The organism is Bacillus sp. MC1252, from assembly GCF_056838025.1.
Map to the genome: position 1 here is coordinate 1,726,643 of NZ_CM166369.1, position 56,791 is coordinate 1,783,433.

Genomic DNA, 56,791 nt, shown 5'->3' on the forward strand with positions numbered 1-56,791 from the left:
CAAAGGGGACGAGCTTTTTTGTTTTGAACAGAATTTGCTGGTTTTCTATTTTTCTAATCTGAGAGATTCATCAAGCGGCTCATAATCATCATTTTTTTCACATGTCATCCGTTAACCACTCATACATTAAAAATGACTCATTTCCTTAAAGTCAAGATCATACCTGAAGAAGTATGAGGGGGTCACAAGCTTTTGAAGATGAGGAGAGACTGGTTCACTGCTGTCGTCCTATGCTTTGTGATATGGATGGGTGTGTTATTAAGTGGATTTGGAGAGAATCAGGCGGCAAAAGGGGCAGATCGTTATGATCATGTCATTCAATTTCCAAAGGAACGGTATCCTGAAACAGGCAGTCATATTCAAGAAGCCATTCGAAAAGGGCATTCAGATGTGTGTACCATTGACCGAAACGGGGCAGATGTCCGCAGGCAAGAATCGTTAAAAGGAATTCCCACAAAGCCTGGCTTTGACCGGGATGAATGGCCGATGGCGGTTTGTCTTGAGGGAGGAAAGGGTGCAAGTGTTCAATATGTCAGTCCATCAGATAATAGAGGAGCAGGCTCATGGGTCGGACACCAAATAAGCGGCTATCCTGATGGAAAAAGAATTTTATTTATTGTGAAATAAAACTGGGGAAGAGGCTCCTTTCGTGAGGGGCTTTTTTTGTTTACAGATAGAGCGTATTCGAGCTAGCAGGGATAAAAGATTCAGTGGTACAATCAATCTATAATGACAAGAAGAAAATGTGAAGGGACATATGCTTATGGACAAGAACCGTGCATTATACGATTTTTTCATGCAACATGCAGAGAAATTAACTAAAACATGGTATGAATCAATTGAGGATGATGATCCAGAATCTATTTATCGTTCAACAGATTCGAGCATCATAGCAGAGCTTAAACGGCAAAATCAAGATTATTATCAGCATTTTATACGTGCTCTTATTGAAGACGAGACGTATTTACATACTGAGTTTAAAAAGTGGTCGGAAGACTTAGCAAGTGATCCGAAACATTTAAACACACCATTAGATTATGTCGTCAGAGAATATATGTCTAATCAAAGAGTGGTCCTTCATTACTTAAAAGAGTTTATTAAACAGCGGCAAGGTGATATTGATATCGATCGCATATTTTATTGGTATGATTTAATATCAGAGGCGTTTAACATTTCAATCCATGTGTTCATCCAGCAATATGTGAAAAACACAACCAAACAGCTCGTTGCTCAAAGAGATATGATTTATGAGCTGAGCTCTCCCGTCATCGTCTTAAAAAGCCATATTGCATTATTGCCTTTAGTAGGTGACATTGACACGGCGAGAGCAAAGATTATATTAGAAAATACATTAAAACAGTGCTCGCAAAAAGGTGTTCAGCATTTGTACATTGATTTATCGGGTGTCGTCATTATTGATACAATGGTGGCTCATCAAATGTTTGATCTTGTCACGTCACTTCGGTTAATTGGGGTGGAGACGACCATTTCAGGGATCAGACCAGAAATCGCTCAAACAGCTGTGCAGCTCGGGCTTCCTTTTCATGAATTTCGCACGGCATCATCACTTGCCCACGCGCTAGATCACATGACTGAATTTTCTCCTAAATAAAAACCAGGCCTAGTAACGGGCCTGGTTTTTATTTAGATCACAGCGTCAATTTTTGTTACTTTCCAATCCTTTTGTACTTTCTCATAAGTGACAGTTCGTTTTACTTCACGTCCATCAAGTGTTGGGACTGTGAATTCATATGTGCGGATTGTATTTTTCTTAGAGACAAGTTTAGGTGTTGCTTTCTCCCAATTGAGCATGTTGTCTCCGTCACCGACTGGAACAGCCATTTTTCCATTATGAACAATAAACTGATAGTCTTTTAAACCATGAGTGATCGCATCTTTTGTGAAAACTTGAGATAGGTAGCTGTTTAGTTTTTTCTTTGTATCAAATGTTTTAGAAAGATAGTTGTATGTCATGTCTTTATAACTAAATGATTTTAATTTGTAATCTGAATGTTCATTAATTTTGTAGCCTGACATCGCACTCCAAAAGTGTTCTCGTGCATCAAGGGCAATATGTAACGCTTCTTTATTTGTTAAAGCGGCTGGTTTTTTGGAAGCGGCTAGTGTTGTTGATTGTAATGAGATCATAAGCATAATAGCAGTTAATAAAACAAATAATTTTTTCAAGGCGATTGCCTCCTTTTTTAAATGAAAACTTCTTATGTTACAAATGTTACAATAATTACAGTGATATTACAAGTGTTAAATCTAAAAGTTTTTTATTTCTTTTCTTTCTACCTATATAACGTTTGAGCGAGACAAAAAGTTTTCATTTTTTTATTTTTTCTTCTTCACTACTATTTAACCGTTCTACAGAAGAACAAAACGTCTTTTGGAAAAATTTCTATTTGGACGTTCAACACCCTTTTTCATTTATGACATATACTGTCGTGATGAATGTCTAAGAAAGTGGTGTTTAATATGTATCATCCGTATGAAGGTATGTGGAATGGGTACTTATATGATAGGCAGGTACAAGGATGGCCATCGCTTCCTGTTCCTCAAGTTGGAGGATTTCCTGGGTTTCCAATCGGAGGGGGAGGTACTGGGCCAGGGCAAGGTTCAGGCGGACAATCAGCCCCGCCAGCTCCGCCGCAGCATATCATCTCACAGTATCAGCAAGCAGTCTCTCAGCCTCAAAGTATGCAGTCACTTATTTCAGGGCAAAGTGTAAGTGGAGGCCAGCAAACTGTTCAGTTTGCAGCGGGATGTAATAGAAGATGGACGATTGTGTTCCTTAGAAACGGTCAAGTATTTTTAATGTATGTGCTTTCCTCACAGCCTTTTGGCCGTACAACAGGCTTTATATGGCCGAACTTTACATTTGGTTCGTTCCCAAGTTCGAGTATTCTTGCTTATTCTTGTTCATAAAAGAAAAAGCCGGTTCTCATCAGCAACTGATGAAATACCGGCTTGTTTTAATGAATATTTCGAAATACGCCAATCACTTTACCTAGTATACTCACATTCTGTAAAATAATCGGTTCCATTGATGGGTTCTCTGGCTGTAATCTAAAGTGTGTATCTTCCTTATAAAAACGTTTCACTGTGGCTTCATCTTCCTCTGTCATCGCGACCACAATATCTCCATTGTTGGCAGTGCTTTGCTGACGGACAATGACATAGTCCTTGTCCAAAATACCCGCATCAATCATACTTTCTCCCATAATTTCAAGCATAAATACTTGTTCATCTGGCGCTGCAAAAGTCTCTGGAAGAGGGAAGTATTCTTCTACATTCTCAACAGCCGTGATAGGCAAGCCGGCTGTTACTTTTCCGATGACTGGTACATTCATTACAGCACTCTTTGGAATATTCATTTCCTCTTCATCTAGTACTTCGATCGCTCTAGGTTTTGTCGGGTCTCTTCTAATTAAACCCTTTGTTTCTAGTCTAGCTAAATGTCCATGGACAGTTGAGCTGGATGCTAGACCGACAGCTTCTCCAATTTCACGAACGGATGGGGGATAGCCCTTGCTTTTTACTTCTTCTTTGATGAATGTCAGGATATCGAGTTGTCTTTTTGATAGCTTCGTCATCTTTTGCACCTCAAAACGTCAATTTTAAAGAAATTATAGCATGTTTTTCCTAACAGTACAAACATAGGTTCGAAAAAAACGTTTGACAGAAACGTTTGTTCGTATTTATAATGAATGACAGAAAGAGCGAACGCATATTCTGTTAGGGGAGATGACATTATGAGGTTAAAAGAATCTATTATTTTTATTGGGGTATTCTCATTCATCGTTGGCATATTTCTCTCACTTATCGCAGTCACTAGCCATAATGATCCAAATCAATATGTTAAAATAGAGGTTCAATCAGGTGATACTCTTTGGGGGTTAGCTGATCAAGTAAACGACAGTAAATCAATCGACAAAAATGCGTTTATTGACTGGGTAACCGAACACAATGATCTTGCTTCAACTGAAATCCAGCCTGGAGACATCCTTGTGATACCAGTCAAAAAAGAGCATCCAGTCGTATATCAACTTGCAACAGTACAGTAGAAAGGTCGATTGAAGAGATGAACGCAATCATTTATGCGAGAGTCAGTACTGTCAAAGAAGAGCAGGAAACCTCGCTGAAAAGACAAGAAGAAGAATTGCTAGCTTTAGCTGCTTTGCACAAGATGAATGTGGTCAAAGTCATTAAAGAAAAAGCGAGTGGATACGATCTAGATCGTAATGGTGTTTTTGATATGCTTGCTACGCTGAAAGAAGAGTCAATAGATGCTGTTCTCATTCAGGATGAGACGCGCCTTGGAAGAGGACAAGCAAAAATTGCGCTTCTTCATTGTCTTTTTAAAGAGAAAGTAAAGGTGTATAGTGTTTTTCATAGAGGAGAGCTTGAGCTTTCAGAAGCAGATGAGATGGTCATTGAGATTGTAGGAATCGTGGAAGAGTATCAACGAAAAATTCATAACCTGAAAATTAAGCGGGGAATGAAGAGGGCTGTTGAGCGCGGGTATCAGCCTGAACTCAATTTAAAACACCGTGAGCAGGCGCCTGGCCGTGAGCGAATTGAAGTACCGATTTCAGAAATTGTTCGATTAAGAAAAAACAACATGACGTTCGCCGAAATCGCAGCAACACTTCAGGGACTAGGCTTTGACATTTCAAAGGCGACGGTGCATAGAAGGTATCAAGAATATGAAAAAGCTCTTACCACGTAAAGTGTGAATTGTTGTAAAAATGAATGATATTTAGTAGTATTTAGAGAAAATGTTTTAAAGGAGTTTGTCATGATTTCTAAAAAGCAGCTTGCAAGAATAAATGAGCTTTCAAAAAAGTCGAAAGAGACCGGTTTGTCGGACGCTGAAAAAACAGAACAAAAGCATTTAAGAGAAGAATATTTAAAAGCTTTTCGTTCTTCTATGAAAAATACACTTAAAACCGTGAAAATCGTCGATCCTGAAGGAAACGATGTCACACCAGAAAAATTAAAAAGAGAAAGAGATCAGAACCTTCATTAAGATCAGGATTTCTTGAATTTTGAAAAGATGGGAAGAATATTCTCATCTTTTTTCTTATTTGCATAAGTTTTTAGGTGATCGATAAACTAAATGTGACAAAATCCTTCTTTTTCAGCGTGAAATAGTTGTGAAAAAAGGACAGTAGATTTATGATAATGGTGTACACAAGATACGGAAGGGGATTTAAATTTATATGGAAACGATTGAATTGAAATCTATTGCAACAATACGTACTCTCTCCATAGACGCAATTGAAAAAGCGAATTCCGGTCACCCTGGAATGCCAATGGGTGCTGCACCAATGGCATACGCTTTATGGACGAATCACTTAAACGTAAGTCCGCAAAACCCAAATTGGTTTAACAGAGACCGTTTTGTTTTATCTGCGGGACATGGCTCTATGCTTTTATATAGCATGCTTCATTTAAGCGGATACAACCTTAGCATCCAAGATCTAAAACAATTCCGCCAATGGGGAAGCAAAACACCTGGACATCCTGAATTTGGACACACAGAAGGCGTAGATGCCACAACAGGTCCTTTAGGACAAGGGATTGCCATGGCAGTTGGAATGGCACTTGCAGAAAGACATCTTGCGGAAACGTATAACAAAGACAACTTTAACGTTGTGGACCACTATACATACAGCATTTGCGGAGACGGAGACTTAATGGAGGGAATTTCCTCTGAAGCTGCTTCACTTGCTGGTCATTTAGGCTTAGGCCGTTTAATTGTTCTTTATGATTCAAATGATATTTCTTTAGATGGCGACCTAGATCGTTCATTCTCTGAAAATGTGAAGAATCGTTTTGAAGCGATGAACTGGGAAGTTCTTTACGTAAAAGACGGCAACAACATCGAAGAAGTGACTGCTGCTATTGAAAAAGCCAAACAAAGTACGGACAAACCTACTCTCATTGAAGTGAAAACAACGATCGGTTTCGGATCTCCAAACCGTGCGGGAACGTCTGGTGTGCATGGTGCACCGCTTGGCAGCGACGAAGCAAAGCTGACGAAGGAAGCTTATTCTTGGACGTTTGAAGAAGATTTCCATGTACCTTCTGAAGTGTACGATCATTTCAAAGAAGCTGTAAAAGACGCTGGTCAGAAAAAAGAAGCAGCGTGGAATGAGCTATTTGAGCAATATGAAAAAGAATATCCAGAGCTAGCAGCTCAGCTGAAGCTTGCGATTGAAGGAAAGCTTCCTGAGAATTGGGATCAAGAGGTTCCTGTTTATGAATCAGGCTCAAGTCTTGCCTCTCGCGCTTCTTCTGGCGAAGTATTAAATGGCATTGCGAAGCAAGTACCTTTCTTTATTGGTGGTTCTGCTGACCTTGCTGGATCAAATAAAACAACAATTAAAAACACTGACGACTTTGGTAAAAATAATTACGCCGGCAAAAATATTTGGTTTGGTGTCAGAGAATTTGCAATGGGTGCCGCGTTAAACGGTATGGCACTTCACGGCGGTCTCCGTGTATTCGGCGGAACGTTCTTTGTTTTCTCAGATTACTTAAGACCAGCTATTCGTCTTGCTGCATTAATGGGACTGCCAGTCACGTATGTCTTTACGCATGATAGTATTGCCGTCGGTGAAGATGGGCCAACGCATGAGCCGGTTGAACAACTTGCTTCATTACGCGCGATGCCTAACCTTTCTGTCATTCGTCCAGCAGATGGAAACGAAACAGCTGCAGCGTGGAAACTGGCTGTATCTTCAACGGATAAACCAACAGCACTAGTACTCACTCGTCAAAACCTTCCAACGATTGACCAAGCACCAGAGAAGGCATATGAGGGAGTAGAAAAAGGTGGATACGTTGTCGTTGAAGCTGCTGATGCTCAGCCAGAAGCACTTTTACTCGCTTCAGGATCTGAAGTAGGCTTAGCGATTGAAGCGCAAAAGGCACTTGAAAAAGAAGGCATCCGTACTTCTGTTGTGAGTCTTCCTGCATGGGATCGCTTCGATCAGCAGTCAGACGAATACAAAGAGTCAGTCCTACCTAAAGCAGTGAGAGCACGTATTGCGATTGAAATGGGTGCTTCACTTGGCTGGGAGCGTTACACTGGTCTTGATGGCGACGTGATTGCGATTGATAAATTTGGCGCTTCTGCTCCAGGTGAAACCATTATTGAGAAATACGGATTTACTGTAAGCAACGTGGTCAGCCGTGTGAAAGCGAAGCTTAATAAATAATCGATTTCCAAGCATCATGCTTTTTTGCTACCTGTTTGCAGAGCATTTCCATCCGCTCTGCAAACTTTTTTCTTTTTTCTTGTTTTTTTGACAAAACTAGTTTCTTCTTGCTTCATATATAGACAATTCTTTCTTTCACATTTTTGTATAATACAAGCAATATACGAGATTGACGAAATGTGAAAGGAAGGGATAGACATGGAACGCCATTATTATATTTATTGGATTGAGGATGAATTTGCGCATCATTATTTTGGTAGAGAATCGATTTTGTTTCATTTGTTTGAGTCGTTACACTGGACGAACCGCACGGAAGATGAATTGGTTATGCTTGTGAAACAAGTGGATTACGTGACGAAACGAATCCCTGCTTTTCATATGCACCAGCGATTAATGAACAACTTAACGAACATTCACTATACACAAATAGGCTCGATTTACAGCGCCTCCTTACCAGATGGAAAAGGAACAGCTGCATTCATCATCAAAGATCGTTATATTCAAATGTCTGCCACAGGTAGTTATGAGGCAGAAGCGGTGTTTTTTGAAGTGCTGAGAAAAATCAGTCCTTGCTTCCTTGCCATGGACTTTGGATCAAAGAAGCACGGGTGGCTCAATCCGGTAAAAGTGAGGAATTTTGTTTAAAAAAATAAAATTGAACGTGAAATGTTGTATAATAGCCTTTTGTTTAGTACACTTTATACGAGACAACATGAAGGAGGAAGAATTATGGATTTATGGGTTGTCATCCTTGTAGGCGTTGTTGCACTGCTTGCAGGAGTTGCACTCGGATTCTTTATTGCTCGTAAGTATATGATGAGCTACTTGAAAAAGAATCCACCAATTAATGAACAAATGCTTCGAATGATGATGATGCAAATGGGCATGAAACCGTCCCAAAAGAAAATCAATCAAATGATGAAAGCCATGAACAACCAAGCGAAATAATACGTACGATATTATGATCATAGATGGAACATGGGCATAAAGAATGGACAAGCTATGTCCTTTCTTTATGAAGTCACCTTCATCAGACGCTTAAAACCACTGTACTTGCATGAATGAAGCAGGGAAGGTGGTTTTTATTATGGCGTCATGCATCATCTAAAAGACCAAAAACAAAAAACCCCTGTGATCAGAGGTTTTTGTTTCGTTTATTGTCACACATATCAACTTTTCTAAAATCGTGCGGCATGGTTTATATCATGAGATATGATTAGTTGGCTGAGTTTGAGTGTAGGTGTCGTTGATATTGTAAGAGGAGATGATCTAGCTGCTGGCTATGTTCGATGGTCACTGTTGATGTCATCCCATTATGCAAGACAACTTTCATCAGCTCTTCTCTTTTTTCTTCGATTTGAGTTAATAATGATGTTTTTACCAAAGTCATGTTCCTTTCATGCAAATCTTGATAAAAAGAATCGATTCTATTATATCCATATTAAGGTTTATTTTCAAATTTAAAGGATTCGTTATCTCGATGTCAAATTAAATTATATAAGGTTTTAAGAGAATAGACCATCTTTATTGAGATGATGTAAAAAAAATGAAATGATTTTGTCATCTCTTGTTGTATATTATAAGAAGGGGGGTGTTCTTTTGTCAGATCTGAATTATTTTTTAGCTTTTGGAGCAGGGTTTCTTTCTTTTATCTCACCGTGCTGTCTTCCGCTTTACCCAGCCTTTTTATCGTATATCACGGGTGTTAGTATAGATGAAGTGAAATCTGAGAAAGTGATGCTGAGAAGAAGAAGTCTGCTTCATACATTATTCTTTTTAATTGGGTTCTCTATCATCTTTATTGCGATTGGCTTTGGGACATCGTTCGTTGGTTCGTTCTTTATTGAATATCATCAAGCGATTCGTCAAATTGGGGCCATTCTCATTATTTTCTTTGGCTTTATGATTCTTGGTGTATTTCAGCCCTCTTTTCTGATGGGGGAAAAGAGAATGCAGTTCAAAAATCGTCCGGCTGGTTTTTTTGGATCGATTCTCATTGGAATGGGTTTTGCCGCTGGATGGACACCCTGTACCGGCCCGATTTTATCAGCTGTCATCACACTTGCCAGCAATAAACCGGAGTCCGCTGTGACCTATATGATTGCGTATGTATTAGGCTTTGCCATTCCGTTTTTTGTTCTGTCCTTTTTCATCACGAAAATGGCGTGGATCAGAAAGCGTCAGCAGCTCATCATGAGAATTGGCGGGATCATTATGATTGTGGTAGGGATTTTACTGTTCTTTGATCTTCTAACATGGATTATCATTATGTTCTCATCATTGTTTGGTGGATTTACAGGCTTTTGAAATCGTTTTCTACAGTCGCGGCGAATGGTTTTTTTTCGTCAATTGGAGTATATTATACATAGACTGACCTTAAAGAATAAAGGAATGATTTGATATGATGATCATAATCTCTTCTATAATTGCGGTATGTATGGCGGTAGCCGTCATGTTTATTCGCATTAAATCATCTGCAAAACCTGCAACCGCGAAAAAAATTATTTTACCTCCTATATTCATGAGCACTGGTGCTCTGATGTTTTTGGTCCCTATGTTTCAAGTAACTGGAGCTGAATTTCTTGAGGCGATCACAGTGGGGATGTTTTTCTCCATATTTTTAATTAAAACATCAAAATTTGAAATTAGAGGGAATGAAATTTATCTAAAGCGATCAAAAGCATTTGTGTTCATTCTCATTGGTCTTCTTATTATTCGTATTGGCATGAAGACCATCCTGAGTTCTTCCATTGATTATGGTGCGTTAAGCGGGATGTTTTGGATCCTTGCCTTTGGCATGATTGTGCCTTGGCGGGTCGCTATGTATTTATCGTTTAGAAAGCTGTCTAAACAATTAGATCCCCAGCAGGCTCAAATGAATTAAACCTCCTTTATAAAAAGGAGGTTACAGCGTGTAGACAAACCCTCGCATTCGTTGTCAGTCCTGCGCGCTGGTGCTCACGAATGTCAAATCCGCTCCAGTGCTCGTCCTTCCTAGAATTCAAAGGTGTTCTATCACGCTGAAAATAAGACTAAGGGCTAAAATAAAGATCATTTTAGCCCTTTGTCAACAATCTGAAACCTCCTTTATAAAAAGGAGGTTATTTTAATAGCGATTCGTATGGCGTGTGATCGATGTTTTTTTCTTGCAGGCGCTTAAGTAAAAACTTATGGTCTCGCTTTGGCGTAGCGATTATATAGCCGCGAATAATTAAGTCTAAATTAATGCTGGCAGCCTGTTCTTTTAATGCCAGTTCGCCAATTTTGCCCGCGATTTTTTCTTTGGCGACATCTCGAAACAGCTCTGGAACTGGTAATACGAGCTCATTTAAAAGCTGTTTGTCCTCATCCCGCCATAGGTGCAAGCTCTTTTGAATATATTCATCCTGCCAATCAAGTTCTGATTTCCCGTCTTCCTTCGGCAATCGTTTTAAAAATTTGCGAAACATAAAAAAGCCACCGATTGCTAGTAATCCGATCATCACTGTCCCCCAAAATAAAATGAACCACAAAAACCAGCCGCTTAACATGTTCTCACTCCTTATACCCCTTATGTCTCTATCTTATTTTACATGAAGAGATGATAGAAGAAAATAACAAAAATGTCTGTATCTTTTCTCTATAAGCGCCCCTTTTTCATTGATAGACGTCCATTTACTAGAAGGACCCAAACCATTTAGTAGAAAAAGCATATATTATCGTATAGCGACTCTACTATTTGGCCATGGTGGTTCGCAAAAGGGATTGACTTGAAACGAACGGAAGAGAGCCCACCAAAATGAAGGTGGGCTCTTAATGTTTGAAATGCGGCATTTGAAAGGAAAATGCCCCGTCTTGATGATGAGAATATTTTTTAATTTTTATCGATATGATTCGGTTTTCGTATTCTGTGTCAATGTCTTTGTTATTCAAATAAAAAGGGAGCATGACACTTTTTTCAATTTGCTGTTCGCTTTCATCATTTGGCTTTTGTGCCGTGAAAGCTAGAGTGAGCTCATATCCAGCGAAGGTCAGCTTTACATCAGTGATCAACAAGGTAGAGATATCGATCTCAATAATATAATCACGGCTTGTTTCATACAAATCAATTGGGAGGTGTTCATCATACCAGGCAAAAGGATCATCCATTAACACATTGAGCCAATCATCTATTTCAAGAAAATCAGAGGAATTCACTTGCTTTTCATTCTCCATAAACACTCCTCCATCACATCTCATAATAAATCATATGTTGAAAACTGAAATGTGTGAAAGACCTAAAACATCCCGTTTGGTCACGGGATGAGAAGGGAATGTTTACATATCATGATGTGAATTGTGCTTTTGTCTTGAATGGTTGCGGTTTTTCACTTTTTTACTGCCTGATAATGGCTCAGGCTGCCTGCCATGATGCTCCTTAGGAGAGTTTTGACGGATGTCTTTCCCTGTGTTTTTATTCGTCATGATTCTTGCTCCTTTCTTATTGGTTCTTTTTGCGTTTTTTATTGTTTTGTCTTTGTTCTTCTGTTAAAACGAGCTGATCATTTTCAATATAGCCTGCACCTTTTCCTTGGCTTTTGGCTGCGTTCATGCCGTTAATCACATGATTTGCTTTGCGTTTTGTCATGTTCTATCACCTCAATATTAGTATGAACCCGCGCCACTCGGTTTATGAAGAGTAATCATTTCCTAATGATAAGATAAACTTATTGAATTTAATAAAAGCATTGTTATTTACTTATGTATGAATTTGTTTTAAGATGAAATTGTGAGAAAATTGTGGTGAAATACGACGATTTTTCTGAGAATTGAAATTGATCTTGATCATCAAAAGGGGGATTTTGGACATGTCGAAACAGCAGCAAGTCGCTAAACAAGACGCTTTTCAATCTAGAAAAACGTTTTCGACAAATGGGAAAACGTATCACTATTATTCGTTAGAAGCACTAGAAAAACAAGGAATCGGAAATGTTTCTAAGCTGCCTTATTCCATTAAGGTACTGTTAGAATCAGTGCTTCGCCAAGTAGACGGTAGAGTGATCAAAAAGGAACACGTTGAAAACTTGGCAAAATGGGGAACTGCCGAGGTAAAAGAGATTGATGTTCCATTTAAACCATCTCGTGTTATTTTACAAGACTTCACGGGTGTACCAGCCGTCGTTGACCTTGCTTCTTTAAGAAAAGCAATGGCAGATGTCGGAGGAGACCCGGATAAAATCAACCCTGAAATTCCAGTTGACCTTGTCATTGACCACTCGGTACAAGTTGACAAAGCTGGAACTGAAGACGCATTAAACATTAACATGGATTTAGAATTCGAACGTAACGCAGAGCGTTATAACTTCCTTAGCTGGGCAAAGAAAGCGTTTAACAACTATCAAGCTGTTCCGCCTGCAACAGGAATTGTTCACCAAGTGAACTTAGAGTATCTTGCAAGTGTTGTTCATGCGATTGAAGAAGATGACGAGATCATCACTTACCCAGATACACTAGTTGGTACTGACTCTCATACAACAATGATTAACGGAATTGGTGTTCTTGGATGGGGAGTTGGCGGTATCGAAGCGGAAGCTGGTATGCTTGGTCAACCTTCTTACTTCCCAGTACCAGAAGTCATTGGCGCTAAATTAGTTGGGGAGCTTCCAAACGGAACAACTGCAACTGACTTGGCATTAAAAGTCACGCAAGTACTACGTGAAAAAGGCGTTGTGAACAAGTTTGTTGAATTCTTCGGACCAGGCGTTGCACAGCTGCCATTAGCTGATCGTGCAACGATTGCGAACATGGCGCCTGAATACGGTGCTACTTGCGGATTCTTCCCAGTAGATGAGGAAGCTCTGGCTTACCTACGTCTCACTGGCCGTGATGAAGAGCAAATTAATATCGTTGAAGAATATTCTCGCGCAAATGGTTTATTCTATACGCCAGATGCTGAGGAACCAGTATTTACTGATGTCGTGGAAATTGATCTTTCTAAAATTGAGTCAAACTTATCTGGTCCAAAACGTCCACAAGATTTGATTCCACTTTCTGAAATGAAAGAGACGTTCCATAAACATATTGAAAGCCCAGCAGGAAACCAAGGATTCGGCTTAGAAAAATCAGAGCTGGATAAACAAATCGAATTTGATCTTTCAAACGGTGAAAAAGCTGTCATGAAGACAGGTGCGATTGCGATTGCAGCGATTACGAGCTGTACGAATACATCTAACCCATACGTCTTGATCGGGGCAGGTCTTGTTGCGAAGAAAGCAAGTGAGCTTGGTATGAAGGTACCAAACTATGTGAAAACGTCACTAGCGCCAGGTTCAAAGGTTGTAACAGGATACCTTGTGAACTCAGGACTTCTTCCATACCTAAGAGACCTTGGATTTAACATTGTTGGATATGGCTGTACAACATGTATCGGAAACTCTGGACCGCTTGAGAAAGAAATTGAGGAAGCTGTCTCTGAAAATGATCTGCTGATCACTTCAGTTTTATCAGGTAACCGTAACTTTGAAGGACGTATCCATCCGCTTGTCAAAGGAAACTACCTTGCATCACCACCACTAGTTGTGGCATATGCACTTGCGGGTACTGTAGATATCGACCTAACAAAGGATCCGATCGGTGTCGATAAGGATGGCAAAAACGTCTATTTCAATGACATTTGGCCAACGATGGACGAAATCAACAGTGTTGTTAAGAGCACAGTAACACCTGAATTATTCCGTTCAGAGTATGAAACTGTCTTTGATAACAACGATCGCTGGAATGAAATCAAAACAACCGATGATGCACTATACAAATGGGATGAGAATTCAACTTATATTGACAACCCACCATTTTTCGAAAACCTTTCAGTTGAACCTGGCAAAGTTGAGCCACTTAAAGGACTTCGCGTTGTTGCAAAATTCGGTGACTCTGTCACAACTGACCATATTTCTCCAGCTGGAGCAATTGGGAAGGACACACCTGCAGGTAAATACTTGCAAGAAAGAGGCGTGTCGCCTAGAGACTTCAACTCATATGGATCTCGCCGTGGGAACCACCATGTTATGATGAGAGGTACTTTTGCAAACATCCGTATTAAGAACCAGATTGCACCGGGAACAGAAGGCGGATATACAACGTATTGGCCAACTGGTGAAGTGACATCCATTTATGATGCATGCATGCGTTATAAAGAAGATGGAACAGGTCTTGCGATCTTAGCAGGTAAAGACTACGGAATGGGTTCTTCACGTGACTGGGCTGCAAAAGGAACAAACCTTCTTGGGATTAAATTTGTTCTAGCTGAAAGCTTTGAGCGTATCCACAGAAGTAACCTTGTCTTCATGGGCGTACTTCCTTTACAGTTTAAAGACGGAGAAAGTGCAGAGACTCATGGACTAACAGGAACCGAAACATTTGAAGTAGATGTTGACGAAACAGTTCGTCCGCGTGATCTTGTCACTGTAAAAGCAATCGATGCAGATGGCAATGAGAAAACATTTGAAGTGCTTGTTCGCTTTGACAGTGAAGTCGAAATTGACTACTATCGTCATGGCGGTATTCTTCAAATGGTACTGCGTGAAAAATTGGCAAGCAACTAATAAAACGAAGAAGAGAAGGCGCTCGAAAGCTTTCTCTTCTTTTTTAAAATAGTGGAGGATCAATCATGTGGAAAAAAGTAATGGCAAGCGCTGTTTTACTTGTGTTGATTGGTTTACTTGCGTGGAATTTATTTGGGCCAAAAGAGCCGGCCATCGGTCTTGAAATAGGGGATCAGGCCCCTGATTTTGAGCTCAAAACACTTGATGGCAAAACCGCATCGTTATCTGATTATCGCGGGAAAAAGGTGCTCGTCAATTTTTGGGCGACATGGTGTAAACCATGCAGAACGGAAATGCCGGATCTAGATGCGATCAGAAGCGAGAATGATCAAGTCGAAGTACTAGCAGTGAATTTGACGACCACTGAAAAGAGTGTGGATCATGTCGCAGCATTCAGAGATGAATTAAAGCTGACCCTTCCTGTTTTATTGGACCAAAAAGGCATTCAAGCGAGGTATCAGGTGCTTTCATATCCAACTACATACATATTAGATGAAAAAGGACGCATCATGTCTGTGAAGCATCAAATGCTGACAAAAAAAGAAATTGAAACAGAGCTGGATCTATAATGATTCAGCTCTTTTGCTTATTTTCTAAATTTTTTGGCGAAAATGTAATACACATACACTGGAGGTGAGCGGAATGAGAAGAAGAAAACGCCGTACATTTGAAGAGCTTGTGCTTGAAAATAAGAAAGAATTATTAAGTAATGAGGAATTTTTAAACCAGCTAGAAGAAAAGTTGGAAGAGCGCTTTAGACAGAAATAAGTTATGTTTTATCCGTTTTCGTTCATCCTAAAGAAGAGGGAGGGATGAATGATGGGTAGAGAGCATGATAAACAAGCACAGTTTACACCAGACCATTTAGGGACAAAACCTGTGGCGTACAAACGCAATAAAGGTAAAAAGATGCATAATAAATCAAATGAACAGCCTGATGTGATACAGACGAAGGGCGAATAATAGGAGGGAAGCATGATGAATGGCAAGTCATATCAATCCAATCCAGATGATCGTTCTGATAATGTTGAAAAGCTCCAAGATATGATCGAGAACACGCTAGAAAATATTGATGAATCTGAAGCAGCGATGGCTCTTTCGACAGAGGAAGAACAGCAGATGATCAAGCAAAAAAATGAAAATCGCAGAACGAGTATTGACGCCATGCGTTCTGAGATAAAGGACGAAGAAGCAGCAAGAAAGAATGGCTATACCGAATAAACCAGGGATTCCTGGTTTATTTTATTGCCTCTTTTTAGAAGAACCTTTTGGAATGTGGTAAAATGGCAGAGACCTTAGGTTTCGATAGGAGAGCGATGAAAACGTGTATGTATCCAAAAAAGAAATAGAAGTCCGTTATGCAGAAACAGATCAAATGGGCATCGTTTATCATGCCAATTACTTAATTTGGATGGAAGTCGGCAGAACAGCGTTGATTAAAGAACTGGGATTTTCCTATGCGCAGCTAGAAGCAGACGGTGTCCTTGCACCTGTTGTAGATCTTCAGGTTCGATATAAAAAACCATTACTGTACGGCGAAACCGCAATCATCCATACGTGGATTGAAGAATACAATGGTGTCAAAACGGTGTATGGCTATGAAATTCAAAAGCCTGATGGACAAACAGCTATTACGGGGACAACCTCACATATTTGTGTAGACAAAGACACCTTTAGACCTATTCAGTTTAGAAAAGCCTTTCCTGCCTGGCACAAAGTATACGAACAGTCGAAAAAGCAGGGTTAATCTATGGCATTTGGTATTAAAAGAAGCGATTTGAACGCATGGAAATCAGCTGTTCGGCAAGGGAAAGTCGCCTTTTTGACACACTATTGGCTTGATGACCGTTTTCCAAATGCCAATACCGTCACAAAGGCAGCCTGTCAGGATATGAAGCAATTAATGGCTTGGGGAGAAACACATGGATTAAAAAAAGAATGGATTCATGTTCGAGAAGGCTTTCCTCATTTTGACCTGATCGGTGAATCGCAAGAAAGGATCTTGCAAAAGGAGCGGTCTTTAGGAAACATTCAGGAGTATGGACTATATATTGATGTATAAAACAAAAAAGATACCCGAGGGATGAGGTATCTTTTTTGTTATTCATAATGAAACTCTGGTTCTTTCACGGACTCGTTATAATCAATATGCAGATCATGGTTGTCAAAATACCAAATATCACTTTCCTCAATAAAGAAAGTAATACCTTCTAATTCAGCGGTTGCGCCGGCATTTTGAGGTTCATCTTTTGCGACGCCGAGAGAAAAGCCTTTTTGTACATTACTGCACCCGCCATATCTCACAAAAAAGCGAACATGATCACCTTTTTCTAAATCCAGTTCATCCTTGTACCAATTGAGTGCATCATCTTTCATCGTTAATTTCAATGTGATCGCCCCTTTTTGAAGTCATGCTGTTTTTTTACATGCAGAATGCAAAAACAGCTTTTCTGTACTTTTACCACATATTTAAACTTAATAAACGGCTAGAGCCATTTGATTTTCGGTTCAGTTTTGTTGAGAATTCGTTTGAGGTTGGCGATGTGTCTGTAGATCACAAAGCCAGCAAGAACGGCTACAACAATAATTAAGAATAGGTCTTGGGTGAATATGCTGTAAATGAATGTATAGATTCCAGTCAGCATTGATGATAAAGACACATATTTACTAATGTATAAAAATAAGAAAAAAGCAGCGATCATTGTGATAAATAAGAACGGGGCATAAAATAGCAACACGCCGCCTGACGTAGCGACTGCTTTTCCCCCCTTAAATTTTGCAAAGACAGGAAAGCTGTGACCGATAACAGCAGCAACTCCTGCTAGTAAGGGATGAATGTCCAGCTGCATGAAAAACGGTAAAGCTGAAGCGAGAGTCCCCTTTAAAATATCAGCTGTAATAACGATAGACCCTGCTTTTACCCCAAGCGTACGAAATGCATTCGTCGCACCTAGGTTCCCGCTGCCATGTTCACGGATATCGATTCCCTTTGCAGCTTTCCCGACAATGAGACCGGATGGAATACTGCCGAGTAGATAAGCCAAAATAAACATCAAAGCAATTAACATCTGCATAACTCCTTTATATTCTCCCTCTTGTCTTACATTTTAACATGATCTTATGAAAAACATGGCGATCTTTTTTTGAAAAAAGAGAAGGAGAATGAATTGAGCTTTGTTTTTCAGAAGAAATTCGCTAAAATAGAAGAAAAGGAGTGTCTGGATGAATAATCCTACTAAACAAGAAATCGGGCGTATATTAAAGAGCAGCAAACGAATTGCTGTTGTTGGTTTATCAGATCAGCCGCACCGAACGTCTTATATGGTCTCAAAAGCGATGCAGGATGCCGGTTATGACATCATTCCGGTGAATCCAACGATTGATGAAGCACTTGGCGTAAAATCGGTCGCGTCTTTAAAAGACATTCAAGAGCCTGTTGATATTGTCAATGTCTTTAGACGTTCAGAATTTTTACCTGAGGTGGCAAAAGAATTTCTTGAAATGGACGCACCTGTTTTTTGGGCACAGCAAGGCGTATATCACGAAGAAGCGAAAAGATTGATTGAGCAAAAAGGGAAAGTGGCCATCATGGATTTATGCATTAAAGTGGCTCATGCTATGACAAAAACTCATTAAATCGTCAAAAATCCTTGAAAAACCAAGGATTTTTACTTTTTTGTTGCAGAAATATATTTGCGATTCTAGAAGAAAGCGATAAAATAAGGCGACAGGGACATATCGATGACCTTGCATATCGAGAAAAAGAGCGATAAGATAAAGATGGAACACACGTTCTGTTTTGCTAAAACCATCATATGATTGCATTTGGCTTATGAAACAGTCTTGTTTATAATGGACTTCTAGTTCTGATTGCAGAATATGGGCCATTCTCATAGTCATGCAAAAGAGCATGTATAGCTGAATCACACATGCATGGTGATGATGCAGCTTATTAAAGTGGACAGTAATGAGCAGCATGATCATCATTAAAATCTAGAGAGATCATTTGATGATTAGCCGGTTATGTTTGTTAGTGAAAGGGGATTAAGCATTTGGTTAAAAAGCAGCAAGTAGATTATAACGATGATTCTATTCAGGTGCTAGAGGGGCTTGAAGCGGTCCGTAAACGTCCAGGTATGTATATTGGATCTACGGATTCACGCGGTCTTCATCACCTTGTCTATGAGATTGTAGATAACTCTGTCGATGAAGTGCTCGCTGGCCATGGAGATCATATCATTGTCAAAATACATAAAGATAACAGCATTTCCGTCCAAGATAAAGGACGAGGAATGCCTACTGGTATGCATAAGCTTGGAAAACCGACACCTGAGATCATTTTAACTGTCCTGCACGCAGGCGGAAAATTTGGTCAAGGCGGATATAAAACAAGTGGTGGACTTCACGGGGTTGGGGCATCTGTTGTAAACGCACTGTCAGAATGGCTCACTGTAACAATTGAACGAGATGGCTTTATTTATCACCAGCGATTTGAACACGGCGGCAAGCCAGTAACATCACTTGAAAAAATCGGGAAAACGAAAAAGACAGGAACACTGATTCATTTTAAGCCAGACCCAACAATGTTCAGTGTCACCACCTATAATTTCGATACATTATCAGAACGTTTAAGAGAATCAGCCTTTTTATTAAAAGGGTTAAAAATAGAGCTGATCGATGAACGGCACGATGTACAAGAAACCTTTTATTATGAGACGGGCATCGAAGCATTCGTAGCTTATTTAAATGAGGAAAAAGATGTACTTAGTGAAGTCGTCTCGTTTGAAGGGGAGCATCAGTCCATTGAAGTAGATTTTGCTTTTCAATTCAATGATGGCTACTCAGAAAATATCCTTTCCTTTGTCAATAACGTAAGAACAAAAGATGGCGGTACGCATGAGTCTGGTGCAAAAACAGCAATGACGAGAGCCTTTAATGAATATGCACGCAAAGTAACTCTTTTAAAAGAAAAAGACAAAAATTTAGAAGGCACTGATATTCGAGAAGGACTGTCTGCCATTATTTCTGTCAGAATTCCTGAAGAGCTGCTTCAATTTGAAGGACAAACAAAAGGAAAGCTTGGGACAAGTGAGGCACGGTCATCTGTTGACACTGTTATTTCTGAAAAACTTGCTTATTTTCTTGAAGAAAACCGGGAAACGGCGACTCTTCTTGTGAAAAAGGCCATTAAAGCACAGCAGGCAAGAGAAGCTGCTAGAAAAGCAAGAGAAGAAGCGAGGAGCGGCAAGAAACGTAAAAAGTCCGAAGCGACGTTAAGCGGGAAATTAACACCTGCTCAATCTAGAAACCCGGCAAGAAACGAACTGTACCTAGTAGAGGGCGACTCAGCGGGTGGATCAGCAAAGCAAGGACGTGACCGAAAGTTCCAAGCGGTGCTTCCGCTTCGAGGGAAGGTCATTAACACTGAAAAGGCGAAGCTTGCTGATATTTTCAAAAACGAAGAAATCAACACCATTATCCATGCAATCGGTGGTGGCGTCGGTGTCGATTTTAATGTAGAAGACATCAATTATGACAAAATTGTGATCATGACAGATGCGGATACGGATGGTGCGCATATCCAAGTGCTTCTGCTTACGTTCTTCTATCGCTATATGAAGCCGCTGATTGAGCATGGGAAAGTATTTATTGCACTTCCTCCGCTATATAAAGTCAGCAAAGGCTCAGGGAAGAAAGAAGTTATTGAGTATGCATGGTCTGATGAAGAAATGGATGGCGTACTCAAGAAAGTTGGAAAAGGGTATACGATTCAGCGCTATAAAGGTTTAGGTGAAATGAATGCCGACCAGCTATGGGAAACGACAATGAATCCAGAGTCGAGAACACTTGTCAGAGTAAAAATCGATGATGCTGCACGAGTGGAACGCCGCGTCACGACACTTATGGGTGACAAAGTAGAACCGCGCCGTAAATGGATTGAAAAGAATGTCGCCTTTGGACTTGATGAGGAAAGCAACATTCTTGAAAATGAAAACTTGTCGCTAGCTGAGGAGGTTTAAACATGGCACAACAAGAACGATTTCATGATTTACCATTAGAAGAAGTGATTGGAGACCGGTTTGGTCGCTATAGTAAATATATTATCCAAGACCGTGCGCTTCCAGATGCACGCGATGGACTAAAACCTGTACAACGAAGAATTTTATATGCGATGTACGCAGAAGGAAACACACAAGATAAAAACTTCCGTAAAGCTGCCAAAACAGTTGGTAACGTCATTGGTAACTACCATCCGCACGGTGACTCATCTGTTTATGAAGCCATGGTCAGAATGAGTCAGGAATGGAAAGTACGAAATGTGCTGATTGAGATGCATGGGAATAACGGAAGTATTGACGGAGATCCTCCTGCTGCCATGCGTTATACAGAAGCAAGACTTAGTGCGATTGCTTCAGAGCTTTTAAAAGATTTAGACAAGGAAACAGTCGAATTTGTCGCAAACTTTGATGATACAAGTAAAGAACCGGTTGTATTACCAGCGATGTTTCCAAACCTTCTAGTAAATGGATCAACAGGAATTTCAGCTGGTTATGCGACCGATATTCCTCCGCATCACCTGGGAGAAGTGATTGATGGGGTCATTAAACGAATCGAACAGCCGCACTGTACGGTTGAGGAATTAATGACAGTCATTAAAGGACCAGATTTCCCAACAGGCGGTATTATTCAAGGTGTGGACGGCATTAAGAAGGCTTATGAAACGGGAAAAGGAAAGATTATGATTCGCGGAAAAGCGGAGATTGAAACCATTCGCGGCGGACGCCAGCAAATCGTGATCACAGAAATCCCTTATGAAGTCAATAAAGCCAACCTTGTGAAAAAGATGGACGAGTTCCGAATTGAAAGAAAAGTAGAAGGTATTTCAGAGGTTCGAGATGAGACAGACCGTACTGGACTTCGAATTGTTGTAGAGCTGAAAAAAGAAGCTGATGCAAATGGTGTCTTGAATTTCTTATATAAAAATTCTGATTTGCAAATCCCGTATAACTTTAATATGGTTGCGATACATAATCGAAGACCGACCTTAATGACGCTCACAACAATACTTGATGCATATATTGCCCATCAAAAAGAAGTGGTAACGAACCGCTCAGCATATGAGCTTCGAAAAGCGAAGGAACGTCATCATATTGTAGATGGTTTAATTAAGGCCCTTTCCATCTTAGATGAAGTGATTGCGACAATCCGCTCGTCTAATGATAAGCGTGATGCGAAAAATAACTTAATGGAGAAATATGACTTTACAGAAGCCCAGTCAGAAGCGATTGTTTCTCTCCAATTATATCGTTTAACGAATACAGATATTACGCAATTAAGAGACGAAGCAAGTGAGCTTGACGTGCGTATAGCAGAACTTGAAGACATTTTAGGGAACGAGAAAAAGCTGCTAAAAGTGATTACGACCAGTTTGAAAAAGCTCAAAAAAACTTATGCTGATGAGAGACGATCTGTCATTGAGGAAAAGATCGAGGAAATTAAGATTAACCTTGAAGTGATGATCGCATCAGAGGATGTATACGTTACGGTCACGAAGGATGGATACATCAAACGGACAAGCCAGCGCTCCTATGCCGCATCTAACGGGAAGGACTTTGGCATGAAGGATACAGACCGGCTGATTCATCAGTTTGAAATGAATACAACGGATGTTCTTCTTTTGTTTACGAATAAAGGGAGCTACATTTATTGTCCGGTTCATCAGCTACCAGATATACGCTGGAAAGACATGGGCCAGCATATTACGAATATTATTTCGATTGATCGTGATGAATCTATTCAAAAAGCGATTCCAATTAAAGAATTTGATGAATCGTCCTATCTGGTGTTCTTTACAAAAGGCGGTATGGTGAAGAAAACAGAGCTTCTCCAATATAAAGCGCAGCGATATTCAAAACCGCTCGTCGCCTTGAATCTAAAAGGTGATGATGAACTCATAGATGTTCACGTCACAACAGGACAGCAAGAATTGTTTATTGCAACGAAAAATGGTTATGGATTGTGGTTTGATGAAGAAGAAGTGAGCGTTGTAGGCCCAAGAGCGGCTGGTGTCAAAGGAATCAACTTGAAGGAAGGGGACGAGGTGGTCTCTGGACAAATCATTGATCCGAAGAACGATGTCTTAGTTTTGACGACACAAAGAGGTGCCGTGAAGCGAATGAACCTCTCTGAATTTGATAAGACATCAAGAGCCAAACGCGGAGTGCTCATGCTAAGAGAATTAAAGAAAAACCCGCACCGTATTGTGGCTGTGATCGCTGCATCTTTGCACGATACACTTGAGATTGATACGGAAAAGGGTGCCATGATTCCGCTTGATATCTCTACTTTAAGAGCGAATGATCGTTATAGCAATGGATCATTTATTGTAGATGAGGAGGAGCAGGGAGAAGTGACCCATGTCCTTCTATCACCGGAATCTACTCCAGATGAGAATAAATAAGCAAACGAAAACCCCCTGAGATAGACAGGGGGTAATTTTTATAATTTGGGTCATTTAGCTCTCGTGGTTGCCGAACAAGCTTGTAATGGCGTGAACCACTTCTATTCCTTGGTAGACAAAAAGTGAAAGTGAAGTGACAGAGAACAGACCTACAATGAATAATCTTAAGAAAAATAACATCGTGTAAAACCTCCCAATTTTTGTTTTGATTTCAATGGTTGGGTTAAACACGAGCTGCTCGGAAATAAGAAGATTGATAGAACACTGCAAGTAAATGCTTCTTTTTCCGGTCAAATCGATCAGTATAAGTGATGCGTGCAAATCCAGCTGTCATACTGCCAATGATCAGCAGTGCTGTAAATGCGGCAAATACTGCGTTCACATGTTTCTTTTCATCGCCTGTTGTCTGAACGATTTTTATTTCATGTGATTCTTGATCGGCAACCACTTTTGCATGATGGTATACCTGAACGGAATGAGGCATTGAGAACAAATGAAAACTTGCCAGTGCTATGAATAAGACAGCTAATTTTAACAGCATATTTTTTTTCATTTTTCTCACCCCTCCCTGTTTATTTTCATGATCTTACCACGTTTTCAGTTATTTGAAAAGTCTTGTTTTTTTACTTTCCCTCATTTAAAATGCTGTAAACATCAGGACATATATAGGACTGTTTCACTTCGTGAAAGGTTTCAATTTTATTTTTTAAATTTAAAAAAAGTGCCATGATGAGAATCTGGCACTTTTCAGTGAGAATGTAATGAATGAGGTTTTGCTACAGCTTTTGTAAAGATTCCCGCAATACAAATAGCGAATAGAACAAATATAAAGGCATGAAGCAGTCCTACCTCATTGGCGAGCAGTCCTAAAATTGGTGGCCCAGAAAGGGAGGCTGTGTAACCAGATAAGGTCACAATGCTGACGCGTTTGACGGCGTAGCGGCTATCATCCCCAGCTGCCGAAATGGTCAGTGGGAAGCCTAAAGAAGCGCCAAGTCCCCATAAAAAGATGGATATCATACACACTACGAGTGAAATCTTTAAAATGACTAACAATAGTCCTGCAGCAGCTGAAAAAATAGCGACTCTTAGCAATAACACCCTGCCAAAGCGATCAATTAAACGTCCGCTAATCAGTCGTCCACTAATCATCCCGCATAAAAATAAAGCATAGATGACGGTACTCATGGAATGTGAAACCTGGTAGCCATCTACCATCGCAAGTGGAATCCAATCATTTGCAGAGCCTTCTACAAATGCAAGACATAAGGCGATCATCGCAAGAGATATCGTCCGTTTGTTCAGCCATGCCGCATGAGAACCATCAACTGTTTTTGTTTGCTTCTCAAGATGATCCTTTCCTGTCCCGTGGGGAATAAACCGTGTACAAATCAAAATGCTGAGAAAGAAAAGAATGGCAATGATCAGAAGATGAATCAACACAGATACCCCTAGATGGATAAAGAGAATCCCAGCACCTGCACCGATTAACGTGCCAATGCTGAAGGAAGCGTGCAAAATAGGCAGGATGGTTTTCCTGATGTTGTACTCAATTTCCGTCCCTTCTAAGTTCATGGCCACATTGCACATGCCTGAGCCCGCTCCAAAAAGAAAAAGACCGGCAGTGACCACAAGGGTAGAAGAGAGCGTTGAACCAGTGGCGAGAGTCGTGAATCCAGTGAACATCAAAAAAGCGCTGATCACAATGGCCACTCGTCCGCCTTTTTTACGAACGAATATATTGGAAAGGACAAGTCCAACAATAGAACCAACAGATAAACCAAGTAAAATAAGACCCATTGTCCCTGTATTCGCTTGTAATAGATCTCTGACTTCCGGTGTCCGTGAAAACCATGTAGAGATGGAGATCCCAGACATCGTAAAAATGACAATAATCGCTTTATACCACTTTAATTCCATCTAATCCCTCACATTTAATGATATATATGACAGAACAAATCTACTCGATTATAAATGAGACTTCCTGATTCGTAAATAACATAAGGGAGGATCATACTGAAATTTTAGTCAAAAGAAATGAAGCCTTCACAATGCTTCTAGTGAAAGGTAAAATCAAGACAAAGGGGGCGGGTTTTATGCAGTCATATCGAATCGGGGTATTGAAAGGAGATGGGATTGGGCCAGAAATTGTACAAGCAAGTATGCGCATCTTAAAGGCAGCGCTGTCACAGTTTCATGAGTCATTTGTGGAATTTGTAGAATGTCCAATCGGTTTTGAAGCGATCCATTCTCCTCACCAAGATCCTGTGCCGACATCTACTAAAGACGAATTGAAAAAATGCCACGGGTGGATTTTAGGGCCTCATGATTCTGCATCATACCCAGACATATTTAAAGAGAGGAGGAATCCAAGCGGAGAGCTCCGTCATACGTTTGATCTATTTGCGAACATTCGTCCGTCTCAATCGTTACCAGGGGTACAAAGCCTTGCACGAGACGTCGATCTCGTCATTTTTCGAGAAAATACAGAAGGCTTCTATCCAGATCGGAACATGTATCATGGGGTAGGAGAGTGGTTGATTACACCAGATGTCGCTATATCTACAGGTGTATTTACAAAAAAAGCGATTACACGTATTGCCCATGCAGCCTTTCAAAGTGCGATGGAGCGCAGGCGAAAGGTTACTATTGTTCATAAGGCAAACGTTATCAAATTAGGGTCTGGTTTGTTTTTGCAAACATGCCAAGAGGTAGCAAAAGCGTATCCGCAAGTGGCGGTAGAGGATGTACATATCGATGCAATGGCGGCTCACTTGGTGAGACGTGCAAGTGATTTTGATGTGATTGTGACAGAGAATATGTTTGGTGATATTTTATCAGATTTAACAGGGGAACTAGTCGGAAGTTTAGGAATAGCCCCTTCATTAAATTGTAACGAAAACCAAGCCATGGCACAGGCAGCACATGGATCAGCACCGGATATCGCTGGGCAAAATATTGCCAATCCAATGGGCTTGATTCTTTCTACAGTGATGCTTTGTGACTGGTTACATGTGAAATATAAAGATGAAAGGTTAAAAAAGACGGCTGCTCTTATCGAACGTACACTTCATGAGATCATGAAAATGAACGTTAAAACGAAGGATTTAGGAGGAAACGAGGCGACGACACAATTCACAGAGGCATTCATTCAAACCATGAATTCAAATAAATAGAAGGGAGATTTCAGCACAATTTCGGATACAATATCGAGGTTGGTGAGCATTTTTTTGAATTTTGATCTGGACATCAGCTTGATCCAGTAGAACGTGCAAAAGGCATTGAAGGTGTCACCATTGGCGATAATGCTGTCATTGCGTCTGGCGCCGGTGTAACGAAATCGATGGAAATCCTGTGAAGTTTATTAAACATCTTGAAGAATCAAAATCTGACGAATGAACGAAGGATTTTGATTTTTTCTTTTTTATCTTAATAAGATAAGTATACTTAATTTTGAGACAACAGAAATTGATTCTCAGTTTAACTTCCTAGAATATATATTATGTAAACTAAAAAATATAAAGGACTCGATGAATGCCTTCTTTTAAAATGAGATTGGAAAAACCTTTACGTCTTTTAGCCTCCTCGTTTTGCTCTATTTCCATAAAATTTTCTGCCTGCCTTTACTGCTAATGTTTTATTAGCCGTTCATCTTATCACGGCTTTAATAGTTGATAAAGTTCTTTCCTTATCCCTATTTCCATTAAGTTATCATCTATAATTTCAGGAGTGAACCCACGTATAGCTTTTGCAACATCCACCGCTTCTTTTGAAAATAATTGTGTAGAGCCTCTCAGATCTACAAATAAAAGAACAGAGCGAAAAGAAACGCTCCGTTCTTTTTCAAACATCTATTTTATTTTCGTACAGCTTCAAATGTAATGAGTTGGGTATCTTTGGATGGTTCTTTTTTATAAGTATAGTCCGCAGAACAAGTAATATTAGAAAAACCAATGCTTTCTAATATAAGTTTGAATTCTTCAATTCCATACCATCTCATTGCGAACTTCTGTAATTCTGTGTCTATCAGCTTACCTTTTCTCCATTTCTCATACTTTAAATAAGTTAAGGTATATTGATCGATCCAGTTTATTTCAATTGATTTGCTTTCTAAAGAAATGCTTTCTTCGTCAGAAAGAGGAAAGGCTGCAGTAGTAATTTCTCCTGTACGCCAATTGATTGGTAATTGTAAATCAACTATTACACGTCCTCCTGGCATTAAATGATGATAAAAGCATTTTAGAGCTTCTTTAGCATCCATTAAACTTTCAATCAAGCAAAAGGAGCCTGTAGGTATAACGATAGCTTTATACTTTGTTTCCAAAGAAAAACTACTTAAGTTACCTTCATAGAGCTTTGGATTTAAGCCCCTTTCTTTGCATCGTTTCCGACAAGAATCTAACATTTCTGTCGAATAGTCAATTCCATCAACAATAAACCCACTTTCAATTAAGGGAATTAAGAATCTCCCCGAACCGACAGCAGCTTCAAGTACCTTCCCTTTAGTCCCTTTTAACCTTTCAAGATAATAATCAATATCACCCTCAATTGAATACCCCACTGGTTTCGTAAAATCATATAATTCCGTACTTAATGAACCATAATAACTAAACATCTTTTTCCCTCCGATATTAAATGCGGAAGGGTTTTAAACTGAACGATTAAAACTTCCGCACCTGAAATTTGTTAGATGTAGGTAAAGATCTGACTATCATAATAAATCACTCACTTTCTACATAGTATTGTTACATTATACACTTTCTTTAGCGTTTCCCTTTAAAATGATTGCAGGTTTTAACCCATTTTGAGAGTAATTTGGAAATTATCTTCTACAACCTAAATACTCTTAATATTGATTACTAACGTATAGATATTTCATTTTGATTTATTAGTCGTTCAGTATGGATCCGCTTAAATTATTGATTCCTTATTTGATTAGTGTTTATAATGCATACAATAGTATCTATTAAAATGTTAATAGGATACTGTTACTAACTACACTAATGTTTGCGTATCCAAGATCTTTTAATGTCGATTTCATTCCTTCAACATTTTCGATGGATTGAGGATAGGTGCAGTAGTAGCTTGTTCCAAATTGTGAGTCTGGGAGTGTTTCTATGAATAAATTATTGGCAATGTCGATATTAGGATTGGGTCTTAGTGGTGCCGCTTTAATTCTCTCAGTCTCTTTGTTATTCAAATCCCCAACAGAAAACTTTGAGCTGATGTTTGCTGCTGGATCAGCAGGGACTTGCGCAGTTTTCTCTGTCTCATCCCTAGTTCTTCGAAAACGTTTAAATCATTTAACTGACAAAAAGTAAAGTAAGTGCAAAAAAATCCCAACCCTACAAGGTGGGGATTTTTTATTTAACTGATTGATCACACAAACTTGTTGCCTGGTTCACATCATGAATGGAACTAAATTCTTTGTCCTTAATAAATGAAATTGGTCATAAAGGTTCTTCAGTTTGAGTATGTTAATTTGTCTCATTCATTCCATTTCATTTTTCTCAAGTGCTTTTTTAAAATAATTATGATAAAAGTTAAATGACGCCTTCAATGGGGTACGTCGTTCCCAACAGCAAAATAGTAATGTAAGGTTTTTTTAATCTCACAAATGGCTTTTCGGTAATGGCTACGATAAGAGGCGTGCATCTTTGTTCTTCTCTTTATATTCCCGACTACTCCTGGACAGATCCTTGATGATATTCATGAATTGTGGAAGAACTTACAATTGGGTGTATCCTGAATGACTCCATCCGGGTGATCACGTTTTGCCTCCTTTCTACTCCCCATAAGTAAATTTAGTTCATCTGGCATGAGTATTAAATCAGTTATAAACTCTTCTTCAGTCCAGTTTCGTTTCAATACTTCCACTCTAATCTATGGTGTTTAATTCTAGTATAATTTTAATAGGAGAACACCAGCAAGAGAGCTAAAAGAATTAATTTCATCTGTTTATTTTACATTTATTGCAATTTGTATGACAGATTAGAGCAGAAACTCTGTGATCGATCCAATAACAAAGGCTATTACTTGAAAGTTTTTGGATAAATCATCCGGTTGGTAATTTGAAATTAACCGAAGTAAGTATTGGGTGATGAATAAAAACAATTTACCATGATAAAAATACAATCTAACCATAAAATAAGAATTCTTGCCTAACATTTAAAAAAATAAAGAAAGATGGTTGAGTGAATGAAGAATAAAAACGAATTGATATTTGGGATTATTGCCTCCTCATCCGTGGCAGGGAGAGCAAATATTTCAAATATGAACGAAAAGATTGAAAATACGAATAGAGAACTTGTACTTGAATACCAAGGGGATCTTAAATAATGGAAACTTTAATAGATATTTTAAAGGTTTATGTAAGGATCATCACTATAATTCCTTGGCTTTTAATTGTGACATTGTTCATGGGGAAACGGGCAATAGGAGAAGTACCTGTATTTGATTTCTTGATCATTATTGTGCTAGGTGCTGTGGCAGGTGCAGATATCGCTGATCCGGATATTCCTCATTTATATACATTTTTATCAATATTAGCTATTGGAGTCTTACAAATCATTGTTTCAAAATTAAAATTAAAAAATCGATTTTTGGGACGACTGATTACATTTGAACCAACTATTGTCATCCGAAACGGTGCTTTTATTGTAGGAAATTTACAAAAAATCCGATATTCCTTAGATAATGTATTACAAATGTTAAGAGAAAAAGATATTTTTGATGTAAATGATGTAGAGTTAGCCTTAATCGAACCAAATGGGAAGCTAACTGCTTTTAAAAAACCTCATAAATCTACTATCACCGCAGAGGATTTAGGAGTTAAAAAAGTATCCGGAAATATTGCTTATCCTGTTATTATCGAAGGTAACATAGAAAATCAGGTGCTCACTCAGTTAAATTTAACTGAACAGTGGCTTGTTCAGGAGTTACAGAAAAAAGATCTGAAAACGGTTGATATTTTTTTTGCATCAGTTAATGCGAACCATGAATTGCACGTATCATTGAATAGTAACAACAAAAGTTTTAAGCCTGAGATAAATCATTAGTTTGTGACTTTTTCGTATAAAAATGCCGGGAAAAGACAATAGAAAATGGAACAAGCCAAAAAGTTTCAAAAAAGGCTGCGCCTAGATCAATGCAAAAGATATTGTAGGCAGGCTGGTGCAACAACCAAAAAAGGGCTAACCCCCGTACGTGCTACCCATAAAGAGCACAAAAGTCTATTATGGTGCACCGTGATTACCGGAGTAAGAACATGCACCAAGTGTATCATCTACCTTTTTCGCCAGCCTACGAATGCTTTTGTCGTTGGTGTTTGCAATCAAGCCATTAGTCAACCATGGATTAGAACTGCACCATGGAAAATAGATGAGTGTCTATAATGATGATTAGATCATTGGCCAATTTGAGTAAACGCGATTTGATTGTCTCATTTGCAGATTATATTCTTGCAAGGATTTTGAATACATCATACTCTGTTCCATGTCTAATGATTTCCTATCAATACACCAATAAAAGCTAAAATAATTCCACCAGCATAACTGGAAACCAAATAGTAAAGAAGGACGGAATGATTTCTTTTTTCCCTTAGTTGAATATTTTCTAATTTAAATGTAGAGAATGTTGTAAACGCACCCATGAATCCAACCCCCAAAAGGGCATATAAGTCTGAAGATAGACCCCTACCAACTATCCAACCTAACAAAAAAGAACCCGTTAAATTAACAAACAACGTCCCGAGCGGGAAATTCGAACTAAATTTTTTGTGTATCCATGTACTTAATGTGAAACGGGAGATAGCTCCTAGAAATCCTCCAATAGCAATCAATAATCCAGTCATGATGTTCATTCCCCTTTCCTCTGTAATCGTTTAAAAGAACGATGCCCAATATCGTAGCCTAACCACGACATCATAAGTCCTCCAAATAAGCTAAGTAATACATAAAGAAAGGCGAACCCAGCTAAATGATGTTGAATTAAAGTCACCGTTTCTACACTAAACGTTGAAAACGTCGTAAATGAACCCACTAATCCAGTACCGAGACCAGCTAACACATGTGGATGAAATTGTTTAAGTTTGACAATTCTACTCGTAAACCAGCCTAATACAAAGCAGCCAATCAAATTAATGAGTAAGGTTCCTAAAGGGAAATCATATCCCCACCAAGAATGGGTAAACACTCCCAAGTAATATCTAAGCAGACTGCCAATTATTCCGCCTGTTCCCACTAACAAATAAATCATTTTATACCACCTCTTTCAATCATTTAGGCAAAAAAATAGACTCCTACCCATCTATAAAGTGGGTAGGAGTCATTAGCACGATGGCAATTACGGCGAACTCCATCGCCTATATATTTAAGCCTTTAGTATTTTTCATTTTAAGCGATAAACCTGCTTATTTCAAGTGTTTTAGAAAGTGAAACTCTACTTTCTGCCTCTTCGTTATTTCACAATTAAAACTGGACAGTTCACTCGTTTGGCTACTTTATGACTGACACTTCCTAGGACCATTTCTTGAAACGAGTTTAATCCTCTGCTGCCAATAATGACTAGATCAAAATGATTGTCATTGGCATAAGAAACAATTGTAGGCCCGGGATCACCATGTTTCATTGTTAGTTTATAGGAACATTCTTCAGTTTGAAATTTTTCTTCTATTTTTTTCAGCTTCAGTCTTCTAGCTTGCTCTAGTGCCTCTGCACTTCCACTATGCAAAACTTCGCTTTTAGATTTAGAATAATCCAATACATAGATGAGCTCTACTTCTGCATCTGTCGTTAATTTCCCTAATTGAATCGCATGGTCCGTTGATCTCTCAGAATGAACTGAACCATCCACAGCTAATAATATTTTTTTATACATCTCTCATCCCCCTCATTAGTGACCTGATGCTTTTGCATTTGGTTGATCATAAGTAGCCAGTTTCTTCATTAGCTTTTTGCTGGCTTCATTTAACCCTGTCAAACGGACGTCTTTATTATTTTCTTTCAATTTCAATACAACTTTATCAATCGCTGCAACAGCTGAATCATCCCATATATGGGCTTCAGTAAAGTTTAATGTGACTTTTTCTTTTGGTTGATCACTGAACGAAAATGATTGAACAAAATCCTGTACTGAGGCAAAGAACAGTTGACCGTTAATATCGTAGACTATTTCTTTATCTGAAGATTTTGAAGAAGCTTTTACACTAACCTTTGATATTTTGGCTACAAAGAAGACAGCACTCAAAATGATTCCTGCGAAAACGCCTTTAGATAAGTCATGAGTTGCTACAACTGTGACAACGGTGACAACCATCACAATAGAGTCTGATAATGGAACTTTTGTAAGTGTTCGTAATGATGACCAATCAAATGTACCGATGGAAACCATAATCATCACACCAACTAGAGCAGCCATAGGAATTTTCACGACCCAATCGCCAAGGACGATAATGAGAAACATCAAGAAAACGCCTGCAACAAACGTGGATAAGCGACCTCTCCCTCCTGATTTCACATTAATCACTGATTGACCAATCATAGCGCATCCCGCCATGCCTCCGAAGAATCCGGCAACAATGTTAGCAATTCCTTGGCCGCGGCTTTCTTTATTTTTATCACTATCTGTATCTGTCATATCATCTACGATAGATGCAGTTAATAAAGACTCTAGAAGCCCTACAATAGACAGTGCTAATGCAGTTGGAAAAATGATCATCAATGTTTCAATGTTTAAAGGAATATCAGGAATCATAAAGCTTGGCAAAGAGCTTGTGATTTTTCCTAAATCGCCCACAGTGCGTAATTCGAGATGACCAAATATAGCTAGAACCGTCATTGCAACAATGGCAACAAGTGGAGCAGGAACTACTTTAGTGAACCTGGGAAGAATATAAATAATGAGTAACGTAACCGCAACCACGATATAAGTCAGGTTAGATATTCCAACAAAATGGGGCACTTGTGCCATAAAGATTAGGATAGCAAGCGCATTTACGAAACCGACCATAACCGATCTAGGTATAAATTTCATAAAGCGAGCAATTTTCAGTGCACCAAATATGAATTGGATGATCCCAGTTAAGATGGTCGTAGCAAATAAATACTCAATTCCATGATCTTTCACCAAGGTCACCATTAACAGAGCCATAGCACCCGTAGCAGCTGATATCATTGCAGGGCGACCGCCCATAAATGAAATAACAACGGCAATACAAAAAGATGCATAAAGTCCGACCATTGGATCTACACCTGCTATCACCGAGAAAGCAATGGCCTCTGGGATAAGCGCAAGAGCAACAACGATTCCTGCTAAAATGTCTCCTTTTACATTTGGAAACCATTCGTTATGAAGTTTTTGTACGAACAAATGAAAAACACTCCTTCTTTTTTGAATTGACTTCTAACTCTCATAGAAGTCAGGTCCGTTGATAACATCTTCAAATTTAACAGACCGCAATTTAAATGTCCATCATTTTTTGTCCCAAAAACGAACTTTTTTGGGACTAGAAATCATCGAGTTGAATTTTTGTTATAATATCAGTAAGCAATTCTTTGGAGATGATAAAGTGATTTTCGGTTATGCACGTCCATTTAGTCATGATATAGATATGGCTCTACAAACGAAAGCTCTTGAAGATAAAGGCTGTGATAAGATTTATTATGAACAAACCATATCTCCTAAAATCAGACCTGAACTCAATCATTTGCTGGATTCTTTAAATGCAGGAGATCAAGTCATTGTCTATAAATTTTATAGTATTGCTGATTCTACACGCCACCTAATTGATTTAGTTCAATTACTACAAAGTAAGTATGTTCATTTCATATCTATCATTGATCAAGTAGATACATCATCAGTGGAAGGCAAAGTGTTTTTTAAGCTTATGAAGAGTGTTGGGGATTTTCAGCATGATGTATTAAGTGAGAGTACTAAAGCGGGAATTTATGAAGCTAAACGAAAAGGGAAAAATACTGGGCGGCCTAGAAAACCTGATGCTAATGTCAGGCGTGCATTAGATATGTATCAAAGCAAAAAATATAGCATTGCTCAAATTACACTTGAGACAGGTATAAGTAAAACAACACTATACAGATATTTAGAGGATGAAGGGTGATCTTTTAAAATCAAATTTATACCTGATGTCTTTCCCAGGGTGAAAAAATGAGGGTTCTTTAATATTTTGTCTTGAACCCTCTCTCCTCTTTATAGTTAGAATGATTGACTTTGTAATTCATTTCTTTCAAAACGTGCGATAGCTTTCATTGCTCCAATGACAATTAAGATATCGTTTTTCTGAATTTGTTCATGAGCAAGCGGGGAAATAATCACTTCTTTCCCTCGTTTGATAGCTACAATATTGATTTGATATCTTGCTCTAATGTCAAGGTCAAGTAATGACTGATTTTCTAAATGTCCGTTTGCTTCAACCTCAATTAGCCCATATTCATCAGATAGCTCCAGGTAATCGATGACATTATTTGTAATGATTTTATGGGCTATTCGTTTCCCCATATCTCTTTCTGGATGGACAACTCGATCGGCCCCGATTTTATTTAGTAACTTTTCATGGTAATCGTTTTGTGCTTTTACCGTCACCAGTTTAACGCCAAGTTCTTTTAATATAATGGTTGTTAAAATACTAGCCTGAATGTTTTCACCTATAGCCACAATTACATGATCAAAGTTTCGCATTCCTAAGTTTTTCAACACTGCTTCATCTGTAGAATCACCAATGACCGCATGCGAAGCGATTTGCGCATATTCGTTTACACGATCTTCATTTAGATCCATAGCTAGCACTTCAAGTCCCTCTTCGCTTAATGCTTTACATATGCTCCCGCCGAAGCGGCCTAATCCGATAACAGCAAATTCTTTTTTTGGCATATTGATGACTCCTTTTGTTGTCTTTCAAATTATTTTGGATAAAACGTATTTTGTTATGAAAACAAATTGATAATAGATAGACAATCATAATCCTTTTCGTTATATAATAACATTAAAATTTCAAGTGGTTGAAAGTAGGCTAGAACATGTTTAAATATGATCATTTTTTTAAAAAACCAGTAAAATTAACGCCTCCTCAAATTTTATTGTTTGGATTTTTGACGGTCATTGTGATAGGAGCTTTTTTTTTAACTCTACCGATCTCTACAGTTGAACCCATCTCAATCATTGATGCTTTCTTTACAGCTGTTTCAGCAACAACTGTTACAGGTTTAGCTGTGGTTGATACAGGAACAACCTTTACTTTATTCGGACAAATTGTCATTATGCTGATGATACAAATTGGCGGGCTTGGTTTTTTAACTTTAGCCGTCATGGTCATCTTGTTATTTGGTAAAAAGGTAGGTTTACGAGAGAGGTTATTGGTTCAAGAGGCTTTTAATCTGACAAATATAGGCGGTATTGTACGTCTTATAAAGGTTTTGTTTATCTTTTCAATAACATTTGAGTTAATAGCTACTTGTATATTATCATTTCGGTGGATACCGGAATATGGTTTTTTTAAAGGGGTATACATCAGTTTATTTCATGCCATTTCTGCTTTTAATAACGCAGGTTTTTCTCTTTTTTCAAATAGTTTGATGAACTATGTACATGATCCACTGATTAACCTGACCATCACCTTCCTGTTTATCATCGGTGGTCTTGGTTTTACAGTGATTTTTGACATTTGGAATAAACGGAGATTTAAATTATTATCAATCCATTCAAAGCTTATGATTATAGGAACCCTCATAATAAATGGTGTTGCGCTGTTACTTATATTTTTAATGGAATTTGGTAATCCACATACTCTAGGTCCAATGAATCTTCTTGATAAATTCTGGGCCTCTTATTTTCAAGCTGTGACAACAAGAACCGCGGGTTTTAATTCGCTTGATATCGCACATATGCATGAAAGTTCTTTAACTCTGATGATGCTTCTTATGTTTATTGGTGCTGGGAGTGCATCAACAGGAAGTGGGATTAAGTTAACAACGATGATGATCATTTTGATCTCTGTCCTCCATTTTCTGAAAGGAAACAAAGAACCCGTCATATTTAGACGTACAATTAGACACGATGTGGTCATTAAAGCCCTATCTATTAGCTTTATCAGTTTATGTTTTGTATTTATCACCATTTTTTTATTGACAATGACTGAAAAAGCCCCTTTCATTGATATTGTTTTTGAAACCTTTTCAGCATTTGGCACGGTAGGTCTTTCAATGGGATTAACTCCGGATTTAACGTTTTTAGGTAAGGTTATTCTTTCGATCCTTATGTTTATTGGTAGAGTAGGTTCTCTAACCATCGTATTTATCTTTATGAAACGAACGAAAAGCCCAATACGTTATCCTGAGGGAGAGGTGTTTGTCGGTTAAAATAAACACTCATGGATTCACCGTGTTCAAGGTGAATCCATTTTTCGTTCCGAAGTATTGTATTCATTATCAAACTAAGTTTTATGACAGAAAAGCTAACAATCGACCACCAACTGCACCAACTACTACAATGAACCAAGGCGGTAACTTCCAAAAAGCTAACATGCTGAATAAAATAGACACAAATGCAAAGTCAATCGGCTTTAAAATGGCGCTTGTCCAAATAGGCTGATAAAATGCAGAAATCAAGATGCCCACTACTGCTGCATTTACGCCCATCATAGCTCCTTTTACTTTTGGATGACGGCGTAAATGGTTCCAAAATGGTAGTGTACCTAAAATTAAAAGAAAAGCAGGCAAAAATATAAAAATGGTTGCTAATATCCCCCCTACCCAACCGTACATAACAGTTCCTAGATATGCAGCAAACGTAAACAATGGGCCTGGAACTGCTTGTGTGGCGCCATATCCAGCAAGAAAGGCTTCTTGGCTCACCCATCCACTTGGAACAAATTCACGTTCAAGCAAGGGCAAAACAACATGGCCGCCACCAAAAACAAGTGAACCAGAACGGTAAAAATGATCGAACATCGCAATCCACTGAATCGATGTCACTTCTCTTAAAATTGGTAAAAGAATGAGTAAGACAAAAAATAAAGATAGACACATCATGGCAAACCTACGTGATATGGGAAAATGGGTATTGGATTGATGATGATCACGATGTTTTTGATAAATAAGATAGCCCATAAAAGCAGATACTAGTATGATCCCTATTTGTGTATAGGTGGTTTGCCATAATAACGTAACGACTAATGCCATTAAAGCGATAGCTTTTCGTTTTAAGTCAGGGGTTACATTTTGAGACATCCCTACAATAGCGTGAGCAACAATTGCTACAGCAACTAGTTTAAGCCCGTGTATCCATCCAGCTGTTTCAATATTCATTCCTTTCATCAGCAATGCGAGCGTAATAAGTGCGATAACAGACGGAAGAGTAAATCCGAGAAAAGACACAATGCCTCCTAATACCCCACTATGTATGACTCCTATGCCAATCCCCACTTGACTGCTTGCTGGACCAGGGAGGAATTGACATAAGGCCACTAAATCTGCGTAACTTTTTTCATCCAACCATTTTCTTCTTCGTACATATTCTTCGTGGAAATATCCTAAGTGAGCAATTGGGCCACCAAATGAGGTGAGCCCAAGTTTTGTTGAAACCATGAATATTTCGAATAAAGTTCGGATGGAGGTTCTCTCTTTATGTGTGCTGAACGATGGTTCTTTCATTTTACTTCTCCCTTCACATATGAAAGATGTTATTTTCCAGTTTCAGCAAACTGTTTCAATCGTTCTCCAATTTCATTTCGTACTCTTTGGAAAAATGCCCACTTCTCTTCATCTGTCCCTTCTGCTTTTGCTGGATCATCAAAGCCCCAATGTACACGTTTGACATGAGGGGGTGTCATAGGGCATTTATCAGCTGCATCACCGCAAAGTGTCACAACTAAGTCAGCTTGATGTAATATCTTCTGATCAATCAGGTCAGACGTTTGATGAGAAATATCAATCCCAATTTCGTTCATTGCTTTTACAGCATTCGGGTTTAATCCATGCGCCTCAATCCCAGCACTATATACGTTCCACTCATCTCCAAGCTGTTTCTTAGCCCATCCCTCAGCCATTTGACTGCGACAAGAATTGCCGGTGCATAAAAAGTAAATTGATTTCTTTGACATGTTGATCTTCTCCTTTACACAAACTTAATGAATAATCAGTAGCCAAATATAAAGACCAGCAAGGGTAATAAAAAGGGTTGGAACCGTCAATATAATACCCGTTTTAAAATATGTTCCCCAAGAAATCTTCACACCCTTTTGTGAAAGAACATGCAGCCATAATAGAGTTGCAAGTGATCCAATAGGCGTTATTTTCGGGCCCAAGTCAGAGCCGATCACATTCGCATAGATCAGAGCTTCTCTCATGATTCCTTGAGTATCAGTTCCTGAAATGGCTAGTGCATCAATCATAACTGTCGGCATATTGTTCATGACCGAGGATAGAACGGCAGCAATAAATCCCATTCCTATGATCCCGGTAAACAGGCCTTGGTCTGCTACAGCTTGAATGACATTTGACAGGACATCCGTTAATCCGGCATTCCTTAATCCATATACGACAACGTACATTCCGATGGAAAAGAACACAATTGCCCACGGAGCACCATTAAGCACCTGCTTTGTCTGAACAGCTGAGCTCTTTTGAGCCATCATGAGAAAGAAGATTGCTATGACACCCGCTATGATAGAGACAGGTATTGAGAAAATCTCACTAATAAAATAACCAACTAATAGTACTCCTAATACGATCCAAGACATTCGAAACATTTTGTGATCCTTTATTGCTTCAGCAGGGGGTTTGACATCTGTCATATCATAGTGTCGAGGAATGCTTTTTCTAAAGAAAAGATAAAGAACAATGATACTGGCAGCTAGTGAGAACATGTTAGGAACAATCATTCTAGATGCATACTCAATAAAACCGATGTTAAAGAAATCTGCTGATACGATGTTTACCAAGTTACTGACAACCAACGGCAATGATGTGGTATCAGCAATAAATCCACTAGCTATAATAAAAGGGAAAACCAGTTTTTCTTCAAAATTTAAAGCCCGCACCATTGCAAGGACAATCGGTGTTAAAATCAAAGCTGCCCCATCATTAGCAAAAAAAGCAGCAACAACAGCTCCTAATATTGATACATAAATAAACATACGAATACCGTTACCATTAGCAGCCTTTGCCATATGAAGAGCTGCCCACTCAAAAAATCCGATCTTATCAAGGATAAGAGAAATGATGATGATCGCTACAAAAGCCAGGGTAGCATTCCAGACAATTCCTGTAACGGTCATGACATCCTGAACATTCACGACTCCTGCAATTAAGGCTAAAACGGCCCCTCCACAGGCTGACCAGCCAATAGATAAATTCTTGGGCTGCCATATGACCAGCACTAATGTGATGAAAAAAATGACGCAAGCTAAAACAGCTGAAATCAATTGAATCTCCCTCCTACTAACAAGAAGCTTTAGTTTCTCGTTGTTTGATGCTTTTTAAAAGTTTATCTTCCTCATCGATGTGATCTAAAATATGCTGGATCACCTCAAATTCAGGACATGATCTGTTGATCGAATAAAATCGCCATTGGCCTCTCCTATCCTCTTTTACAAAGCCTGCGTTTTTCAATTTTCGTAAATGCTGGCTGATTGATGGCTGACTCATTTCAAACATATCTACCAATTGACATACACAATACTCTTTATCTAAAAACAGCTTCATCATCATCAGTCTTGTTTGATCACTGAGTATTTTTAAGCAGTTCAACATGTTAGTGCTCTCTAATTTCATTCCTGTAGTCAAATTTGAATCCCTCCCTTTAACACAGTATATAAGTGTGTTTTTATATAAATGCATGTGATATATAGATACACAAATTTTTTTGCTAATTCTTTAAATAACTTTGAAAATGTTTATTCCCACCGGAAAGGTTGTAAACTTCTTTTATTCCCATATTGATCAAAATATTTTGTGCTGCATTTCCTGTTACCCCACTATTGCAATAGGTTATGGTTGGGAGATCAGGATGAAGATTCTTAGCACTTTCTCTAAGTTCTGACAAAGGAATATTTAAAGCGCCAGGTACGTGTGATACTTTAAATTGCTTTTCAACCCTGGTATCAATGATTTGTAATTCTTCCTCGTTTTCCATTCTTTCAATTAATTCCCTTGGTGTGATTAATCGATTTTTATTTTGAATAGAGTTATGAAGGGCCATACCGGTATACATTACAGGGTCTTTCGTTGTACTAAACGGCGGAGCATAAGCTAAATCCAAATGGAATAAATCTTCAGCCTTGGCTTTAAATGTGATGGCCGTAGCAAAAACATCAATGCGCTTATCGACACCTTCTTCTCCGACAATTTGTACACCTAGAATACGTCCTGATTTTCTATCGGCAACAGCCTTAATCACTAATTCTTTTCCACCTAAATATTCTGCCTTTGCAGGTTTAATGTTGTATAAAATGTCAACATGATAGCCGTGTTCTTGCGCCTCTTTTTCGGTAAGACCAGTTTGGCCAACAGCTAAATTAAACACTCTTAAAATGCCTGTGCCTAAAATACCGCGGTGGGCCAAATCGCCACCGGTAATGACATCGCCTGCAATACGTCCCATTTTATTTGCTGTCGATCCCAACGGTCTGTATAAAGGTTTCCCTGTAATGACTGAAACACTCTCGGCCACATCACCAACTGCATATATATCATGAAAATTTGTCTGCATTTTGGCATTGACAGCTATAGCTCCTGTTGAACCTAGTGTGATGCCTGCATCTTCAGCTAAAGTTGTATTTGGGCGAACGCCAGCTGCTAAAATCACAATATCTGATTGAATCGACCGACCGGACTTTGTCGTTACTGACCTGTCTTCTATTAATGTTGCTTCTTCATTTAATAATAATTGAACCCCATGTCTTCGCAGTTCTTCTTCAACCCTGAATGCCATATCTTTATCCAAGTTCGGCAACACTTGATTGCTGCGTTGAATCATCGTTACTTCCAGGCCTTTATGAATCAGCTGTTCGGCTATTTCAAGACCGATATATCCTGCGCCGATGATCGTTGCTTTTTGGGGATTTTCTTCTTTCATATATTGATCGATTTTAAATGTATTTTGTATGGTTCTTACTTGGAATACATGCTCTTTGCTGACGCCAGAAATATTTGGTGTAGCCGGAGAAGCGCCAGTTGCCAAAACTAAAACATCATAGGTGTCAATTTTTGTTTTTCCAGTTTCAAGATCCTTAACAGCTATATTTTTTTGAGCGGGATTGACCTGAGTAACCTCATGACGAGTGAAAATATCAACGTTATAGCGATCTTTAAACCATGAGGCACTTCTTGGTGTTAAGGAACTTAAGTTCTCTACTTCACCCCCTAAAAAGTAAGGGATACCACAAATAGAGTAAGATATGTCATAGTCAGCATTATAAACTGTAATATCTATCTCTTCATTATTTCTACGTGCTTTAGCTGCAGCTGAGGTACCTGCTGCAACAGAACCAATGATGATCATTTTCAATTTTAAATAACCTCCTTTATGTAAGAACGAAATCTTAACTTCTCCAAGATTATATAATCATTTAATTATATAATCAATTGTTTATGTAAATTCTTTTATAAATACATTGATTTTTTTTATTTATTTTATGATTTATTCATCAAAAAAATTGATTTATAAGGAGCTACATAAAATGAAAGAGAACTTACCAGTAGTTATTATCGGCGGAGGCCCAGTTGGTATTGCTGCAGCTGCACATCTTATTAAAAGAATGGAAGAGCACCAACATGTTATTAGCCACTGGTTATGAGCAGGCTCGCTCTGTTATTGCTTATATGACTGGTGATAAAGAGTCTGCTAAACGTGTAGAACTTAAGTTACCTGAAACGGGAGTCTGAACAGTTGCTTTAAAGTCTGCGGTTGTTAAAACGTCTTGTTGTATTAATGAATAAGTGAAAAGCAGGTCTCGTTTTGGGACCTGCTTCATTAAGTAGTATTTTTTCCATCACCATTACATCCCTGTTCTTTGAATATGCCTGCTTTTCTATATTCCATCGACTTATATCATCCTTGTCCTCATTCATTATATGGGAACGTGAATAAGGGTAGAGTATAGATTAAGAGCAACCCATCCTACGATTTCAGACAAAAATAAAGCTTATGTTTGAGGACATAAGCTTCTTGATTATGCTTATTTATAACGTTTTGACATATCTCGTATCATTTTTGTTATGACAGACGTACACATGCATAAAAAAGTCACAATCCCTACCCAATACATATTTGATATGTCGAACCCAGTATAGGCAAATATGAAGATGGTTGAGGATAAAAATGTGATAATTAGAACTACATAAACTTTCTTAAAGATTAAGTAGCCAATAATCCCCCAAGCCAAATACAATAATGGCAACGTAAATAAGATGAGAGCCATGGGTTGAAGAAAGAAAACACTAATAACGTCACTCTCCTTTAACAGTCATTTGAGTGGTTACAGTTCAACTTCATTGAAGAAACTAATATTCATCATCTTAATAGTGAATGTGTATTTTGTAAACAAAAATAGAAATTTAAGGGTAAATTATTGACATTGGATATACATTTATTTTGATTGGGAAAAGACAATTCATCACTCAAAAACAATCCTTAGCTATTCATAACCTGAATGATTTTCTCCTGAGCATCTGTTGCTTCAGGGATTGGCATGACAACAAACACATGAAGCATTTCCGGATAAACGTAAGTGTTGATCGCAATTCCTTGTTCGGTTAGTGTTTCATCAAGTTTTATCGCATCTGGATATAAAGCTTCATGTGTGCCAATAAAATGAGTGATCTTCCCAAGCCCTTTAAAATCACCGTAAATTGGGCTGATCAATGGGTCAGTTAGGTGTTTATCAGCAGCCCATATGCTTGAAATGACTTCCATTCCTTCACGAGCCAGCATAGGATCTTTTTCAGCATATTCAGGGATTAGTGGATTGCTCAAACTCATATCAACACATGCAGACAGTAAGATGATATCTTTCGGTTGCGCGAGTTGTTCCATCTTTAAGAGGTGCGCCAGACCAAGAGCAATGTTTCCGCCAGCTGAATCTCCCATAATCGTTAATTGATTAGGGCTTTCAACCGTTTCAAGCATTTCTTTGTAAAGGTTTAGGATTTTCGGGTACGTATCTTTGTAGTTATAATGGGGTACTTTAGGGTAAATAGGTGCCACCACCTTCGCATGAAGGGATTGAGCCATTTTGTCCATGAACCACCAGTGCAAATTCAAAGGCTGATTTGTCCATGCTCCCCCATGTACATATAAAATCACTTTTTGTTTAGGAGACGATTGATCATTTAGTGTAAAGACTTGCATGCCCTCGAATGTTCGCTCCTTTACCTCACTAATAAAGTGAACATCATCCCCAATCACATATGGCTGCGTATTTTCGATTTTTTTTTGATCAAGAAAGATTTTGGTGTTTTCGATACTAGAAAAACTCTCTTTATTACTTTGAGAAAATAACCATTTTTCAAATTGAATACTTTCTTTAGAACGTTCGCCTTGATAAATGTCTACACTCATTTTCTTTCCGCTCCTTTAACATCCTGTTTTGTCACATGAAATAATTCAAGATATTCATGTATGTCTTTGTCAGAAGTCTTTAATAGGTTAGATAAAAGGTCTTGCATGAAACGTAAGCTTTTGATTTTCTCTTCAATCTCTTCAAGTTTATGATGGACGATCTCTCTTAACGTTACTGGATTCACCTCATCACTTAGCATTCCCATGATTCCTTTGATTTCCTTTAACGAATAACCTAACGATTTAGCCCCTTTTATGAATTCAATTTTTAAAAGGACATCTTCTGTATATAATCGATAACCGTTAGAATGGCGTATTGGGACAGGTGAAATGTCGTTTTCTTCATAGTACCGAATGGCAGCAGCGCTTATTCCAGTTCTTTTTGAAAGTTCTCCTCTTGTCATCAGCATCTTCTTTCTCCTATGTTCGTATTTTTCATGAATAGGTTAGTCACCTGTTGCTATGTCCATTATAAAGGTTGAACTATACTTCAAGGTCAAGAATATAATCATTAGATTTTTAGCCATTTTTAAGGTTGCTGTAAGGTTGGGATTAATACAGGTTAAGGTTGAGGTTGTACAATAGGTTTGTACTTCAGTGAAGGGCTGAGTCAAAAGATTCTCCCTTAAATAAATCATAGAGGTGAAAAGGTTTGAGAGAAAATAAAATTTTGTCTTCATTATGTTACTTCAGTATATTTTTTGCACCGTTTCTGTTTCCGATTATTGTCTATTTCTTAGGTCAGGAAGATGTGAAATATCATGCGAAAAAATCGTTGTGGACGCATCTGATTCCTTATTTGATTTTTGGTATTGGCATCATCGGTTCAGGTTTACTTGGCATGAACGATATCAGACATGCTGGGCCTTTCGTGCTTGCGACGTATGCTGTGACATTCCTTGTGGCGATCTATTTCTTCATCTGGAACATTGTCAAAGGAATCAAAGTGTTTTCAGAATAATAAGTGGAAAAAACGGTTCTGTTATTGGTCAGAACCGTTTTTTATTGCCATTTATGAAGGTAATTGTATGTCGATTGTTGTTCCTTTCCCTAAAGTGCTGCTTATGGTGATATCCCCGCCGTGCTTTTGGATAATATCTTTTGCTATGGCCATCCCAAGACCAGAGCCTGCATGTGTTACTCCTGTATTTGTTCCTCTGTAATAGCGGTCAAACACCTTTTCTAGCTCCTCTTCTTCTATTCCTTTGCCGTTGTCTTTAATGGTCACATGGGTTTGTTCTTTTTGTTCGATCTGTACAACGATCTGCACATCATGATCATTGTGAACGAGGGCATTTAAAATGAGATTCGTGACCGCTCTTCTAATCAATATCGCATCAAGGTTCAGCATCAGTTTTTCTACATTCGTTTGAAGCTCAATCAACTGATCCGCATACCTAGAATCGTTTAAAATATCAATTAACGTTTCCCTAAGCAGGGATACAATGTTCACTAGCTCTTTATTCAGCATCACGTCGTTATTTTTCAGCCTTGACGTTAAATTTAGATCCTCCATGACATCTTTGATATACAGTGATTTATTTTCAATGATGCGGGCGTAATGTCTGATTTCATGACCTGAAAGAGGATAGTTTGGATCTTTGATGATTTCAGCATAGCCTTGAATAGAAGCTAATGGTGTTTTAATGTCATGAGAAATATGACTGATCCATTCTTCCCGCATTTGCTCTAATTTGTCTTTTTCTTTTTTGCTTGAAGCTAGTTGTTCTGATAAGTGATTGACATTATAGTAGACATCTTTATACATCCCCTTAGTTGGCAGGTTTGTCGTGTAATCGCCGTTTGCTAACCGCTGGATTCCATGAATGACACGGCCGAGCGGTTTTGTGAGCTGCCGGCTGAATAGATAGCCAATGATTAGCGCAATGATGGCATCTATTGATAATAAAATGATCGTCCCGATATTGAATCTCGTCACTAAATCCTTCGTGTCGAACGAGAATAGATATTTTCCGAGTGAAGGATTCTTAAATCCGATAAAGTAGCTGTATTCCTTACCCTTTACTTTCTTTCCACCGGCATAAATGGTCGATAATAATTGCTTATCCTTATATTTATGTAAGTTCACGATTTCTAAAGGTGTATATTTGTCCTTTAATCCTTTAGGTGCTCGGATATGATACACATCTTGTCCATTTTCGTCCAATATTTGAACCCACGCATTTTGCTGTTTTAAAGCCTGCTGCCCTTCTTTTTTTACGGTGATTCCTTGATCGGAAAAGGTGATATATTGCTCAAATGATCTTGTGAAGGTTTCGGGCGTATTTTCTTCGCTATGCTGGCTGCTTGCTTGCAGTACAAGCCATATCATGAATCCAAATAAGTTGATAAAGACAGTGATAATGGTCACGATAATGACAGAGACCATATATCTGCCTGTTAATCGCCAATTCATCCTTACGCATCCTTTACAACAAATTTATAGCCCAGCCCTTTAACAGTGACGAGAAACTCCGGTGTTGACGGGGAGGCTTCTATTTTCTCCCGAAGTCTACGTATATGAACCATCACCGTATTGTCAGAACCGAAGAAGTCTTCTCCCCATACGGTTTGATAAAGTGTTTCTTTACTGATAACGCGATTTGGGTGCTGTAAGAAATAGGTCATGAGCATAAGCTCTTTCGGTGTTAGCTCAATTGCCGCTCCATTTTTGGTGAGCTCTGCTTGCTGCTCGTTTAATTCAAAGGGTCCTTTTTTGATCACAGTATCGGTTTGAGAAGGCTGTAAGTAAGATGATCTTCTCAGCTGCGCTTTGACCCGATAGGCGACTTCCTTAGGGCTGAAGGGTTTCGTAATGTAGTCATCCCCGCCGATCGCAAGTCCTACAATTTTGTCTGTTTCCTCACCCTTTGCCGACAAAAAGATAATCGGAACATGGGAGATTTCTCTTATTTGTTTGCAAATATCATAGCCTTCACCGTCTGGCAGCATGATATCTAGTATGACCAAATCGGGATGTTCTTGCTGAAATTTTGCCAATCCATCACGGGCAGTCGAAGCAGTGATCACGCGATCAATACCTTCTCTTGTTAATACGGTGTTGATCAGTTCTAATATTTCTTTTTCGTCATCTATAATTAATACCTTGCTGTGAAGCTGTAACATACATTGATCACTCCTATGAAGTCATTGTCATTATTATACCCAATGTTTATTCATAGTGAAAAAATCAACACCGTTTGACCACAGAAAAAAGCCAATTTTCTTTTTTGAGTGAGAAAATTGGCTTTTTGCAATTCGGATGACTTTAGCGTTTCACAACAAATGTTGTCACACTTTGAGCCGGGAGATGGGCCCAAAATTGATTGCCTGATATATTTAAATCTGTTCCAGGCTGAAGGTTGCTGTTACTACTCGTAATCCATCTTGACGCTTGCGAAGCAGATCCATTTTGCAGCACAAAGTGTTGATTGACTCCTGCGTTGTTTTTATTAATCGCCACAATGACGACTTTATTGTCACCTTTATAGGCTGATACGAAAACATTCGGTTCAGGATTTTTCGTTGCATCAATCCTTACATAGCCAGGACGCACGAATTTGGAGAAATGCGCCATGTTGTATCCGCGTTTGCTGATCATTCCATCTTCCTTCATAGGACCATATGATCTGCGGATGTACCACCAAACATACGCCTGGAAATCTCCTTCTACCATTGAATGGTGAATATGCTCTGAAACGCCTAATGCCTCAGGCCAGCGATCCGCTGAATTGTTGTCACTATTCGGGTAGTATACTTCTGTCATCCATAGCTCCTTTCCTCCTCCTTTTTGTTTGAAAAGAGGATATGGAAGCTGGCTGATTTGGGTTCCGTAAAGATGTGCACCGAGAATGTCCATATTTCTAAGCGCCTGCGGATCGTTTAAAATGGGATCTGATATATTTTTGAGGTATTGAAAGGATTCTGGCGCAATGACGCGGGCATTAATGGAGCCGGCATTTTCTCTCATGAAACGCAGGATTTCCTGCGGGGTCCACCATGTCCATTCGTGTGCATAATCGGGCTCGTTTTGCACAGAAATGGCATAAAGATTTACTCCATTATTCTTCATGTACGTTACAAAGTCATTGAGATGCTGAGCATATGCTGCGTATTGATTGTATCTAAGCCGTTTTGCAGACGTACCATTACGGTTAAAGGTCTCGACCATATTGCTTGGAGGATTCCAAGGCGAAGCAATCACCAAAGCTCCATGCTCTATCGCCCTTTTGGCTGTGGTGACTTCTCTGTGCCAATTATTTCTGTTCTCGTCTACATAAATTCTAAGAATAGAAAAACCTAATTGATTCTGTCCATTGCCAAAGGCGGTCTCCCTTTGAGGCGCTGTCAAATCACCAATCCAAGCCGGGTGGTTCATTCCGCCAAAGCCGCGAATCACTTGTCTTTCCGCATTGATATTAATATTTGCATCACTTGCTGCTGAAACCTCAGCCACTCCTGGTCCAATGAACATGACTGAAAGCATCGTAAAGCAGACCAATAAAGTACAAATTGGTTTTTTTACAATTGACATCAAGTTTCCCCACTCCTCCATCAAGCATTTATAGAAATAGCAGCATCTGTTTTTGTCTTTCTTTTGCTATCTTTGAGTAAACTGCCAGGAATCAAATTGAAATTGGTTTCCAGAGCTTGTTCCGGTAAAGACAAAAAATACGTTGTGCACGCCTGTTGCTCCGTTTACCGCAGTTTCTATTTCTCGCCAGTTTTGCGTTCCGCCTGTGGAAGGAACATTTAGTGTTCCAACAAGCTTGCCGTTTGCACTGCCAAGGCGCACTTCTATTTTTCCACCTGTAGTGGATGCGACATTGGCTTTAAAGGTTCTAGCACCGCTTGATCCGAAATCTACGTGACTGACAGCCACCCAATCTCCGTTTTGAATGTTTGTGACATGTTGGTTATTGACCGGTCCTCCGGGTGCTGAGGAAGCTTCTGTCAAAATACGTCCATTCCAAGCGAATGTTTCAGCTTCAACCCGTTGATATGGATTCAGATTGGATAACTGTTTCACCCCTTCATAATTGGCTGCTACTTCTCGAAGGGAACCGTCTGCATTATGCACAAGCTTATTAATATGGGGAGAACGGTAGCCTTTGCCGGCTCCATATAATGCTGAGCTGACAGTTTGCGTATGATACACGACATACCACTCGTTTTTAAAATTGAACACAGCATGATGGTTGTTACCGCCGCCGCCGAAAAACGCACCCGGATTTTTCAGGAAGTGTCCTTTATACGTAAAGGGGCCCATAGGACTTGAGCTCGTCATATAGCCAATCTCACCAGGTGGTTTATCTGCTGGGTGGGAGCCGCCAAAATTGATGCAATACGAATAGTAATAGGTTCCGTTATACTTATGCATCCCCGAGTCTTCAAACATAAAAGGGGCATCAATAGTTGATGCACTGCTGGCAACACTTGTCATATCTGGCCCTAGTTTCAGAACTCTTGCTGTTTTAGGATTGGCCCATTGTCCCTGCGTTGGATTTGACCCGCCTGGAACGCCTCCGCCGGCATATAGATAACCTGTACCATCATCATCTACAAATACAGCGGGATCAAAAAGCCATACAACACCGGACATGCCTGGCGTACTTGGCGTGACGAGCGCTTTTCCGATTGGATCTGTCCATGGACCGATTGGACTGTCTGCTGTAAGGACTCCGATCCCTCCGCCACTGTTTGCGAAATAAAGGAAAAACTTATCCTTTCCATTGATCTTTTTCACCGCTGCTGATGGCGCCCAGGAAGCACCTGCCCATTTGGCAATCCCTCTCCCGCCGTTGGCCCCATTTGCGCCAGCTACTGGAATCGCTCCGTGATCTGTCCAGTTCACCATATCCGCCGAAGAGATGACAAAGACCCTATTCAAATTTGCAAAAGAATTGTCCTTAATCGTTCCGTTGCTGTGATATTCATAGTCATCACTCGACATATAAATGTACACTCTTCCGTTATAGGTGAGCGCAAACGGATCCGCCCCCAAGTGATGGTCTATAAGCGGATTTGCATTTCCTACTCGTTTTGCAATGGGGGTACTTGCTGCACTCGCATCATATACCGGTATACAGCTCAGCACCAAAGCAAGAATCAAAAAAACTACACCGCACTTCATCCTCGTCCTCATCGTTTCATTTCCTCCTGTTTTCATCTTCCTCATATTGGGGTTTACGCCCAATTTCAAAATATGTTGATATGTGGTGATGAAGAATGAATACAAAGGATGATTTCTAGTGCAAATCACTGCAAACATCATGATGAAAACCCTTACCTTTTGACTAGAAGGCAACAAAAAAATGCAGTCATCCATTCTGGAGCTGCATTTTTTCCTCTTTATTCAATGAATGTAGACTACATATAACGAGCGGTTACCATTTTCTTTCTTGTGTAAAACTCCACTCCATCTGTTCCATTGGCATGCAAGTCGCCGTAGAAAGAATCTTTCCAGCCGGAAAACGGGAAGAATGCCATTGGTGCGGGAACACCGATGTTAACGCCCAGCATACCTGCTTCTATATTTTCGCGGAATTCTCTTATGCTTGATGCACTGTCTGTGTAGAGGCAGGCACCGTTAGCAAATTTTGATTGATTGGACAGGTCTATCGCTTCTGTTAGTGATGAAACACGAACAATTGATAAGACTGGGGCGAAAATCTCGTCCTGCCAAATTTTCATTTCATGTGTGACATGATCAAAGATCGATGGTCCAACAAAATAACCTTTTCCATTTGTTTCATTGTCTTGCCGGCCATCACGAATGAGGCTGGCCCCTTCTTCAATCCCTGATTGGATGTATTGAAGCGTCCGCTCCTTGTGCTCCTTTCGAATGACTGGACCAAGAAAGACATCTTCATCGATTCCGTTTCCAATCACGAGCTGATTGGATTCATCGACTAATTTTTGAATCAAATCGTCCGCCACTTCTTCTTCAACTGCGACAACGGCTGCGGCCATGCACCGCTCTCCTGCTGATCCAAAAGCAGCCCCAATGATTTGTTTTGTTGCCGCATCTAAATCGGCGTCTTTCAACACAATGGAGTGATTCTTTGCGCCGGCAAGTGCTTGTACACGTTTGCCATGCTCTGTTCCTTTTTTATAGACGTATTCTGCGACTGGCTGAGAGCCGACAAATGAAATGGCTTTGACCTTTTGATGTTCAAGCAGGCCGTTTACGACATCGTGAGCACCATTTACAATGTTGAGAACACCTTTTGGCAGTCCCGCTTCTTCAAATAGTTCTGCTAACCGTGCAGCGAGAATGGGAGTTCGCTCTGAAGGTTTTAAGACAAATGTATTGCCGCAAGCAATGGCAAGCGGGAACATCCAGCATGGGACCATCATCGGAAAGTTAAATGGTGTAATACCACCGATGACGCCAATTGGGTATCGGTACATGCCAGATTCCAGCCCTGTCGCGATATCTGGCAATTGTTTTCCCATCATTAAGGTCGGTGCACCAGCAGCAAATTCCACACATTCAATCCCGCGCTGCACTTCTCCTTTTGCTTCTGTTAAACTTTTTCCGTTTTCAATCGTGACCAGCTCTGCTAGCTCATCCCATTTCTCAACGAGTAACTGTTGGTATTTAAATAAAATACGTGCACGTCTAGGGACAGCTGTTTTAGACCAAGTGGTAAATGCTTTTTGTGCTGCTTGTACCGCACGTTCTACATCTGTTTTCGTTGAAAGTGGAACTTCTGCGATGACTTCGCCAGTAGCCGGGTTATAAACAGCCTCCGTTTGGCTTGTTTCTGCCTCAATCCATTGTCCGCCAATATAATTTTTCAACGTTTGTACATCTGTTTTGGTCATGTTCTCTCTCCTCTTTGTTAAGAATGTCATGCTTTTAGGATGTTTATTTATCGTCATTGTCTCATCTAACGGGAGTTCATCTGTATACACTCTTTGTCAAATCAAACCGCTGTTTTGGTTGACGTTGTGATAAACAGCTTTCTCTAAGCTGTAATGTCAAGTGCTGTCAGCCCTTGATTGCCGCAGATCCCTCCCCACTTGTTTATGTGATATGACACCACAATATCATCAATTAGTGATATATTATTGGTTAACTGTTGGTTAACTTTAAAAAATCATAATATTAAAAACGCTTTCAGTCAATGATCTTTTTGCTACATAAGAAAAACCTGATGCGCTGTGCATCAGGTAAAGGCTGGTTCATTTCAGTTATTTCGTTGATACGGTATATTGATTCGCTTCTGTATAATTTGGCAGCATCTCTCCATGAGCTTCAATTAATTCATCACATAATTTGATGGTGTCATCAATCGAAAGTTCAGCACTTGTATGTGGGTCTAGTAAAGCCGCTTGATAAATGTGCTCTTTTTTGCCGCTGATCGCAGCTTCAATCGTTATGAGCTGTGAGCTGATGTTGGTTCGGTTGAGTCCAGCCAATTGTTCAGGTATCTCTCCGACATAACATGGCATGATGCCGCTTCGATCTGCAACACACGGCACTTCTACACAGGCTTTTTCAGGTAGGTTGTGAATGAGGCCTCCTGTGTTCAGTACATTCCCACCAAATTTAAAGGGAGCGTTGGTTTCGATGGCTTCAATAATACGTGAACCATATTCTTTAGAGCGAGTATGCGTGATTTGTGTATTCCCCACAAGATCATGCTTCATTGTATTCCAATTGTTGATTTGTTCCTCGCAGCGCCTCGGATATTCATCGAGCGGAATGTTAAACTGACCGATCAGTTCTGGATAGCGTGATTTAATGAAATAAGGATGGTATTCGGCATTATGCTCTGAGGATTCTGTGACATAGTAGCCGAATTTATCCATTAGCTCAAAACGAACCATATCATGATGCCGCGATTGCTGCTTTTCTTTTGCTCTTCTTTTGATTTCTGGATACAAGTCTTTTCCGTCCCGTTTCACCTCTAATAACCATGCCATGTGATTAATGCCGGCAATTTTTTCTTCAATGCCTTCATGGTCCATTTCAAGTGAGTCAAACAGATCCTTTGTACACACCTGCACACTATGGCAAAGACCAACCGTTTGGATCGGTGTATAACGGAGCATGGCGCCTGTCAGTGTGGCCATTGGATTTGTGTAATTTAACAATAAGGCATTTGGGCAAACCTCCTCCATATCCTTTGCAAAGTCTAGCATCACAGGAATGGTTCGAAGTGAACGGAAGATGCCGCCGATGCCAACCGTATCAGCAATCGTTTGTCTTAACCCATATTTTTTAGGAATCTCAAAATCAATGACAGTACTAGGCTGATAGCCTCCAACCTGGATGGCATTGATGACATATTTCGCATTCTTTAAGGCTTCTTTACGATTGTGATAGGACTGAATCGTCACATTTGCAGCGTAGTTTTCTTTTAAGTGCCGCAGCATCGTTTCTGATTCTTTCAGCCGGTTGTGGTCGATATCATATAATGCGAATTCAAAGCCGGCAAGTGCGGGGACGAACAGACAATCTCCTAATATATTTTTAGCAAAGACGGTACTCCCTGCACCGATAAATGTAATTTTAGACATAGACGACTCTCCTTTTTACAAATGTTGGATTACCCTTTGACAGAGCCTTGGGAAAGCCCTGCAATAAAATATTTTTGCAAAAGTAAAAACATCGTGACCATTGGCAGCATCGCTATGAGAGCGGCGGCGCCAACAAGCTGGAGCTGATGCTGATTTTGACCAAAAAAATTGGATAAGGCGACAGTGAGTGTATGCATCTCTTTATCTTGCAAAAAGAAGATGGCAAATTGATAGTCGTTCCAAATATACACACAGGCAATGATTAAAACAGAAGCGGTAATTGGCTTCAGCAGCGGAAAAACGATGGTGAAAAAAACTCTGAGTGTCCCCGCTCCATCAATACGAGCTGCTTCTTCAAGCTCCTTCGGAATGGTCGAGCGGATAAAACCTGCGTATAAAAAAATCGTCAGCGGCAAAAAAGCGGCTACATTGTTTAAAATAGCGATCTGATAGGTGTTCATCATCCCGATTTGAACGACCATTTTATATAGTGGAACGAGGGCTGTGAGCGGCGGAATGACCATAATCGCAATGAATAAAAGATACACCGCTTTATTGAGCTTTGTCACCCTTCTTGCGAGCGGATAGGCTGCAAGAGATCCAAGAATGATGAGTAATACCGCCGAGCTGAACGTAATGATCACTGTATTCAAAAAGGACTGGCCAAGCTGTGCCTCTGTCCATGCAATGCGAAAGTTTTCAAAATGGAGTGTTGATGGAAACAGCCATTTTGAGCTGAAATCTCCTATGCCCTTTAGTGATGTCGTTACCAAAATATAAAATGGAATCAAATGAAGCAATGTAATCAATAGCGCCAGTAAGGAGTACCATCTTTTCTTGCGTTTATAGGCGTTATCCATCACACCTCGGTCTCCTTTCGTTTGAAATAGATCAGTGCTGTAACACTAATGACAAGGATGATGACTGCCATGAAAACACCTTGCGTCGCTGCATAGCCTGCATCCTGACGTTTGAAATATAGATCATACATAAAGGTCGACATCGATTGTGAGGAATCTCCAGGTCCGCCGCCAGTGAGTGCTACAATGACATCGAACAGCTTGAGTCCGCCAATGACATTGAGCACAACATTAATGGTGATGGACGGCATTAAAAGCGGCAATGTGATCTGCCTGAATTGCTGGAGGCTTGACGCGCCATCTAATTGTGCCGCTTCATAATAATCCTTTGGAATACTTTGAAGTCCTGCTAAATAAATGATCATTGCAATACCGACGAATTGATACGTATTGACAAACACAATGATCCATGTGTTTAATTGCGGATTGCCGAGCGCATTCATTTGATCAAATCCAAAAAGTGTCACAACATCGTTCAATGCACCACCTTGGTAGGCAAACACAAAATACCAAATATAGCCCATGGCAATTGGGCTGATCATGACGGGTAAATAGATCACCGTTCTTGTGATGGCTCTCATCTTTAAGCTTTGATGTAGCAGGAGAGCATATCCAAGTCCAATGATATTTTGTAAAATTGTGCTCCCGATTCCGTAAAGAAGCGTGTTTTTGACAACAAGCCATGTTGTAGGGTCTTGAAGCAGCCGTTTGTATTGATCAAGTCCAATCCACTCATCATTTTGCGAGAAACCGTTCCAATTTGTAAAAGAAAGCTGAATCCCGTTAAAAAAGGGATAGATGATAAAGGTACTGACCACGAGAACAGCTGGCATGTACATCCACCAAAGTGATGAATTCTGGCTTTTTTTCATCTTCTGTTTAGGAAAAGAGGTGAATGTCGCCGCCTGTTTTTCTTTTGTGATGTCACTCATTGGCTTCACTCCTGTTTCAGCATAAGACAGCTATTGTTTTTTCAGGCGCTTATATTCCTCTTCCATTTTCTTTGATAATTGTTCTGGTGTGATAGAGCCTGCTAATAATTCTTGACCAGTTGTTGCCATGACAGCCCACATACCGCTCGGTAAGTATTTTCGGTCAAAATATGGTTCAATCTTGATATGTTCGTATTGCTCGTAAAACGTAGAGTAATAGTTTTTGGCTTTCACCTGCTTTAAGGCGGTTTCAGAGGATGTGCCCTCTGCGATTTTCTTCGCATTTTCTGGTTTTGCTAAAAAGTCGATGAATTGTTTTGCTTCTTTTAGATGTTTGGATTCCTTCCATGCAGCGACAGTAAACCGTTCTCCGCCAATCCAGCTTTGCTTATCTCCTTCATGAATGGCTGGAACAGGCATCGTCCCTACTTTGATCGATTGATTGAGCTCTGTCGCTTCAGGACCTAGAGATCCCCCGACAAAAGTGAAAGCGATTTTGTTTTGCGCCATCAGCTCAGGAGCTTGTGATAGTTTCGCTGTAAGGACATCTTTGTTTAAAAGGTCTTGATCCTTCAGCTCCTTCATGAACTGTGCAAGCGGTGTATAGTTAGACCAATCAAATGATCCGTTTTCAAGTTCTTTACCGTATTGATGTTTTTGATCGGTGATTAATAAAGGCGTGGCTAGTTCATCAAAGACTTGGGCGATATTTGAATTATCCCCTCCCGGTATCCAGAGCGGCACAACATCTCCCTTGCTTTTTTCTTTGACCGTTTGTAAAGCACTTTTGAGTTCATTTAGTGTTTTAGGTACTTCAATGCCGTATTCTTTTAAAAGATTGGCATTAAAACTGAGCCCGTCCTTGGCTTGATTCAGCGGATAGGCATACACTTTGCCATCTTTGTCCTTTAATATCTGGTCGAGTGAAGGATCAAGCTGTTTGACCCAGTCCATCTCCTTTAAATCAGCCACATACTCGCTATAGCGCAATTTCGCCCAGCCATGTGTATCAAATAGGTCAGGCATATCGTTTGCCCCCATTTTGACGCGTATCATATCTTCGTAGCTGTTGCCAGGGAAATTGGCATCGATCCGAATGCTTTCATGTTCTTTTTCAAAATCACGAATCACTTCTTCAAACGCTTTTCTTTCCCCGCTGTTACTCATCGTGGAAAATAGAGTCAGGGTGACCTTTCCGTTTGCTTCAGACGCGCCGTTATTGCCGCAAGCAGACAAAATAACGGTCAAGAAAAAGGCTGCACACATCATCATGATTTTTTTATTCATGGTTTCCTCCTTTTGATCACTGAAAATTCAGACGATAATAGGTAGAATTCATGCAGTTGCGGAAACAAAAGAAGTCCATTATACTGGAATTCTATTCTTTTCAAAGAGATAAGAGAGCATATCGGTAAGTTGCCTTGTTTTCAGCATGATCTGGCCATCATGCTTAGCAGCTTCCTTTCTGCTTTTTTGTCTCTTTTTTGTTTACTGAAATCTTGGTTCACCCCCTTTCATGGATGGGGCATGTGCTGCCCCGTTTAATGAGCTTAGTTGGTACGACGACTTTTAGAGGCAGCTTTCTTCCTCGTATCCGTTCAAGCAAAAGCTTTAGACCAACTTCCCCCATTTCTTCTGTATACACTTT

At 39.5% G+C, this 56,791-nt stretch carries 63 protein-coding genes, 1 pseudogene and 1 riboswitch (1 of these 65 only partly in view); of the genes and pseudogenes, 28 read left to right on the forward strand and 36 right to left on the reverse strand.

All coding sequences use genetic code 11. From position 1 onward, the window contains the following. The first annotated feature begins 246 nt into the window (after positions 1-246). Positions 247-627, forward strand: coding sequence for a NucA/NucB deoxyribonuclease domain-containing protein (locus ACYH0L_RS08640; protein ID WP_230030533.1), 381 nt, complete (start codon positions 247-249; stop codon positions 625-627). A 136-nt stretch (positions 628-763) separates the two neighbouring features. Further along, positions 764-1,612 (forward strand): STAS domain-containing protein, encoded by an 849-nt coding sequence (locus ACYH0L_RS08645; protein ID WP_256499610.1) that lies wholly within the window; start codon positions 764-766, stop codon positions 1,610-1,612. A 32-nt stretch (positions 1,613-1,644) separates the two neighbouring features. On the opposite strand, the gene ACYH0L_RS08650 is transcribed toward ACYH0L_RS08645, so the two are convergent. After that, positions 1,645-2,187, reverse strand: coding sequence for an IseA DL-endopeptidase inhibitor family protein (locus tag ACYH0L_RS08650; RefSeq protein WP_099725719.1), 543 nt, complete (start codon positions 2,185-2,187; stop codon positions 1,645-1,647). A gap of 294 nt (positions 2,188-2,481) precedes the next feature. On the opposite strand from ACYH0L_RS08650, the gene ACYH0L_RS08655 reads away from it, so the two are divergent. Then, entirely contained in the window at positions 2,482-2,931 is a 450-nt protein-coding gene (locus tag ACYH0L_RS08655) for a hypothetical protein (RefSeq protein ID WP_099725718.1), read from the forward strand. A 47-nt stretch (positions 2,932-2,978) separates the two neighbouring features. Here the strand turns inward: ACYH0L_RS08655 and lexA are convergent, their stop codons facing one another. After that, on the reverse strand, positions 2,979-3,599 hold the full coding sequence (lexA, locus tag ACYH0L_RS08660) for a transcriptional repressor LexA (protein ID WP_003212311.1): 621 nt from the start codon (positions 3,597-3,599) through the stop codon (positions 2,979-2,981). Positions 3,600-3,758: 159 nt separating this feature from the next. Here lexA and yneA point away from each other — a divergent pair, with 159 nt between their 5' ends. From yneA to ACYH0L_RS08690, 6 genes are all read left to right on the forward strand, one after another. Next, the gene (gene yneA, locus ACYH0L_RS08665) at positions 3,759-4,070 is read left to right on the forward strand and encodes a cell division suppressor protein YneA (protein WP_034660770.1); all 312 of its coding nucleotides are present in this window, start codon (positions 3,759-3,761) and stop codon (positions 4,068-4,070) included. Positions 4,071-4,087: 17 nt separating this feature from the next. Then, entirely contained in the window at positions 4,088-4,735 is a 648-nt protein-coding gene (locus ACYH0L_RS08670; RefSeq protein WP_099725717.1) for a YneB family resolvase-like protein, read from the forward strand. A 69-nt stretch (positions 4,736-4,804) separates the two neighbouring features. Then, positions 4,805-5,035: a DUF896 domain-containing protein gene (locus ACYH0L_RS08675; protein WP_099725716.1), complete on the forward strand. Its 231-nt coding sequence runs from the start codon at positions 4,805-4,807 to the stop codon at positions 5,033-5,035. A gap of 193 nt (positions 5,036-5,228) precedes the next feature. Then, complete coding sequence (gene tkt / locus ACYH0L_RS08680; protein ID WP_327925228.1) at positions 5,229-7,232, forward strand: transketolase; 2,004 nt, start codon at positions 5,229-5,231, stop codon at positions 7,230-7,232. A 198-nt stretch (positions 7,233-7,430) separates the two neighbouring features. Then, the gene (sirA, locus tag ACYH0L_RS08685; protein ID WP_012010100.1) at positions 7,431-7,877 is read left to right on the forward strand and encodes a sporulation inhibitor of replication protein SirA; all 447 of its coding nucleotides are present in this window, start codon (positions 7,431-7,433) and stop codon (positions 7,875-7,877) included. Between the two features lie 84 nt (positions 7,878-7,961). Further along, on the forward strand, positions 7,962-8,180 hold the full coding sequence (locus ACYH0L_RS08690; RefSeq protein WP_003212379.1) for a YneF family protein: 219 nt from the start codon (positions 7,962-7,964) through the stop codon (positions 8,178-8,180). Between the two features lie 268 nt (positions 8,181-8,448). Here ACYH0L_RS08690 and ACYH0L_RS08695 read toward each other — a convergent pair whose 3' ends face one another. Continuing rightward, positions 8,449-8,622, reverse strand: coding sequence for an aspartyl-phosphate phosphatase Spo0E family protein (locus tag ACYH0L_RS08695; RefSeq protein WP_369810454.1), 174 nt, complete (start codon positions 8,620-8,622; stop codon positions 8,449-8,451). Positions 8,623-8,831: 209 nt separating this feature from the next. Between ACYH0L_RS08695 and ACYH0L_RS08700 the strand changes: the two genes are divergently transcribed. Next, positions 8,832-9,539 (forward strand): cytochrome c biogenesis CcdA family protein, encoded by a 708-nt coding sequence (locus ACYH0L_RS08700; RefSeq protein ID WP_034323747.1) that lies wholly within the window; start codon positions 8,832-8,834, stop codon positions 9,537-9,539. 94 nt (positions 9,540-9,633) lie between these two features. Continuing rightward, the gene (locus tag ACYH0L_RS08705; protein WP_230030207.1) at positions 9,634-10,116 is read left to right on the forward strand and encodes a CcdC family protein; all 483 of its coding nucleotides are present in this window, start codon (positions 9,634-9,636) and stop codon (positions 10,114-10,116) included. Between the two features lie 217 nt (positions 10,117-10,333). Here the strand turns inward: ACYH0L_RS08705 and ACYH0L_RS08710 are convergent, their stop codons facing one another. The 4 genes from ACYH0L_RS08710 to sspO all read right to left on the reverse strand — a co-directional run bounded on the left by ACYH0L_RS08710 (position 10,334) and on the right by sspO (position 11,838). After that, the gene (locus tag ACYH0L_RS08710) at positions 10,334-10,762 is read right to left on the reverse strand and encodes a DUF2621 domain-containing protein (protein WP_034323742.1); all 429 of its coding nucleotides are present in this window, start codon (positions 10,760-10,762) and stop codon (positions 10,334-10,336) included. Positions 10,763-11,024: 262 nt separating this feature from the next. Continuing rightward, positions 11,025-11,426 (reverse strand): Hsp20/alpha crystallin family protein, encoded by a 402-nt coding sequence (locus ACYH0L_RS08715; protein WP_099728347.1) that lies wholly within the window; start codon positions 11,424-11,426, stop codon positions 11,025-11,027. 102 nt (positions 11,427-11,528) lie between these two features. After that, complete coding sequence (locus ACYH0L_RS08720) at positions 11,529-11,675, reverse strand: small acid-soluble spore protein P (RefSeq protein WP_099728348.1); 147 nt, start codon at positions 11,673-11,675, stop codon at positions 11,529-11,531. Positions 11,676-11,691: 16 nt separating this feature from the next. Then, a complete protein-coding gene (gene sspO / locus ACYH0L_RS08725) occupies positions 11,692-11,838 on the reverse strand; it encodes a small acid-soluble spore protein O (RefSeq protein WP_099680711.1) in 147 nt (48 codons plus the stop codon). 220 nt (positions 11,839-12,058) lie between these two features. On the opposite strand from sspO, the gene acnA reads away from it, so the two are divergent. The 7 genes from acnA (at position 12,059) to ACYH0L_RS08760 (ending at position 16,850) form a co-directional block, all read left to right on the forward strand. After that, positions 12,059-14,788, forward strand: coding sequence for an aconitate hydratase AcnA (gene acnA / locus ACYH0L_RS08730; protein WP_099728349.1), 2,730 nt, complete (start codon positions 12,059-12,061; stop codon positions 14,786-14,788). 65 nt (positions 14,789-14,853) lie between these two features. Beyond that, the gene (locus ACYH0L_RS08735; protein WP_099728350.1) at positions 14,854-15,357 is read left to right on the forward strand and encodes a TlpA family protein disulfide reductase; all 504 of its coding nucleotides are present in this window, start codon (positions 14,854-14,856) and stop codon (positions 15,355-15,357) included. A gap of 73 nt (positions 15,358-15,430) precedes the next feature. Then, entirely contained in the window at positions 15,431-15,556 is a 126-nt protein-coding gene (locus ACYH0L_RS08740) for an FbpB family small basic protein (protein WP_003211002.1), read from the forward strand. Between the two features lie 51 nt (positions 15,557-15,607). Then, positions 15,608-15,751, forward strand: a complete 144-nt coding sequence (locus ACYH0L_RS08745; protein ID WP_008357830.1) for an acid-soluble spore protein N — start codon at positions 15,608-15,610, stop codon at positions 15,749-15,751. A gap of 15 nt (positions 15,752-15,766) precedes the next feature. Next, entirely contained in the window at positions 15,767-16,009 is a 243-nt protein-coding gene (tlp, locus tag ACYH0L_RS08750) for a small acid-soluble spore protein Tlp (protein WP_099728351.1), read from the forward strand. Positions 16,010-16,112: 103 nt separating this feature from the next. Further along, on the forward strand, positions 16,113-16,535 hold the full coding sequence (locus ACYH0L_RS08755; protein ID WP_099728352.1) for an acyl-CoA thioesterase: 423 nt from the start codon (positions 16,113-16,115) through the stop codon (positions 16,533-16,535). Positions 16,536-16,538: 3 nt separating this feature from the next. Next, the gene (locus ACYH0L_RS08760; RefSeq protein WP_099728353.1) at positions 16,539-16,850 is read left to right on the forward strand and encodes a hypothetical protein; all 312 of its coding nucleotides are present in this window, start codon (positions 16,539-16,541) and stop codon (positions 16,848-16,850) included. Positions 16,851-16,888: 38 nt separating this feature from the next. Here ACYH0L_RS08760 and ACYH0L_RS08765 read toward each other — a convergent pair whose 3' ends face one another. Then, positions 16,889-17,164, reverse strand: a complete 276-nt coding sequence (locus tag ACYH0L_RS08765) for a HesB/YadR/YfhF family protein (RefSeq protein ID WP_370461103.1) — start codon at positions 17,162-17,164, stop codon at positions 16,889-16,891. A gap of 110 nt (positions 17,165-17,274) precedes the next feature. Then, entirely contained in the window at positions 17,275-17,856 is a 582-nt protein-coding gene (gene plsY / locus ACYH0L_RS08770) for a glycerol-3-phosphate 1-O-acyltransferase PlsY (RefSeq protein WP_099728355.1), read from the reverse strand. Positions 17,857-18,010: 154 nt separating this feature from the next. Here plsY and ACYH0L_RS08775 point away from each other — a divergent pair, with 154 nt between their 5' ends. The 3 genes from ACYH0L_RS08775 to parC all read left to right on the forward strand — a co-directional run bounded on the left by ACYH0L_RS08775 (position 18,011) and on the right by parC (position 23,249). After that, the gene (locus tag ACYH0L_RS08775) at positions 18,011-18,424 is read left to right on the forward strand and encodes a CoA-binding protein (RefSeq protein ID WP_099728356.1); all 414 of its coding nucleotides are present in this window, start codon (positions 18,011-18,013) and stop codon (positions 18,422-18,424) included. A gap of 416 nt (positions 18,425-18,840) precedes the next feature. Continuing rightward, positions 18,841-20,808 (forward strand): DNA topoisomerase IV subunit B, encoded by a 1,968-nt coding sequence (parE, locus tag ACYH0L_RS08780; protein ID WP_099728357.1) that lies wholly within the window; start codon positions 18,841-18,843, stop codon positions 20,806-20,808. A 2-nt stretch (positions 20,809-20,810) separates the two neighbouring features. Next, complete coding sequence (parC, locus tag ACYH0L_RS08785; protein WP_099728358.1) at positions 20,811-23,249, forward strand: DNA topoisomerase IV subunit A; 2,439 nt, start codon at positions 20,811-20,813, stop codon at positions 23,247-23,249. A gap of 54 nt (positions 23,250-23,303) precedes the next feature. On the opposite strand, the gene ACYH0L_RS08790 is transcribed toward parC, so the two are convergent. The 3 genes from ACYH0L_RS08790 to ACYH0L_RS08800 all read right to left on the reverse strand — a co-directional run bounded on the left by ACYH0L_RS08790 (position 23,304) and on the right by ACYH0L_RS08800 (position 25,169). Next, complete coding sequence (locus ACYH0L_RS08790; RefSeq protein WP_256499615.1) at positions 23,304-23,429, reverse strand: hypothetical protein; 126 nt, start codon at positions 23,427-23,429, stop codon at positions 23,304-23,306. A gap of 43 nt (positions 23,430-23,472) precedes the next feature. Continuing rightward, positions 23,473-23,802 carry a hypothetical protein gene (locus ACYH0L_RS08795; RefSeq protein ID WP_230030212.1) on the reverse strand — a complete coding sequence of 110 codons (330 nt, stop codon included), beginning with the start codon at positions 23,800-23,802 and terminating at the stop codon, positions 23,473-23,475. A 194-nt stretch (positions 23,803-23,996) separates the two neighbouring features. Further along, on the reverse strand, positions 23,997-25,169 hold the full coding sequence (locus ACYH0L_RS08800; protein ID WP_099728360.1) for an MFS transporter: 1,173 nt from the start codon (positions 25,167-25,169) through the stop codon (positions 23,997-23,999). A gap of 176 nt (positions 25,170-25,345) precedes the next feature. Between ACYH0L_RS08800 and ACYH0L_RS08805 the strand changes: the two genes are divergently transcribed. Further along, on the forward strand, positions 25,346-26,425 hold the full coding sequence (locus ACYH0L_RS08805) for an isocitrate/isopropylmalate dehydrogenase family protein (RefSeq protein ID WP_256499617.1): 1,080 nt from the start codon (positions 25,346-25,348) through the stop codon (positions 26,423-26,425). After that, positions 26,422-26,648, forward strand: a pseudogene (locus ACYH0L_RS08810) (LbetaH domain-containing protein); the annotation flags it as partial. The gene ACYH0L_RS08805 and the pseudogene ACYH0L_RS08810, both read left to right, overlap by 4 nt. Before the next feature lie 457 nt (positions 26,649-27,105). Here the strand turns inward: ACYH0L_RS08810 and ACYH0L_RS08815 are convergent. Further along, positions 27,106-27,864, reverse strand: coding sequence for a class I SAM-dependent methyltransferase (locus tag ACYH0L_RS08815; RefSeq protein ID WP_482354462.1), 759 nt, complete (start codon positions 27,862-27,864; stop codon positions 27,106-27,108). Between the two features lie 502 nt (positions 27,865-28,366). Between ACYH0L_RS08815 and ACYH0L_RS08820 the strand changes: the two genes are divergently transcribed. Together ACYH0L_RS08820 and ACYH0L_RS08825 are read left to right on the forward strand one after the other, a co-directional pair. Beyond that, positions 28,367-28,570 carry a hypothetical protein gene (locus ACYH0L_RS08820; RefSeq protein ID WP_099728364.1) on the forward strand — a complete coding sequence of 68 codons (204 nt, stop codon included), beginning with the start codon at positions 28,367-28,369 and terminating at the stop codon, positions 28,568-28,570. Positions 28,571-29,587: 1,017 nt separating this feature from the next. Further along, the gene (locus ACYH0L_RS08825; RefSeq protein WP_099728365.1) at positions 29,588-30,307 is read left to right on the forward strand and encodes a DUF421 domain-containing protein; all 720 of its coding nucleotides are present in this window, start codon (positions 29,588-29,590) and stop codon (positions 30,305-30,307) included. Between the two features lie 440 nt (positions 30,308-30,747). On the opposite strand, the gene crcB (ACYH0L_RS08830) is transcribed toward ACYH0L_RS08825, so the two are convergent. The 4 genes from crcB (ACYH0L_RS08830) to ACYH0L_RS08845 form a co-directional block, all read right to left on the reverse strand. After that, entirely contained in the window at positions 30,748-31,104 is a 357-nt protein-coding gene (gene crcB / locus ACYH0L_RS08830; protein WP_180275551.1) for a fluoride efflux transporter CrcB, read from the reverse strand. A gap of 2 nt (positions 31,105-31,106) precedes the next feature. Further along, entirely contained in the window at positions 31,107-31,505 is a 399-nt protein-coding gene (gene crcB, locus ACYH0L_RS08835) for a fluoride efflux transporter CrcB (RefSeq protein ID WP_099728367.1), read from the reverse strand. A gap of 56 nt (positions 31,506-31,561) precedes the next feature. Beyond that, a riboswitch (Fluoride riboswitch) is annotated at positions 31,562-31,621 on the reverse strand. Positions 31,622-31,706: 85 nt separating this feature from the next. Then, on the reverse strand, positions 31,707-32,126 hold the full coding sequence (locus tag ACYH0L_RS08840) for a universal stress protein (RefSeq protein WP_099728368.1): 420 nt from the start codon (positions 32,124-32,126) through the stop codon (positions 31,707-31,709). A gap of 15 nt (positions 32,127-32,141) precedes the next feature. Further along, entirely contained in the window at positions 32,142-33,617 is a 1,476-nt protein-coding gene (locus tag ACYH0L_RS08845) for a SulP family inorganic anion transporter (protein ID WP_327925222.1), read from the reverse strand. A 58-nt stretch (positions 33,618-33,675) separates the two neighbouring features. On the opposite strand from ACYH0L_RS08845, the gene ACYH0L_RS08850 reads away from it, so the two are divergent. Beyond that, a complete protein-coding gene (locus ACYH0L_RS08850) occupies positions 33,676-34,365 on the forward strand; it encodes a recombinase family protein (protein WP_230030214.1) in 690 nt (229 codons plus the stop codon). Between the two features lie 95 nt (positions 34,366-34,460). Here ACYH0L_RS08850 and ACYH0L_RS08855 read toward each other — a convergent pair whose 3' ends face one another. After that, positions 34,461-35,135: a potassium channel family protein gene (locus ACYH0L_RS08855; RefSeq protein ID WP_482354463.1), complete on the reverse strand. Its 675-nt coding sequence runs from the start codon at positions 35,133-35,135 to the stop codon at positions 34,461-34,463. Between the two features lie 146 nt (positions 35,136-35,281). On the opposite strand from ACYH0L_RS08855, the gene ACYH0L_RS08860 reads away from it, so the two are divergent. Continuing rightward, complete coding sequence (locus tag ACYH0L_RS08860; protein WP_230030215.1) at positions 35,282-36,619, forward strand: TrkH family potassium uptake protein; 1,338 nt, start codon at positions 35,282-35,284, stop codon at positions 36,617-36,619. Positions 36,620-36,700: 81 nt separating this feature from the next. Here ACYH0L_RS08860 and ACYH0L_RS08865 read toward each other — a convergent pair whose 3' ends face one another. The 8 genes from ACYH0L_RS08865 to ACYH0L_RS08900 form a co-directional block, all read right to left on the reverse strand. Continuing rightward, positions 36,701-37,912 (reverse strand): chromate transporter, encoded by a 1,212-nt coding sequence (locus ACYH0L_RS08865; protein ID WP_482354464.1) that lies wholly within the window; start codon positions 37,910-37,912, stop codon positions 36,701-36,703. Positions 37,913-37,941: 29 nt separating this feature from the next. Next, positions 37,942-38,361 carry an arsenate reductase (thioredoxin) gene (gene arsC, locus ACYH0L_RS08870; RefSeq protein WP_482354465.1) on the reverse strand — a complete coding sequence of 140 codons (420 nt, stop codon included), beginning with the start codon at positions 38,359-38,361 and terminating at the stop codon, positions 37,942-37,944. 24 nt (positions 38,362-38,385) lie between these two features. After that, on the reverse strand, positions 38,386-39,684 hold the full coding sequence (locus ACYH0L_RS08875) for an arsenic transporter (RefSeq protein ID WP_099728374.1): 1,299 nt from the start codon (positions 39,682-39,684) through the stop codon (positions 38,386-38,388). A gap of 16 nt (positions 39,685-39,700) precedes the next feature. Continuing rightward, positions 39,701-40,033 (reverse strand): ArsR/SmtB family transcription factor, encoded by a 333-nt coding sequence (locus ACYH0L_RS08880; RefSeq protein ID WP_099728397.1) that lies wholly within the window; start codon positions 40,031-40,033, stop codon positions 39,701-39,703. A 94-nt stretch (positions 40,034-40,127) separates the two neighbouring features. After that, on the reverse strand, positions 40,128-41,768 hold the full coding sequence (locus tag ACYH0L_RS08885; RefSeq protein ID WP_256499622.1) for an FAD-dependent oxidoreductase: 1,641 nt from the start codon (positions 41,766-41,768) through the stop codon (positions 40,128-40,130). Positions 41,769-42,438: 670 nt separating this feature from the next. Continuing rightward, positions 42,439-42,681, reverse strand: a complete 243-nt coding sequence (locus ACYH0L_RS08890; protein WP_230030535.1) for a DUF2651 family protein — start codon at positions 42,679-42,681, stop codon at positions 42,439-42,441. A gap of 212 nt (positions 42,682-42,893) precedes the next feature. Next, positions 42,894-43,820 carry an alpha/beta hydrolase fold domain-containing protein gene (locus ACYH0L_RS08895; RefSeq protein ID WP_482354466.1) on the reverse strand — a complete coding sequence of 309 codons (927 nt, stop codon included), beginning with the start codon at positions 43,818-43,820 and terminating at the stop codon, positions 42,894-42,896. Beyond that, positions 43,817-44,230 (reverse strand): MerR family transcriptional regulator, encoded by a 414-nt coding sequence (locus tag ACYH0L_RS08900; RefSeq protein ID WP_482354467.1) that lies wholly within the window; start codon positions 44,228-44,230, stop codon positions 43,817-43,819. The genes ACYH0L_RS08895 and ACYH0L_RS08900 overlap by 4 nt, the downstream gene beginning before the upstream one ends. A 242-nt stretch (positions 44,231-44,472) precedes the next feature. On the opposite strand from ACYH0L_RS08900, the gene ACYH0L_RS08905 reads away from it, so the two are divergent. Beyond that, the gene (locus ACYH0L_RS08905; protein WP_099728379.1) at positions 44,473-44,781 is read left to right on the forward strand and encodes a magnetosome magnetite crystal formation protein family; all 309 of its coding nucleotides are present in this window, start codon (positions 44,473-44,475) and stop codon (positions 44,779-44,781) included. Positions 44,782-44,832: 51 nt separating this feature from the next. Here the strand turns inward: ACYH0L_RS08905 and ACYH0L_RS08910 are convergent, their stop codons facing one another. The 10 genes from ACYH0L_RS08910 to ACYH0L_RS08955 form a co-directional block, all read right to left on the reverse strand. Then, complete coding sequence (locus ACYH0L_RS08910; RefSeq protein ID WP_256499625.1) at positions 44,833-46,236, reverse strand: sensor histidine kinase; 1,404 nt, start codon at positions 46,234-46,236, stop codon at positions 44,833-44,835. Between the two features lie 2 nt (positions 46,237-46,238). Next, complete coding sequence (locus ACYH0L_RS08915) at positions 46,239-46,946, reverse strand: response regulator transcription factor (protein ID WP_099728381.1); 708 nt, start codon at positions 46,944-46,946, stop codon at positions 46,239-46,241. A 142-nt stretch (positions 46,947-47,088) separates the two neighbouring features. Then, positions 47,089-48,354 carry a glucuronoarabinoxylan endo-1,4-beta-xylanase XynC gene (gene xynC / locus ACYH0L_RS08920; RefSeq protein WP_371930238.1) on the reverse strand — a complete coding sequence of 422 codons (1,266 nt, stop codon included), beginning with the start codon at positions 48,352-48,354 and terminating at the stop codon, positions 47,089-47,091. A gap of 66 nt (positions 48,355-48,420) precedes the next feature. Next, positions 48,421-49,965, reverse strand: coding sequence for a glycoside hydrolase family 43 protein (locus tag ACYH0L_RS08925; RefSeq protein ID WP_371930231.1), 1,545 nt, complete (start codon positions 49,963-49,965; stop codon positions 48,421-48,423). A 224-nt stretch (positions 49,966-50,189) separates the two neighbouring features. Beyond that, positions 50,190-51,650: a CoA-acylating methylmalonate-semialdehyde dehydrogenase gene (locus ACYH0L_RS08930; RefSeq protein WP_099728384.1), complete on the reverse strand. Its 1,461-nt coding sequence runs from the start codon at positions 51,648-51,650 to the stop codon at positions 50,190-50,192. A gap of 369 nt (positions 51,651-52,019) precedes the next feature. Continuing rightward, a complete protein-coding gene (gene melA / locus ACYH0L_RS08935; RefSeq protein WP_249705546.1) occupies positions 52,020-53,351 on the reverse strand; it encodes an alpha-glucosidase/alpha-galactosidase in 1,332 nt (443 codons plus the stop codon). A gap of 29 nt (positions 53,352-53,380) precedes the next feature. Next, positions 53,381-54,211 (reverse strand): carbohydrate ABC transporter permease, encoded by an 831-nt coding sequence (locus ACYH0L_RS08940; RefSeq protein ID WP_099728386.1) that lies wholly within the window; start codon positions 54,209-54,211, stop codon positions 53,381-53,383. Further along, entirely contained in the window at positions 54,211-55,143 is a 933-nt protein-coding gene (locus ACYH0L_RS08945) for a carbohydrate ABC transporter permease (RefSeq protein ID WP_249705545.1), read from the reverse strand. Before ACYH0L_RS08945 ends, ACYH0L_RS08940 begins: the two co-directional genes overlap by 1 nt. Before the next feature lie 30 nt (positions 55,144-55,173). Next, on the reverse strand, positions 55,174-56,430 hold the full coding sequence (locus tag ACYH0L_RS08950) for an ABC transporter substrate-binding protein (protein ID WP_099728388.1): 1,257 nt from the start codon (positions 56,428-56,430) through the stop codon (positions 55,174-55,176). A gap of 217 nt (positions 56,431-56,647) precedes the next feature. Next, positions 56,648-56,791, reverse strand: the 3' portion of a protein-coding gene (locus ACYH0L_RS08955; protein ID WP_230030233.1) for a LacI family DNA-binding transcriptional regulator. Its footprint extends 897 nt past the window's final position; 144 of the gene's 1,041 nt are visible here — the last part of the coding sequence; its start codon lies off the right edge, out of view; the stop codon is at positions 56,648-56,650.

Excerpts from the sequence above, each read along its gene's own strand:
- ACYH0L_RS08640 (WP_230030533.1), top strand. The coding sequence starts at position 247 with ATGGGTGTGTTATTAAGTGGATTTGGAGAGAATCAGGCGGCAAAAGGG.
- ACYH0L_RS08645 (WP_256499610.1), top strand. The coding sequence starts at position 764 with ATGGACAAGAACCGTGCATTATACGATTTTTTCATGCAACATGCAGAG.
- ACYH0L_RS08655 (WP_099725718.1), top strand. The coding sequence starts at position 2,482 with ATGTATCATCCGTATGAAGGTATGTGGAATGGGTACTTATATGATAGG.
- lexA (WP_003212311.1), bottom strand. The coding sequence starts at position 3,599 with ATGACGAAGCTATCAAAAAGACAACTCGATATCCTGACATTCATCAAA.
- yneA (WP_034660770.1), top strand. The coding sequence starts at position 3,759 with ATGAGGTTAAAAGAATCTATTATTTTTATTGGGGTATTCTCATTCATC.
- ACYH0L_RS08670 (WP_099725717.1), top strand. The coding sequence starts at position 4,088 with ATGAACGCAATCATTTATGCGAGAGTCAGTACTGTCAAAGAAGAGCAG.
- ACYH0L_RS08675 (WP_099725716.1), top strand. The coding sequence starts at position 4,805 with ATGATTTCTAAAAAGCAGCTTGCAAGAATAAATGAGCTTTCAAAAAAG.
- tkt (WP_327925228.1), top strand. The coding sequence starts at position 5,229 with ATGGAAACGATTGAATTGAAATCTATTGCAACAATACGTACTCTCTCC.
- sirA (WP_012010100.1), top strand. The coding sequence starts at position 7,431 with ATGGAACGCCATTATTATATTTATTGGATTGAGGATGAATTTGCGCAT.
- ACYH0L_RS08690 (WP_003212379.1), top strand. The coding sequence starts at position 7,962 with ATGGATTTATGGGTTGTCATCCTTGTAGGCGTTGTTGCACTGCTTGCA.
- ACYH0L_RS08695 (WP_369810454.1), bottom strand. The coding sequence starts at position 8,622 with ATGACTTTGGTAAAAACATCATTATTAACTCAAATCGAAGAAAAAAGA.
- ACYH0L_RS08705 (WP_230030207.1), top strand. The coding sequence starts at position 9,634 with ATGATGATCATAATCTCTTCTATAATTGCGGTATGTATGGCGGTAGCC.
- ACYH0L_RS08710 (WP_034323742.1), bottom strand. The coding sequence starts at position 10,762 with ATGTTAAGCGGCTGGTTTTTGTGGTTCATTTTATTTTGGGGGACAGTG.
- ACYH0L_RS08715 (WP_099728347.1), bottom strand. The coding sequence starts at position 11,426 with ATGGAGAATGAAAAGCAAGTGAATTCCTCTGATTTTCTTGAAATAGAT.
- ACYH0L_RS08720 (WP_099728348.1), bottom strand. The coding sequence starts at position 11,675 with ATGACGAATAAAAACACAGGGAAAGACATCCGTCAAAACTCTCCTAAG.
- sspO (WP_099680711.1), bottom strand. The coding sequence starts at position 11,838 with ATGACAAAACGCAAAGCAAATCATGTGATTAACGGCATGAACGCAGCC.
- acnA (WP_099728349.1), top strand. The coding sequence starts at position 12,059 with ATGTCGAAACAGCAGCAAGTCGCTAAACAAGACGCTTTTCAATCTAGA.
- ACYH0L_RS08735 (WP_099728350.1), top strand. The coding sequence starts at position 14,854 with ATGTGGAAAAAAGTAATGGCAAGCGCTGTTTTACTTGTGTTGATTGGT.
- ACYH0L_RS08740 (WP_003211002.1), top strand. The coding sequence starts at position 15,431 with ATGAGAAGAAGAAAACGCCGTACATTTGAAGAGCTTGTGCTTGAAAAT.
- ACYH0L_RS08745 (WP_008357830.1), top strand. The coding sequence starts at position 15,608 with ATGGGTAGAGAGCATGATAAACAAGCACAGTTTACACCAGACCATTTA.
- tlp (WP_099728351.1), top strand. The coding sequence starts at position 15,767 with ATGAATGGCAAGTCATATCAATCCAATCCAGATGATCGTTCTGATAAT.
- ACYH0L_RS08760 (WP_099728353.1), top strand. The coding sequence starts at position 16,539 with ATGGCATTTGGTATTAAAAGAAGCGATTTGAACGCATGGAAATCAGCT.
- ACYH0L_RS08765 (WP_370461103.1), bottom strand. The coding sequence starts at position 17,164 with ATGAAAGATGATGCACTCAATTGGTACAAGGATGAACTGGATTTAGAA.
- plsY (WP_099728355.1), bottom strand. The coding sequence starts at position 17,856 with ATGTTAATTGCTTTGATGTTTATTTTGGCTTATCTACTCGGCAGTATT.
- ACYH0L_RS08775 (WP_099728356.1), top strand. The coding sequence starts at position 18,011 with ATGAATAATCCTACTAAACAAGAAATCGGGCGTATATTAAAGAGCAGC.
- parC (WP_099728358.1), top strand. The coding sequence starts at position 20,811 with ATGGCACAACAAGAACGATTTCATGATTTACCATTAGAAGAAGTGATT.
- ACYH0L_RS08790 (WP_256499615.1), bottom strand. The coding sequence starts at position 23,429 with ATGTTATTTTTCTTAAGATTATTCATTGTAGGTCTGTTCTCTGTCACT.
- ACYH0L_RS08795 (WP_230030212.1), bottom strand. The coding sequence starts at position 23,802 with ATGAAAAAAAATATGCTGTTAAAATTAGCTGTCTTATTCATAGCACTG.
- ACYH0L_RS08800 (WP_099728360.1), bottom strand. The coding sequence starts at position 25,169 with ATGGAATTAAAGTGGTATAAAGCGATTATTGTCATTTTTACGATGTCT.
- ACYH0L_RS08805 (WP_256499617.1), top strand. The coding sequence starts at position 25,346 with ATGCAGTCATATCGAATCGGGGTATTGAAAGGAGATGGGATTGGGCCA.
- ACYH0L_RS08815 (WP_482354462.1), bottom strand. The coding sequence starts at position 27,864 with ATGTTTAGTTATTATGGTTCATTAAGTACGGAATTATATGATTTTACG.
- ACYH0L_RS08820 (WP_099728364.1), top strand. The coding sequence starts at position 28,367 with ATGAATAAATTATTGGCAATGTCGATATTAGGATTGGGTCTTAGTGGT.
- ACYH0L_RS08825 (WP_099728365.1), top strand. The coding sequence starts at position 29,588 with ATGGAAACTTTAATAGATATTTTAAAGGTTTATGTAAGGATCATCACT.
- crcB (WP_099728367.1), bottom strand. The coding sequence starts at position 31,505 with ATGATTTATTTGTTAGTGGGAACAGGCGGAATAATTGGCAGTCTGCTT.
- ACYH0L_RS08840 (WP_099728368.1), bottom strand. The coding sequence starts at position 32,126 with ATGTATAAAAAAATATTATTAGCTGTGGATGGTTCAGTTCATTCTGAG.
- ACYH0L_RS08855 (WP_482354463.1), bottom strand. The coding sequence starts at position 35,135 with ATGCCAAAAAAAGAATTTGCTGTTATCGGATTAGGCCGCTTCGGCGGG.
- ACYH0L_RS08860 (WP_230030215.1), top strand. The coding sequence starts at position 35,282 with ATGTTTAAATATGATCATTTTTTTAAAAAACCAGTAAAATTAACGCCT.
- ACYH0L_RS08865 (WP_482354464.1), bottom strand. The coding sequence starts at position 37,912 with ATGAAAGAACCATCGTTCAGCACACATAAAGAGAGAACCTCCATCCGA.
- arsC (WP_482354465.1), bottom strand. The coding sequence starts at position 38,361 with ATGTCAAAGAAATCAATTTACTTTTTATGCACCGGCAATTCTTGTCGC.
- ACYH0L_RS08880 (WP_099728397.1), bottom strand. The coding sequence starts at position 40,033 with ATGAAATTAGAGAGCACTAACATGTTGAACTGCTTAAAAATACTCAGT.
- ACYH0L_RS08890 (WP_230030535.1), bottom strand. The coding sequence starts at position 42,681 with ATGGCTCTCATCTTATTTACGTTGCCATTATTGTATTTGGCTTGGGGG.
- ACYH0L_RS08895 (WP_482354466.1), bottom strand. The coding sequence starts at position 43,820 with ATGAGTGTAGACATTTATCAAGGCGAACGTTCTAAAGAAAGTATTCAA.
- ACYH0L_RS08900 (WP_482354467.1), bottom strand. The coding sequence starts at position 44,230 with ATGCTGATGACAAGAGGAGAACTTTCAAAAAGAACTGGAATAAGCGCT.
- ACYH0L_RS08910 (WP_256499625.1), bottom strand. The coding sequence starts at position 46,236 with ATGAATTGGCGATTAACAGGCAGATATATGGTCTCTGTCATTATCGTG.
- ACYH0L_RS08915 (WP_099728381.1), bottom strand. The coding sequence starts at position 46,946 with ATGTTACAGCTTCACAGCAAGGTATTAATTATAGATGACGAAAAAGAA.
- xynC (WP_371930238.1), bottom strand. The coding sequence starts at position 48,354 with ATGTCAATTGTAAAAAAACCAATTTGTACTTTATTGGTCTGCTTTACG.
- ACYH0L_RS08925 (WP_371930231.1), bottom strand. The coding sequence starts at position 49,965 with ATGAGGACGAGGATGAAGTGCGGTGTAGTTTTTTTGATTCTTGCTTTG.
- ACYH0L_RS08930 (WP_099728384.1), bottom strand. The coding sequence starts at position 51,650 with ATGACCAAAACAGATGTACAAACGTTGAAAAATTATATTGGCGGACAA.
- melA (WP_249705546.1), bottom strand. The coding sequence starts at position 53,351 with ATGTCTAAAATTACATTTATCGGTGCAGGGAGTACCGTCTTTGCTAAA.
- ACYH0L_RS08940 (WP_099728386.1), bottom strand. The coding sequence starts at position 54,211 with ATGGATAACGCCTATAAACGCAAGAAAAGATGGTACTCCTTACTGGCG.
- ACYH0L_RS08945 (WP_249705545.1), bottom strand. The coding sequence starts at position 55,143 with ATGAGTGACATCACAAAAGAAAAACAGGCGGCGACATTCACCTCTTTT.
- ACYH0L_RS08950 (WP_099728388.1), bottom strand. The coding sequence starts at position 56,430 with ATGAATAAAAAAATCATGATGATGTGTGCAGCCTTTTTCTTGACCGTT.